Source organism: Knoellia sp. Soil729, assembly GCF_001427985.1.
Classification (GTDB): Bacteria; Actinomycetota; Actinomycetes; order Actinomycetales; family Dermatophilaceae; genus Knoellia.
Map to the genome: position 1 here is coordinate 566,296 of NZ_LMSA01000002.1, position 56,102 is coordinate 622,397.

Consider the following 56,102-nt stretch of genomic DNA (forward strand, 5'->3'; position numbering starts at 1 on the left):
CTTGCCCCCGACGCGCCGAAGCAGACGAAGCGCGAGTTCACCTCCGACCAGGAGGTGCGCTGGTGCCCCGGGTGCGGCGACTACGCCATCCTCGCGGCCGTGCAGGGCTTCCTGCCCGAGCTGGGGCTCAAGCGCGAGAACATCACGTTCGTCTCCGGCATCGGCTGCTCGTCGCGCTTCCCCTACTACCTCGACACCTACGGCATGCACTCGATCCACGGGCGCGCACCCTCGATCGCGACCGGCCTCGCGACGTCGCGGCCGGACCAGAACGTGTGGGTCGTCACGGGTGACGGTGACGCGCTGTCGATCGGCGGCAACCACCTCATCCACGCGCTGCGCCGCAACGTCAACATCACGATCCTGCTGTTCAACAACGAGATCTACGGGCTCACCAAGGGCCAGTACTCACCGACCTCGCGGGTTGGCCAGGTGACGAAGTCGACGCCGTTCGGCTCGGTCGACCGGCCCTTCAACCCGGTGTCGCTGGCCCTGGGCGCGGAGGCGACGTTCGTCGCCCGCACGACCGACACCGACCGCAAACACCTCACCGGGATCCTGCGAGCGGCCGCCGAGCACCGCGGCACCTCGCTCGTCGAGATCTACCAGAACTGCCCGATCTTCAACGACGGTGCGTTCGAGCTCATCAAGGACCGGACCGAGCAGGAGGCGCGCATCGTCCACCTCATCGACGGCGAGCCGGTGCAGGTCGGGCCCGAGGACGACCGCAAGACGTTGGTGCGTATGCCGGGTGGTCGCCTCAAGTTCGTCCCCGCGGCTTCCGCGCAGGGCATGGACGTCGTCGTCCACGACACGGGCGCCGAGGATGCCAGCCAGGCGTTCGCCCTCTCTCGGCTCGACTCCCCCGAGATGACGCACGTGCCGATGGGCATCTTCCGCTCGGTGTCCCGGCCCACCTACGACGACGGCGTGCGCGCCCAGGTCGAGGCGGCCGTGAGCACCGCGGGCGGGCCCGCCACCGACGACGACCTCGCCGAGCTGCTCCGCGGGCGTGACACGTGGACCGTCGCGTGATCGCACGATGAGCCCACCCGTCACGGGTGACGACGCGGAGCTGCGGCGGGGCACGATCCAGGCCTTTCTCGCCTATGGCATCTGGGGGCTGTTCCCGCTCTACTTCCATGCGCTCCAGCCCTCCGGCGCGTTCGAGATCCTCGCCCACCGCATCCTGTGGACGGTGGCGTTCTGCGTCCTCGTGCTGCTCGTGCGGCGTGACTTCGGTTGGCTGCGCACCGTCGCGGCGCGCCCCCGCCTGCTGGGTGGGCTCACCGTCGCCGCACTGCTCATCGCCGTGAACTGGGTCGTCTACGTCCTGGCCGTCATCACCGGGCGCACCTATGCCGCCGCCCTGGGCTACTTCCTCAACCCCATCGTCACGGTCGGCCTCGGGGTGCTCGTGTTGCGGGAGCGGTTGCGGCCGTTGCAGTGGGCTGCGGTGGCGGTGGGTGCGGCCGCCGCCATCTACCTGACGGTGGCCGGCGGAGAGTTCCCGTGGATCGCCGTGTCGGTGGCCCTCTCGTTCGGCTTCTATGGGCTGGTCAAGAAGAAGGTCGGGGCGACGCTCGACGCGATGCACTCGCTCACCGTCGAGACGCTGGTGCTCGCGCCGGTCGCTGTCGGGGTCCTGTTCTGGCTCGGCGCGCGCGGCTCGACGACGTTCGGTGACCACGGCGCCTGGCACACCGGCCTGCTCGTCGCCGCCGGTGTCGTGACGGCGATCCCGCTGCTCTTCTTCGCTGCTGCCGCCCGCCGGATCCCGCTCGTGACGATCGGCCTCATCCAGTTCCTCACCCCGATGCTGCAGCTCCTCATCGGCGTCGTGCTGCTCCACGAGCACGTGAGCGGGGCGCTCTGGGTCGGGTTCGGGATCGTGTGGGTGGCCCTGGTGCTGCTGACCATCGACTCCGTGCGCCAGGCCCGGGCCACCCGAATCGTCCGGCGAGCCGACCGCGCCCGCCTCCCTGACCCCACCTTCCCCGCCTGAAGTGGGTTTCTCTCACTCCGCGTGACCGCCGCCATCACGCGACGTGAGAGTTTCTCGTCGTTCGGGGGCTCCATCCGCGTTCAGGCTGCGGCGGCGGCGCGCACCGCCGCACGCACCTTCGCCGCCACCACTCCGGGCGTCTCGAGATCGGCCCAGATGATCCGGACAACGGTGTAGCCCAGCCGGCGGAGGCGGTCCTCCCGCTTCTTCTCCGCCCACAGCACCTCGGGATCCCCGTCCTGGAACTTCACCTTGCCGTCGAACTCGACGACGACCTTGGCCCCCTCGACGAGGAAGTCCACGCGGGCGACGAAGTTGCCGAAGGCGTTCTGGATCTCGACCTGGGGAGTGACCGGTATGCCGGCCAGCTCCAGAGCGATCCCACAGCGCGACTCCCCGACGGACTCTCGCAAAGCACACGCGAGCGCTTCCATCGAGCGGGCCTTGTGGGCGTCGGGCCAGTTCTCGACGAGCGCCACCGCTGCCCCGAGCTCGTCCAGCGTGACCTTTCCAGCGCGAAGGGCACTGTCGGCACTGACGACGCCCTGCTCCACGCCGTGGTCCATGGCGAGCTGCACCAGGGCGTCAGCCGGCGCGGCGGCCGGACCCCAGGCCGACTCCACGGACTCGCCCCGCATCGGACCGACCCGGACACCCCTCACGCCCGTGCAGCGACTGATGGGGCGGAAGAGCTGTGGCTTGCTGAGGTCGCAGCCCCAGACCGAGACGCCGTGGGCGAGCACTGCGGTGAGGCTGGCAAACACCAGGTCCGGATAGAGGAGCCGCGTCCCGTGGGCGAGGTGCTCGTGCCACGCCAGGGGCGACGACTCGTCGACGAGGTGCGTCACGGCATACAGGGATCGCATGGGATGCCGCAGCTCCTTCTCGAGGACGGCCCGCGCCAAGGACGACTTGTCCATGCCGACGCGGTGCGCCTGGACCGTCGTGAACATGCCGTGCTGGCCGGCGGCAAGGTTGGTCAGGAGGGGTTCGAGTGAGGTCATGCGCCGACGTTCGCCGACTCGAGGGGGCGCGCGCTGCCCGCGAGCCAGATCTGTGGACAACGGTCAGCCCTGCCGGAGGCTGTGGACAGTCAGCGCGCGAGGGAGAACCTCTCACTTTGCGTGGTCGCGGCGGTCAGGCGGAGTGAGAGAAACCCACTTCAGGCGGCGGGTCCCGCGGTCTGCGTGGGCAAGTCGGGGCCGGTCAGGGGCCGAGGAGGTGCGTCAGGTGCGCGTTGGCGAAGCGGCGGTCAGGGTCGACGCGGTCGCGTACGCGCTGCACATCACCGAACCGTGGATACAGCCGCGAGAGGTCCTCGGCGCCCAGTGTGTGCAGCTTGCCCCAGTGCGGGCGGCCGGCGTGCTCGCGCACGATGCTCTCGAACGCCGCGAACACTCCCCCGTCGTCCATCCGGCGGTACTGGTGCACCGCGACATAGGCGTTCTCCCGCTCGTATGCCGTCGACAGCCAGACGTCGTCGGCTCCTGTCGAGCGGACCTCGACAGGGAAGGGCAGCGCCACGTCGTGGGTGTCGATCCAGCCGCGCAGGGCGGAGATCACGGCGGGCAGCGAAGCGCGCGGGACGGCATACTCGCTCTCGCGGAAACGGACGTCGCGTGAGGTGCAGAACACCTTCCATGAGGTGTCGGTGTACTCCTTGGCCCCGAGCACGCGCGAGCTGACCCGGTTGAGCCGGGGGACGATGCGCGGGCGGGCCGACGCGACGCGGTTGAGCCCCTCGTAGATGGTGTTGCTGAGGAGCCGCTCGTCGAGCCACTCCCGCCAGGCGGGCTGCGGCCGCCCCGGGTCGTCGGGCGTGACGCGTGAGTTCCGTTTGAGGAGAACCCGATCGGTGTGCGGGAACCAGTGGAAGTCGACGTGGTCGAACTCGTGCACCAGCTGCTCGTAGCCCTCGACCACCTCGTCGAGGCGGCCCGGCGACTCGACCGCACGCAGGCGGAAGGCCGGCACGCACTGGAGCTCGACCTCCGTGACGACGCCGAACGCACCGAGCCCGACCCGTGCCGCCTGGAAGAGCTCGGCGTCGTGCGAGTCGTCGACCGACACCGTGGACCCGTCGGCGAGGACGAGCACCAGTCCCACGACGGCCGAGGCGATGCCCTGGTGGCGGATGCCGGTGCCGTGGGTGCCGGTGGCGATGGCGCCGGCGATGCCCTGCCGGTCGATGTCACCGAGGTTGGGCAGGGCGAGACCCAGGGCCTCGAGGGCCGGGTTGAGCACGTGCAGCGGAGTGCCCGCGGTGACGCGCACCCGGCGGCGTGGGCGGTCGACGTCGAGGATGCCGGAGAGGTGCGTGAGTCGCAGCAGCGTGCCGTCCGTCGCGCACAGTGGCGTGAACGAGTGCCCGGCCCCGACGACGCGGACCCGCTCACCACGGTTCGCCGCCTGTTGCACGGCCCCGGCGACCTGGTCGGCAGAGTGGGGCTCGACGAAGCGTGCCGGCGCCGCGGTGACGTTGCCGGCCCAGTTGCTCCACGTCATCCGAAGTTCTGCCCTTCTCCGCGATAGCTCGGCACGGTCTCGACGAAGCGCCCCGCCTCGACGAGGTGGACGTGGTCGAAGCGCTCGAGCAGCTCCCCCGCCTTGGCCCCACGCATCCAGACGCGGTCACCGATCGCCAGCCCGTCCGCGGCACGACCGCGCAGCGGGGTCTGCACCTCCCCCGCTGCCTCGGTGCGGATGAGCGACAGCCCGCGACCCACCGGGCTGGGGACGCGCGACCAGCCGGGCTCGCCACTGGCGACATAGCCCCCGCTGTATGCCGTGACGACCCCCGTGGTCGGCCGTCGCACCACTGGCAGGGCGTAGGTCATCGCGGGCCGGGGGGTGAAGTCGTCGTAGGCATCGAACAGGGTGGGCCCGTAGAGGCCCGAGCCGGCCGCGAGCTCGGTGAGGGTGTCGGCGGCCGCGAGTCGGCCGAGGCTCCCCGTGCCGCCACCGTTGACGAAGTCGAGGTCGGTGAGCGCACGCACGGCCTCGACCAGGGGTGCGCGACGCTCGGCGAGGTCGACGAGCGAGCGCTTCTTGAGCGTCTTGAGGTGGGGCCCGCGATCGGGCATCCCGGCCACCTGGGCGTCATAGAACATCACCCCGCTGACGTCGAGGCCATCGTCGAGCGCTGCCCTCGTCACGGCGAGGGCCTCCACCGGGGTGCGGAGGGGCGAGCGCCGGACCCCGAGGTGGAGCTTCCTGATCCGCAATGAGCAGTCGACGTCAAGGGCGACGCGCAGCCCACTGCCCTCGCCGACCTGGGCGGTGAGGAACTGCACGTGCTCGATGCTGTCGATGGCGAGAGTGATCTCCTGGCGCAGCTGCTCGTCCTCGGCGACCGTGCGGATCCAGTCCACGTCGACGCTCGGGTAGGCCACGAAGACGTCGGTGAACCCTTGGCGCACGAGCCACACGGCCTCGGACACGGCATACGCCATCACTCCGGCGAAGCCGGGACGGTCGAGCACGCGCCGGAGCAGGCTGCGGCAGCGCACGGACTTGCTCGCGACGCGGATCGGTCGGCCCGCGGCGCGGCGCACGAGGTCCTCGGCGTTGGCGTCGAAGGCGGCGAGGTCGACGGCCACGAGCGGCGCTGGGAGCCCGGTCGTCGCCGACTCGAGCGCGTCGACGTCGACGAACGGCTCGGTGCGGCTCATGCGATCCTGCTCTCGGTCGCGCCGCTGCGGTGCGGCGATGGGTGCGGGGACGGAACCTTCAGGTCGATGATCCCCGATCGGCGCCCGCCCTCTCGCGCAGGGTGGCCACGCAGACGCCGGGGCGGGCGAAGGGGTGGAGGTCCGTCACCTCCACCGGAGTGTCCAGCTGCTCGGCCGCTCCCCGAAGCAGGCCGAGGTGGAGGGTGCAGACCACGTCGGGCCGCTGCCGAGCCAGCTCGATGAAGGGGCAGTGGTGGATGTGCATCTCCGCGCCCCGCGGCCCCTCCTGCCGTGTCTGCGCGAAGCCGACGCCGTCGAGCACCGTGTCCAGCCGGGCAAGCGGCTCCTGGGCGCCCTGGGGCCCAACCTCGCAAGCCAGCCGTGACCCCCACGCCCGACCGGTGGCCCCAGCAGCGGACCCCTGTGGGTCGAGTGCCGTGACGACGTCCAAGAGCATGTCGGCCATCAGGCGGTAGCTGCGCGGCCCGGCGTCCTCGACGTGCGCGGAGTAGAGGACCCGCGGTCGGCCGCGCACCTCTGCCTTCTCGACCCGACGCTCGGCGAGCCGGTCCGCGACGAGGGCGTCGAGGTGGAAGCGGGCGGTGTTGACGTGCAGCCCGGTCGCCTGCGCGACCTCCACCACCGGCACGGGCGTCCCGGCCGCCTGCAGCTGCGCCAGAACTGCCGCGCGGCGCGCACGCAGCGGGGTGCGGGCCGCGGGATCGGTGCGCGGCGGGGACTGGCCCGAACGGACTATTGCCATGCCTCCATCATTGAAACGAATATTCGTCGTGTCAACTGAACTTTTCCGAGTGGGGACGCAACATGAGGGGTCATCAATGGGTCGGGGCGGCGCTGGTCGGCATGGGGGCGGGCGGGGCCGATCGCGCGGAGCACGCCGCACGAACGGGTCGCCACGTCGTGCCGGCCGCCACCCGGATCACGGTCCTGGAGGTCTACTGCGAGGGCTGCCGCGTGAGCTACGACGCGCACCTGTCGATGCAGTCGTGCGATGCGGCGCTGTCCCGCACGGCCTGAGGAGTCCTGACCGGGCGGCCGTGTCAGGCGCTGGCTGGATCTCTGCGTGATGTGGCACCCCTGCCACTAGGGATCGCGCCGCGCACTGTCAGGATCGTCGCATGACCGACGACGTCGCCCTGGGCGCGAACGCGAGCGCCGAGCCCTTCGTGGGCGACCGGCCGCGCCGGCCCATCCACTACGGATGGGTCATCGCCGCCGTCACGCTCGCCGGGCTGGTGGCCGCAGCGGCCTTCCGGTCCTCCACCGGGGTGCTCCTCGACCCGGTGGAGCAGGAGTTCGGCTGGTCACGCACGACGACCTCGGGTGCGGTGAGCCTCAACCTTGTGGTCTACGGACTCACGGCGCCGTTCGCCGCAGCCCTCATGGAGCGCTTCGGCATCCGCCGCATCGTGACGATCTCGCTCGCCGCCGTCGGGCTGGCGAGCGCCGCCACGACCTTCATGACCTCGCCGTGGCAGCTGTGGGTGCTCTGGGGCCTCGTCATCGGAATCGGCACGGGCTCGATGGCCCTCGTCTTCGGCGCGATCGTCGCCAACCGCTGGTTCGTGTCCCACCGCGGGCTCGTCATGGGCATCTTCTCGGCCGCCAATGCCACCGGCCAGCTGGTCTTCCTCCCGGCGATCGCATGGGCCGCGACGCAGCACGGGTGGCGGTCGGCGGCACTCGTGGTCGCCGGACTGGCGCTGGTCGTCGCCGTGCTCGTGGGGACGCTCTTCGCCGACCGCCCGTCCAACCGCGGGGTGCTGCCGTTCGGGGCCACGGAGGAGTCGGAGAGGGCCGCCGAGGAGGCAGTGCTCCTGGCCGCCTCCCGGCCCACCGTCTCCCCCGCCCGCACCGCCATCGCGGTCCTCACCAGGGTGAGCCGCACGTGGACCTTCTGGGCGCTGCTGCTGACGTTCTGGGTGTGCGGCTGGTCCACCAACGGGCTCATCCAGACCCACTTCATCCCGGCCGCCCACGACCATGGCATGGGTACGCAGACCGCTGCAGGCCTCCTCGCGCTCGTCGGGATCTTCGACATCGCCGGAACGGTCGCCTCGGGCTGGCTCACCGACAAGGTCGACTCCCGGGTGCTGCTGGCGATCTACTACGGCGGGCGCGGCCTCTCGCTGCTCGCCATCGACGCAGTGCTCGCACCTGACGTGCAACCGGCTCTGTGGGTGTTCGTCGTCTTCTACGGCCTCGACTGGGTCGCGACGGTGCCGCCGACCGTCGCGCTGTGCCGCCAGCACTTCGGCCTCGCCGACTCGGGGATCGTGTTCGGCTGGGTGTTCGCCTCGCACATGGTCGGCGCGGGTGTGGGCGCCTCGATCGCCGGCTGGATCCGGACCTCGTCGGGCAGCTACAGCTCGGCGTGGCTGCTCGCGTCCGGGTTGTGCTTCGCCAGCGTCGTGGTCGCCCTGTCCATCCCTCGCCGCCACGACCTCGTGGCAGCTCCACAGGCTCACTGACCATCCACTGACTGCGCCTTCAGCCAGTCGGTCAGGGGAAAAGAGCCGGCTGGAACTGTCCCCACGCGCAATCAGTCGAACGAGGGTGCGGTGCCGGAACTGGCCCAACGCGCAATCAGTCGAACGGAGGGCGTGGCTGTCTCGACTGGTGGGGGCTGATGACGGGGCTACCGCTGGCGCGGTTTGCTTGGTCCATGTCCGCACCGCTCCCCTCCGCCTCCACCGGGTCCGAGCACCTGCGGGCCGTCCTGCGTGCTCCCGTCTACGAGGCAGCGGTGCTCACCCCGCTCGAGCCCATGGAGTCCCTCTCGGCCCGCCTCGGCAACTCCGTCCAGGTCAAGCGCGAGGACCGCCAACCCATCCACTCGTTCAAGATCCGCGGTGCCTACACGCGCATGCGCGCGCTCACCGCGCAGGAACGCGCCCGAGGCGTCATCACCGCCTCCGCCGGCAACCACGCGCAGGGGGTTGCCCTGTCCGCCTCCCTCCTCGGCGTGCACGCCGTCGTCGTCATGCCCGCCACGACCGCTCCGATCAAGGTCGGGGCGGTGCGGGGGCACGGCGCCGAGGTCGTCCTCGTGGGCGACACCTTCGACACCGCACAGGCCGAGGCCCTGCGCCTGGCCGAGGAGCGCGGTCTCATCTACATCGCCCCGTTCGACGACCCACTGGTCATCGCCGGCCAGGGCACCATCGGCCTCGAGCTCATCCAGCAGGACGCCCATCTCGACCGGGTCTTCGTACCCGTCGGCGGAGGTGGTCTGGCCGCCGGGGTCGCCGGCCTCATCAAGAACCTCATGCCGGGCATCAAGGTCATCGGCGTCGAGCCCGAGGACGCCGCCTGCCTGAGCGCGGCCCTCGAGGCCGGAAGGCCGGTCGAGCTGGCCGAGGTGAGCCGCTTCGCCGAGGGAGTTGCGGTCAAGCGCATCGGTGACCTCACCTTCGACCTGTGCCGTCGCTACCTCGACGACGTCATCACGGTCGGCTCCGACGAGATCTGCGCCGCCGTCAAGGACATCTTCGAGGACGTGCGGGCGGTGGCCGAGCCCGCCGGCGCCGTGGCACTGGCGGGACTGAAGAAGTATGCGGAGGCACACGGCATACAGGGTGAACGCCTCGCCCACGTCCTCTCCGGTGCCAACGTCCCGTTCGACACCCTGCGCTACATCTCCGAGCGGGCCGAGATCGGTGAGCACCGCGAGGCGCTCTACGGCGTGACGATCCCCGACCGTGCCGGCGCCTTCCTCGGCTTCTGCGGCGTGCTGGCCGGTCGTGCCGTCACCGAGTTCAACTACCGCACCGACGGCACGTCGCAGGCACGCATCTTCGTGGGTGTGCAGCTCTCGGGCGGTGCCGCCGAGGGGCGCGAGATCCACGAGAAGCTCTCGGCGGCGGGCTACGAGGCGGTCGACCTCTCCGACGACGACACCGCGAAGACCCACGTCCGCTACATGGTCGGCGGTCGCGCGCCGGGCCGCGACGAGGAGGTCTACAGCTTCGAGTTCCCCGAGCACCCGGGTGCCCTCACGCGGTTCCTCACCGAGCTCGGCACGCGCTGGAACATCACGATGTTCCACTACCGCAGCCACGGCACCGACTACGGCCGGGTGCTCTGCGCCTTCGAGGGGGTGGGCGACGACGCCGACTTCGCCGCCCATGTGGCCAACCTCGGCTACCCGTGCCGGGACGTGTCGGCCTCCCCGGCGCTGGCCTACTTCCTCCTGCGCTGAGGGTGCGTCTCAGCTGCCGGTGCTGGTCTCGCCCTCATAAAGCCCCACGGAGTTGCCGTCGGGGTCCTGCAGGACGGCCCACCAGCTGGTGTCACTGATGGGGCTCTTGTCCATGAGGACCGTCGCACCCTGCTCCGTGGCCTTGGCGAGGGTCTCGTCGATCGAGTCGACCTCGACATAGGAACGGGGCTGGGTGAAGCCCTCACCACGAGGCGCCAGCCCACCGCCGCTGATCTTGTTGGGGGCCTGCCACATGGGGTAGCCCTCGAACCCCGGCGGCTCGGCGATCTGCCAGCCGAACAGCGAGCTGTAGAAGGTCTTGGCCCGCTCCATGTCGGTGACGGGGATGTCGATGTGCGTGATGTCGCCGTGAGGCATGAGCGCCCTCCTCGGGTGGGGCGGTCGCGGGTCGACCGCTGCACTCCACTGTGGCACTGCCGGCCTCCCGCGGACAGGCCAGTCGCCTCAGGAGACGCGGTGCGTGACCGAGGTGGCCAGGGCGAGCAGGGCCGTCTTGGCCTCGCTGTCGGGCAGCCCGACGAGCGCCTCCTGCGCCTGCACCCCGACCGCACGCGTCTCCTCGCGGGCCCGTGCCAGCGCCGGGTGCGCCCGCAGCAGTCCAAGGGCCTCGGCCAGGTCCGCGTCACCGGAGAGGTCCGAGCGCAGCAGCTCCTGGAGCCGGGCGTCGTGGGGGTCGGTCGAGGCCAGCGCGTGCGAGACGGCGAGGGTGCGCTTGCCCTCGCGCAGGTCCATGCCCGGCAGCTTGCCGAGCTCCTCCTCGGAGGACTCGATGTCGATGAGGTCGTCGGCGAGCTGGAAGGCCATGCCCAGCCGCTCGCCATAGACGCGCATGGTCTCGATGACGTCGTCGTCACATCCGGAGAACATCGCACCGTAGCGCGCGGAGGTGGCGATGAGCACGCCGGTCTTGTCCTCGAGGACCCGCAGGTAGTAGGCCCCCGCGTCCTCGCCCTCGGGCGCCTGGCGGTCGTCACGGATCTGGCCGGTGCACAGCCGGATGAACGTCTCGGCCTGGATGCGCACGGCTTCCGCTCCGAGCTCGGCGACCAGCGCCGATGCGTGTCCGAAGAGCAGGTCACCGACGAGGATGGCCGTGGAGTTGCCGTATGCCGTGTTGGCCGTCGGCGTCCCGCGCCGCAGCTCCGCCTCGTCCATGACGTCGTCGTGGTAGAGCGAGGCGAGGTGGGTGAGCTCGACGGCCGCCGCCGCGATGACGACCTCGTCGTTGACCCCGTTGCCCAGCTCGGCGGCCAGGATGGTGAGCATCGGGCGGAAGCGCTTGCCCCCGGCGCGCAGCAGGTGCACGTTGGCCTCGGCGATGAAGGGGTCGTCGTGGTCGATGCGCTCCTCGATGAGCGCCTCGACCCGCGCGAGCCCGTCGGTGAGCCGGTCCTGCAGGCCGGCCGACACCTCCGGCAGGGCGAGGGTCACAGGATGAACTGCGACACCCGACCGGCGAGGTCGAGGATCGGGCCCGGGACGATGCCGAGGACGACCGTGCCGAGGGCTCCGACCGTGATGGCGATCGTCGACGCGATCGACGGGGTCAGCGCGACGACGACGTCGTCAGCCGTGGACTCGGTGAAGTACATGAGCACGATGAGCCGGAAGTAGACGAACGCCGTGACTCCCGAGGCCAGGACACCGACGACGACCATCACGATGCCGGCAAGGCCACCGTGCGCGACGGCCGGCGCGAACACCGCGAACTTCGCCGTGAAGCCCGAGGTGAGCGGGATGCCCGCGAACGCGAGGAGCATCAAGGAGAAGACGCCGGCGACCACGGGGTGGTTGCGTCCCAGTCCTGCCCACTGCGAGATGTGGGTCGCCTCGGAGCCGCCGGAGCGGACGAGGAAGACGATGGCGAAGGCGGCGATCGTCGACAGGCCGTAGGCGAGGACGTAGAACATCACGCCGGACACCGCCGTCACATCGAAGGCGAGCACCCCGACGAGCACGAAGCCTGCGTGCGCGATCGAGGAGTAGGCCAGCAGGCGCTTCATGTCGGTCTGGGTCACGGACACCACCGCCCCGACGACCATCGTCAGCACGGCGATGGCGGCCACACCAAGGCGCCACTCGATGCGCGAGGCCTCGAGACCGACGTAGGCCAGGCGCAGGATGGCGCCGAACGCCGCGAGCTTGGTCGCCGCTGCCATGAAGCCGGTGACCGGGGTGGGTGCGCCTTGATACGCGTCCGGGGTCCACGAGTGGAAGGGCACCGCACCGACCTTGAACAGCAGGCCGATGAGGGTGAGGACGACACCGGGGAGCAGCAGTCCCTCGAGGTCACCGTTGGCCGTGGTGATCGCGCGGGAGATGACCGCGAGATCGGTGGAACCGGCATACCCGTAGAGCAGTGCCGCACCGAAGAGGAAGAACGCCGACGAGAAGGCGCCCAGCAGGAAGTACTTCAGCGAGCCCTCCTGCGAGAGCAGGCGACGACGCCGGGCCAGTCCGGTGAGGACGTAGAGCGGCAGCGAGAGCACCTCGAGCGCCACGAACATCGTGATGAGGTCGTTCGCGGCGACGAACATGAGCATGCCGAACATCGCGAACAGCGTCAGCGGAAAGGCCTCCGACGTCGCGAAGCCCGCACGCTCGGCGTTGGCCTCGGCGGGCGAGCCGGGCGTCGCGGCCCCCATCGGGGTGAAGGCGTCGGCGGAGCGGCCGCCGAAGCGCTCGGACATCGTCAGCACACCGAGGATGCCGAAGATCAGCAGGGTTCCCTGCATGAACAGCGCCGGGCCGTCGACCACGATCGAGCCACCGGCGGTGACGGTCTGGTGGTCGACCGACACGAGGGCGAGGACCACGAACGAGGCGACGAGCGCGACGAGCGTCAGGGCCACCTGGATCATGTGCCGGGACCCGCGCGGCGCGAACGCCTCGACGAGCACCCCGAGAAGCGCGGCGCCCACGATGACGAGCATCGGCGCCAGTGCCGCGTAGTCGATCTGGACGGCCTGGAAGGCCGTCGGCATCGCGGTGGACAGGGCGGTCACTTGGCACTCCCGGAGGCGTTGGTCGGCGCCGGATCAGTGACACCGACGAGCTGCAGCGTCTGCTTCACAGCGGGGTTGACGAGGTCGAGGACCGGCTTCGGGAAGAACCCGAGCACCAGGAACGACGCGATGATCGGCGCGATGACGACCCGCTCGCGCAGGCCGAGGTCGCGCGGCTCACCCGCCTCGACGAAGGTCGGGCGCGGCCCCGTGAAGAGGCGCTGGTAGGTGAGCAGGATGTAGAGCGCGGCGAGCACGATCCCGAGGGTCGCGAACGCGGCGGCCCACTGGTAGCGCTGGAACGTCCCGGCGAGCACGAGGAACTCGGACACGTAGGACGACAGCCCCGGGAGCGCCAGCGAGGAGAGCCCGGAGATGAGGAACGTGCCGGCGAGCACCGGGGTGACGCGCTGCCAGCCGCCGTAGTCGGCGATGCGCTGCGTGCCGTGGCGCGAGATGAGGAACCCGGCGAGCAGGAACAGGCCGGCGGTGGCGAACCCGTGGTTGATCATGTAGAGCGTCGAGCCGGCTCCACCGGTGGTCGTCATCGCGAAGATGCCCAGGACGATGAGGCCGAAGTGGCTGACCGAGGTGAACGCAATGAGGCGCATGAGGTCGCGGGAGCCGATGGCAAGCAGTCCGCCGTAGAGCACCGAGATCACCGCCAGCGTGATGACCACGGGGGTGGCCCACTTCGCAGCCTCCGGGAAGAAGCCGAGGCAGAAGCGCAGCATCCCGAAGGTGCCGACCTTGTCGAGGACACCCACGAGCAGCACAGCGGTGGCGGGGCGCGCCTCCGCAGCGGCGTCGGGCAGCCACGTGTGGACGGGCCACATCGGGGCCTTGATCGCGAACGCGATGAAGAAGCCGACGAACAGCCAGCGCTGCGTCGCGGTGGACCCGCCGACAGCACCCTCGAGCGACTCGTAGAGGAAGCCGTGGTCCCCGCCCGGGCCTTGGAAGTAGAGGCCGATGACGGCGACGAGCATGATCAGCCCGCCGACGAGCGAGAAGAGGATGAACTTCACGGCGGCGTACTGGCGACGCGGGCCGCCGAACATCCCGATGAGGAAGTAGACGGGGACGAGCATCGCCTCGAAGAACACGTAGAACAAGAAGACGTCGCGGGCCGCGAACACCCCCACCATGAAGGTGAGCAGGATGAGCATCAGCGCGAAGTAGGTCTTCTCGCGCGCCGGCTCCGCGTCCTCGCCCAGGTCGTTCCAGGCCGCGAGCAGGCAGATGGGCGTGAGGATCGCCGCCAGGAGAATCAGCGACAGCGCGATGCCGTCGACGCCGAGTGCGTAGGAGACCCCGAACTGCGGGATCCACGAGTGCGTCTCGGTCAGCTGGTAGCGCTCGCTCGAGCCGTTGTCGAACTGTCCCCAGGCGACCAGCCCGAGAGCGAGGGTCAGCAACGAGACGCCGAGCGCGATCGGCTTGGCCAACCGCGACGAGGCGGACGGCAGCAGCCAGATGACCGCCGAGCCGACCAGCGGCACGACCATCAGAAGCGTGAGCAGGGGCAGGCCGGACATCAGTTCATCACCCACAGTGCTCCGAGGACGGCGACGACACCGGTGAGCATCGTCAAGGCATAGGACCGGGCGTAGCCCGTCTGGAGGCGGCGCAGTCGCGAGGACAGTCCGCCGATCGAGGCGGCCAGCGAGCCGACCACCCCGTCGACCCCCGACCCGTCGGTGAAGACGAGGGCGCGGGTGAGGTGGGTGCCGGGGCGCATGAACAGGCCCTCGTTGATGGCGTCCTGGTAGAGGTCGGCACGGGCCGCCTGCGTGACCAGCGAGCCTCGCGGCGCCGTCAGCGGCACGGAGTCACGCCAGTAGAGCATCCAGGCGTAGCCCGCTCCCCCGGCGACGAGCAGCAGCGTCAGGACCATGATCACGGGGACCGCGAGCACGGGGTGCTCCTCGCCGTGGCCGCCGACGACCGGCTCGAGCCAGTGGCTGAACATGCCGCCCCAAGACAGGATGAGGCCGAGCAGGCCGGAGCCCACGGCGAGCACGATCATCGGGACGGTCATGGTCAGGGGCGACTCGTGCGGGTGCACGGCGCGCTCCGGGTCCTCGCGCTCGTCGATCCAGCGCTTCTTGCCGTGGAAGGTCAGGAAGAACAGGCGCGACATGTAGAAGGCGGTGATCCCGGCGCCGATGAGGGCGATGAACCCGAAGACCCACGGCTTCCACCCGTCACCGATGAACGCGGCCTCGATGATCTTGTCCTTGGACCAGAAGCCCGAGAACGGCGGCACACCGAGGATGGCGAGCCAGCCCAGGCCGAAGGTGATCCAGGTGATCTTCATGGCGCCGGACAGGCCACCGAAGCGGCGCATGTCGACCTGGTCGTTCATGCCGTGCATGACCGACCCGGCCCCGAGGAACATCCCCGCCTTGAAGAAGCCGTGGGTGATGAGGTGGAAGATCGCGAAGGCGTAGCCGACCGGGCCCAGGCCCGCGGCCAGCATCATGTAGCCGATCTGCGACATCGTGGACGCGGCCAGCGCCTTCTTGATGTCGTCCTTGGCGCAACCGACGATCGCTCCGTAGAGCAGCGTGATGGCACCGACGATGGCGACGGCGAGCTGCGCGTTGGGCGCGGCGTTGAAGATCTCGTGCGAGCGGACGACGAGGTAGACACCGGCGGTGACCATCGTCGCGGCGTGGATGAGCGCCGACACCGGCGTGGGGCCGGCCATGGCGTCACCGAGCCAGGACTGCAGCGGGAACTGCGCCGACTTCGCGCAGGCTCCGACGAGCAGCAGCAGCCCCAGGATGGTCATCGCGGTCGAGCCGGCCTGGGCCGCACCGGCGTTGACACTGACGAAGTCCACCGCGCCGAACTTCCAGAACATGAACATGATCGCGATCGACATGCCCACGTCACCGACACGGTTGACGAAGAAGGCCTTGTTGGCCGCGGTCGCGTAGGCCGGGTGGTGGTTCCAGAACCCGATGAGCAGGTAGGAGGCCAGACCGACGCCCTCCCAGCCGACGAACAGCAGGAGGTAGGAGTCCGCGAGCACCAGCAGGAGCATCGACGCGACGAAGAGGTTGAGGTAGGCGAAGAACTTGCGCCGGTTGGGGTCGTGCTCCATGTAGCCGATGGAGTAGACGTGGATGAGCGAGCCGACGAAGGTGATGAGCAGGACGAAGGCGAGCGAGAGCTGGTCGATGAGCAAGCCGGCCTCGAGCTGGAACTGGCCTGCGGGGATGAAGTTCCAGCCGCCGACGTGCGCAGCACGCTCCTCCTGACCGCGACCGACCATCGCGAGCAGCATGATGAAGCCGAGGACGAAGCTGGCCCACGAGAGCGCGGTGGCGAGCAGGTGCCCCCACGCGTTGGTGGCCCTGCCTCCGAGGAGCAGGACCGCCGCGCCGAGGACCGGGAAGCCGACGAGCAACCACGCGTATGCCGTGACGCCGGTGGCCGAGGCCACCTCACCTTGCGAGGCGAGCAGTGCGAGTGAGTTCACGTTGGGGCGCCCCTTAGAGCTTCAGCAGGTTGGCATCGTCGACCGAAGCCGAACGGCGGGCACGGAAGATCGCCATGATGATGGCCAGGCCGACGACGACCTCGGCCGCGGCGACCACCATGACGAACAGGGCGATGACCTGCCCGTCGAGGTTGCCGTGCATCCGGGCAAAGGTGACGAACACGAGGTTGGCCGCGTTGAGCATGAGCTCCACGCCCATGAACACGATGATGGCGTTGCGCCTCGTGAGCACCGTGGCTCCACCGATGACGAACAGCAGCGTGGCGAGGTAGATGTAGTTGATGAGGCTCATCGCCGGTCCTCCTCGAAGGGGTCACCGTCGGTGCGGGCCGCAGCACCGTCACCGTCGTTGCGGGCGTTGGCTGACCAGTCGGCGTCGGCCAGCTCGCGCTCCACGTCGTGCTCGGCCTCGACCCACGGTGCGGCCGAGCCGACCTGGTCGCGGGCGGTGAGGACGCGCGAGACCGAGAGCTCGCTCGGCGTGCCGTCCGGCAGCAGGGCCGGGGTGTCGACCGCGTTGTGACGGGCGTAGACGCCGGGCACGGGCAGGCCGGCGAGGTTCTCGCCGCTGCGGATGCGTCGCTCGCTCCACGCGCGCTGGTCGGGGCGGTTGCCGAGGCGCTCGCGGTGGGCCAGGACCATCGCCGCGAGGGCGGCGGTGATGAGCAGGGCCGACGTGGCCTCGAAGACCCAGACGTAACGGCCGAAGATCAGCTCCGCGACGCCGGACACGTTGCCGGTCTCGGCGTTGCGCGCGGCGAGCTTGTCGGCCCTGGCGTCACCGATCGTGATCCGACCGATGGCTCCCATGAGCAGGGCGGCGAGACCGAGCGTGAGGACGATCGTCGCGGCGCGCTGGCCCTTGAGGGTCTCGACGATGCTGTCGGAGGAGTCGACGCCGACGAGCATGACGACGAAGAGGAAGAGCATCATCACGGCGCCGGTGTAGACGAAGATCTGGATGACGCCGAGGAAGTCCGCGCTCTGGGCGAGGTAGAAGATGCCGAGGATGACCATGGTCATGGCCATGGCGATGGCGGCGTGGACGGCCTTGCGGGCAAAGATCAGGCCCAGCGCGCCGATGACGGCGAGCGGTCCGAGGATCCAGAACAGGACCGCTTCTCCGGTGCCGGTCACTTCGCCGCCCCCTGCGTCGCGTCCTGGGTGTCCTTGACGTGGTGCTCCGAGACCCACTCCTTCTGCGCGTCGGTGGCCTCGGAGACCTTGCCCTGGTAGTAGTCGCGCTCCTCCATGCCCTGCACCATCGGGTGCGGGGCGGGCACCATGCCGCCCTGGAGCGGAGCGAGCAGCTGCTCCTTGGTGAAGATGAGGTCGGTGCGGTTGTTGTCGGCCAGCTCGTACTCGTTGGTCATCGTGAGGGCACGCGTCGGGCACGCCTCGATGCACAGGCCGCAGAAGATGCAGCGCAGGTAGTTGATCTGGTAGACGCGGCCGTAGCGCTCACCGGGCGAGAACCGCTGCCCGGTGGCGTCGGAGTTGTCCGCGCCCTCGACGAGGATCGCGTCCGCGGGACAGGCCCACGCGCACAGCTCGCAGCCGACGCACTTCTCCAGGCCGTCGGGGTGACGGTTGAGCTGGTGCCGGCCGTGGAAGCGCTGTGCGGTGGGGCGCTTCTCCTCGGGGTACTCGGTCGTCGCGACCTTGCGGAACATCGTCGCGAAGGTCACCCCGAACCCACCCACGGGGGCGAAGATGTCGGAGAAGAATCCACCCTTCTTCTTCTGATCATCAGCCACGGGGGGCCTCCTTGTCGGTGAAGTCGTACTGGGTGGCGCCGCCGCGAGGCTCTGACGTCACGGGGTCGGCGCCGGGCAGCGCCGGGGCGCCCACCTTGGCGGTCTCGCGCAGCCGCTGTCCGGGCAGCGGCGGGACGGGGTAGCCCCCGGCGTAGGGGTCGATCTCGTCGGGCGGGCCCTGGGCGGCCGCGGCCTCCTTGGCGATGGCACGGCTGTCCCACCACCAGCCGAAGGCCAGCGCGGCGATGGCCACGAGTCCGACGATGGCCAGCGACGCCACCGGGAAGCGGCGACCGGCGAGCTCGAGGGCGGCGTCCCCGAACCAGCCGTTCTGGGCGCCACGGAAGAACGCGACCAGCACGACCCACGCGAGGGTGGCCGGGATGAGGAACTTCCAGCCGAAGCGCATGAACTGGTCGTAGCGGGTGCGGGGCAGCGAGCCGCGCAGCCACACGAAGAAGAACATGAACATCCAGAGCTTGATGGTGAACCACAGCAGGCCCCACCAGCCCTCGTTGAACATGCCGTCGTTGATCGCCGCGATCCCGGGAGGCGCCTGCCACCCGCCGAGGAACATCGTGGTGGCCAGGGCGGAGACGGTGAACATGTTGATGTACTCGCCGAGGAAGAACATGGCGAAGCGCATCGAGCCGTACTCGGTGTGGAACCCACCGGTGAGCTCACCCTCACCCTCGGCGAGGTCGAACGGCAGGCGGTTGGTCTCGCCCACCATGGTGATGACGTAGACGAAGAAGCTGAAGAACGCCGGGATGATGTACCAGATGCTGTGCTGGGCGCCCACGATCTGCGAGGTGGACATCGAGCCGCTGTAGAGGAAGACGGCGACGAGCGAGAGGCCCATGGCGATCTCGTAGGAGATCATCTGGGCCGAGCTGCGCAGGCCACCCATGAGCGGGTAGGGCGAACCCGAGGACCAGCCGGCGAGCACGACCCCGTAGATGCCGATGCCGGCGATCGCGAGCACGAAGAGCACCGAGATCGAGGAGTCGGCGAGCTGCAGCGGCGTGCGGTGGCCGAAGAGGCTGATCTCACCGGCGAGCGGGATGATCGCGAAGCCGATGAAGCACATCGTCGCGGTGATGAGCGGCGCCAGCGTGAAGACGAACCGGTCCGCCTTGGCGGGGGTCACGTCCTCCTTGAGCATGGCCTTCATGCCGTCCGCGAGCGTCTGGAGCAGACCGAACGGGCCGTTGCGGTTGGGGCCGGGGCGCTGCTGCATCCGACCGATGACGCGACGCTCGAACCAGATGACCATCAGCGTCGACACGAGCAGGTAGACGAAGATGATCAGCGCCTTGATGAGCGAGATCCACCACGGCGTGTCCGAGAAGTCGGCCGTCGGGTTGTCCTTGCCTTCGGCAGCAAGCGCCTGTATGCCGGTCAGCGCGTTCTCGGCGAACGCGCCGCTTGCGTCGTGGAGGGCCAGAAGAGTGCTCATTGTGAGTCCACCTTGTCCAGCTTGGTGACGGAGACGCGGATGGCCGGTGCGTCGGCGAGGGTGCCCCGGAGGTCACAGCCGGCGGAGTTGGTCGGAAGCCAGACGACGTGGTCGGCCATCTCGGTGATGGCGACGGGGACGGTGACCGTCGAGTCTCCGGCGACCACGGTCACCGTGTCGCCGTCGACGACACCCAGCGAGTCGGCGGTGGCGGCTGACACCTTGGCGGCCGGCTTGGGGGCCGTGCCGGCGAGGAACGGCTCGCCGTCCTGGAGCCGGCCCTTGTCGAGGAGGTGGCGCCAGGTCGCGAGCACGAGGTGACCGTCCTCGGCGCTGGGGACCTCTCCGGCCTCGACCGAGGGGGCTGCGGCGCGAGCGCCCTGCCAGACGCCGAGGCGCTGCATCTCGGTGCGGATCTCGGCGACCGTGCGGCAGCCCAGGAACTCGCCGAGCTCGTCGGCGAGCATGTCGAGGGCACGGTGGTCGCTGACGTAGCCGGTGTCGATGGCGCGGTCGAAGTGACGCACGCGCCCCTCCCAGTCCACGAACATGCCGGCCTTCTCTGCGTGGGCAGCGACGGGCAGGACGACGTCGGCCACGGCGGTCACCGCGGACTCACGGATCTCGAGGGAGACCACGAAGGTCGACTCGAGCGCCTGCATCGCGTTGGCCGAGCCGAAGTCGAGCGGGTCGACTCCTCCGACCACGAGCGCTCCCAGCTGTCCGGTGCTGGCTGCCTCGAGCATCGCAGCGGCGTCACGCCCGGGGGTGCCGGGCAGTCCGACGACCCCCCAGGCAGCGGCCACCTCGGCGCGTGCCGAGGCGTCGGTGACGTCGCGGCCGCCGGGGAGCAGCGTGGGGAAGGCACCGGCCTCGAGGGCACCGCGCTCCCCCGCGCGACGCGGGACCCAGGCGAGGCGCGCGCCGGTCGTCTCGGCGAGACGGGCGGCGGCACTCAGGGCGCCGGGCACGGTCGCGAGACGCTCGCCGACGAGGATGATGGCGCCCTCGCCGCGCAGTGCCTCGGCCGCGTCACGCACGGTGTCGGGACCATTGCCCGGTGCGCCACTGGCCGAGCCCTTGCCGAGGGCGTCCAGCACCTCGGGCTCGGTGCCGGGGGCGGTGGGGATGAGGTGACCGGCGACCTTGGTGAGGCCACGGGTCGCCACGGGCGACACGGCATACACGGCCGTCTTGTTCTTGCGCGACGCCTTGCGCAGGCGCAGGAAGACGATCGGGCTCTCGTCCTCGGGCTCGAAGCCCGCGAGGACGACGGTCTTGGCCTGCTCGAGGTCGGCGTAGGTGACCGCACCGGACTGGGGCGAGGTGAGGACGACGTGCGAGGCGAGGAAGTCGGCCTCCTCGGCCGAGTGTGGCCGGGCGCGGAAGTCGACGTCGTTGGTGCCGAGGATGGTGCGCGCGAACTTGCCGTAGGCGTAGGCGTCCTCGGCGCTGACGCGCCCACCGACCAGGACGCCGGCGCCGGAGGCTGCCTTGAGTCCCTGCGCCGCGGCCTCGAGGGCCTCGCGCCACGACGCGACCTGGAGCTCACCGTCCTTGCGGACCATGGGCAGCTCGAGGCGGTCCGGGAGGGTGGAGTACTGGAAGGCCCAGCGGCCCTTGTCGCAGTTCCACTCCTCGTTGACCAGCGGCTCGTTGGAGGCCATCCGGCGCAGGACGGAGCCGCGGCGGTGGTCGGTGCGGATGGAGCAGCCGCTGGCGCAGTGCTCGCACGCGCTCTTGGTGGAGACGAGGTCGAACGGACGGGCCCGGAAGCGGTAGGCCGCCCCGGTGAGGGCGCCGACCGGGCAGATCTGGACGGTGTTGCCCGAGAAGTAGGACTCGAAGGGCTTCTCCTCGTAGATGCCGACCTGCTGGAGGGCACCACGCTCGACCAGGGCGATGAACGGGTCACCGGCGATCTGCTCGGAGAAGCGGGTGCACCGCGCGCAGAGGACGCAGCGCTCGCGGTCGAGGAGGACCTGGCTGGAGATGTTGATCGGCTTGGGGTAGGTGCGCTTGATGTCCTCGAAGCGGCTCACCGCGCGACCGTTGCTCATCGCCTGGTTCTGCAGGGGGCACTCGCCGCCCTTGTCGCAGACCGGGCAGTCCAGGGGGTGGTTGATGAGGAGGAACTCCATCTGCCCGTGCTGCGCCTTGTCGGCGACCGGGGAGGTGTGCTGGGTCTTGACGTCCATGCCGGGCGAGACGGTCATCGTGCAGGAGGCCTGCGGCTTCGGCATGGGACGCAGCGTCCCGTCGGGACCGGGCGTCGCGACCTCGACGAGGCACTGGCGACACGCGCCGACCGGCTCGAGGAGCGGGTGGTCGCAGAAGCGCGGGATCTCGATGCCTGCCTGCTCGGCCGCACGGATCACGAGGGTGTTCTTGGCGACCGAGACGTCGATGCCGTCGATGGTGAGGTCCACCATCTCGACCGCCGGCTTCTCGGTGCGCTTGTCGTCGTCGGTCACAGTCATGCCGTCACGCGGTCCTTGTGGAAGAGCGTCGACTCGCTGGAGTCGAACGGGCAGCGGCCCTCGGTGAGGTGGGCGATGAACTCGTCCCGGAAGTACTGGATGGAGCTCGTGATCGGGCTCGTCGCACCGTCACCGAGCGCGCAGAACGCCCGGCCGAGGATGTTGTCGCAGATGTCGAGCAGCTTCTCGAGGTCCTCCTCGTCGCCCAGCCCGTGCTCGAGCCGGCCGAGGATCTGCTTGAGCCACCACGTGCCCTCACGGCAGGGGGTGCACTTGCCGCAGGACTCGTGCTTGTAGAAGTCGGTCCAGCGGTCCACGGCGCGCACGACACACGTCGTCTCGTCGAAGATCTGCAGGGCTCGCGTGCCGAGCATCGAGCCGGCCGCCGCGACCGACTCGAAGTCGAGCGGGATGTCGAGGTGCTCTGCCGTGAAGAGCGGAGTCGAGGAGCCACCGGGGGTCCAGAACTTCAGCGCCTTCTCGGGGTCGCGCATGCCTCCGGCCATGTCGAGCAGCTCGCGCAGCGTGATGCCGAGCGGTGCTTCGTACTGGCCGGGGTTCTTGACGTGGCCCGAGAGGCTGAAGATGCCGAAGCCTTGGGACTTCTCGGTGCCCATGTCGCTGAACCAGTCGGCGCCGTGGAGCAGAATCGGCGGGATCGAGGCGATCGACTCGACGTTGTTGACCACCGTCGGGCGCGCATAGAGCCCGGCCACGGCGGGGAACGGCGGCTTGAGCCGCGGCTGGCCGCGACGTCCCTCGAGGCTGTCGAGGAGCGCGGTCTCCTCACCACAGATGTAGGCGCCGGCACCGGCGTGCACGGTGATGTCGAGGTCGAAGCCCGAGCCGTGGATGTTCTTGCCGAGGTGGCCTGCGGCGTAGGCCTCCTCGACGGCGCGCAGGAGGCGACGGTAGACGTGGACGACCTCGCCACGCACATAGATGAAGGCGTGGTTGCAGCCGATGGCGTAGGACGTGATGACGCAGCCCTCGATGAGGAACTGCGGTGCCGCCATCATGAGCGGGATGTCCTTGCAGGTGCCCGGCTCGGACTCGTCGGCGTTGACGACGAGGTAGCGGGGTCCGCCGTCCGGCGGGGGCAGGAAGCCCCACTTCATGCCGGTCGGGAAGCCTGCTCCACCGCGTCCGCGCAGCCCGGAGTCCTTGGTGGCCTGGACCAGGTCGGCCGGCGCCATGGCCAGGGCCTTCTTGAGCGCCTTGTAGCCCTCGTTGCGCTCGTAGGTCTCGAGCGTCCAGCTCTGGGGGTCGTCCCAGAACTTCGTGAGGATCGGCGTCAGCGTGGTGCTCATCGGGGTCCTCGCAAAGTATCGGAGGGACGAAGGAGCGAAGAACGTCGTGGGGTGATGGTCATGCTTCGTCGCCCTTCTGCGTGCGTTCTTGCGCGTTGGTGAAGCCCGCCGCCCGGGCAGCGGCCTCGTCACGGAACCACACCTCGGCCAAGGTCTGTGCGTAGGTCGGTGACGTCGGCGTGTGGAAGAGCATGGAGGCGGGGCTGCCCTTGATGACCCAACCCTGGGGGCCGGTGCCGTCCAGCGCCGGGTCGACGGAGCCGTCGCCGTAGGACGAGGTGGAGAAGCCCGGAGGGGCCTCGCCGTCGGTCTGGACGGTGGCGCCCTGCGAGGCGGGAGAGGCTGGCGTGCCCACCAGCGGCGCCTCGCCCTTGGGCTCGGCCTCCTTGGTGGAGGTGCCGTCGTCGAACAGCGTGGCCGGCTCGGCCTCCGCCTGGGGCGTGGACGGCTTCGCGGGCTTGTCCGACTTCTTGGACTTCTTGGACTTCTCCGGCTTGTCCGAGGCGTCGGACGTGTCGGCCGACGTCTCAGCCGGCTCCTTGGCCTTCTCGCCGCCGGGCTTCTCGTCGGGCTCGTTGGCGTGCGCGTTGACCGAGCTGTGGCGACCGGCGGCCTTGCCCTCGACCGTGTCACCCTCGGCGCTGGGCTGGGTGGCGGTGTCGCTGTTGGAGCCGTCGGTGCCGTCGGTGCCCGAGTCGTCCGAGGCGTGGTCCTCGGATCCCTGGGGTGCCTCCCAGCCGTTCTCGTGCGCGACCTCGAGGCCGATGACCGAGGCCGGTCCCGCGCCGACGCCCTCGTCGGCGCGGCCGTCGTGGAAGCCGGCGAGCACACGCGACATCTGCTTGAAGGTGCACACCGAGTTGGGGCCGCGGGTCGGCTTCACCGGGGCGCCCGAACGCAGGTCGTCCACCAGCTGGTTGGTCGACTCCGGGGTCTGGTTGTCGAAGAACTCCCAGTTGGCCATGACGACGGGGGCGTAGTCACAGGCCGCGTTGCACTCGATGCGCTCGAGGGTGACCTTGCCGTCAGCGGTTGTCTCGTCGTGGCCGATGCCCAGGTGCTCGGAGACGGAGTCCCAGATCTCGTCGCCGCCCATGATCGCGCAGAGCGTGTTCGTGCAGACGCCGACGGTGTACTCACCGTTGGGGTGACGCTTGTACTGGGTGTAGAAGGTCGCGACCCCCGACACCTCCGCGCGGGTCAGCTCGAGGATCTCGGCGCAGAAGTCGATGCCACGACCGGTGACGTAGCTGTCGACCGACTGCACGAGGTGCAGCAACGGGAGCAGCGCCGAGCGCTTCTGCGGGTAGCGGGCGATGATCTGCTCGGCGTCCGCGTGCAGCTGCGCGAGCTGCTCCGCGGCATACGGCTCCTTGGACTCCGGTGACACGGTGAGGTGACCGGAGGCCGTCTGCAATCCGTAGTAGTCCATCAGCGGTCCACGCCTCCCATGACGGGGTCGATCGAGGCCACCGCGACGATGACGTCGGCGACCTGGCCGCCTTCGGACAGCGCGGCGACGGCCTGCAGGTTGTTGAAGCTCGGGTCCCGGAAGTGCGCCCGGTAGGGACGCGTGCCACCGTCGGAGACGAGGTGGCAGCCCAGCTCGCCCTTGGGCGACTCGATCGGGACGTAGGCCTGGCCGGCCGGCACCCGGAAGCCCTCGGTGACGAGCTTGAAGTGGTGGATCAGGGACTCCATCGAGGTGCCCATGATCTCGCGGATGTGGTCGAGGCTGTTGCCCTGGCCGTCGCTGCCGACCGATAGCTGGGCCGGCCACGCGATCTTCTTGTCCTCGACCATGACGGGCCCTTGGACCTTCTTGAGGCGCTCGACGCACTGCTCGACGATCTTGAGCGACTCGTACATCTCGTCGAGGCGGATGCGCAGCCGGTCGTAGGCGTCGGCGTTGGTGCGCGTGATGACGTCGAAGTCGTAGGTCTCGTAGCCGCAGTAGGGCTGGCTCTTGCGCAGGTCGTGCGGCAGGCCGGTGGAGCGCAGGATCGGGCCGGTGACGCCCAGGGCCATGCAGCCCGCGAGGTCGAGGTAGCCGACGTCGACGAGACGACCCTTGAGGATCGGGTTCTCGTTGAGGAGCAGCTCGATCTCGTGGATGCCCTTGCGCAGCTGCGGGACCGTGTCGTTGATCTGGTCGAGGCAGCCGTGCGGGAGGTCCTGCGAGACCCCACCAGGGCGGATGTAGGCGTTGTTCATGCGTAGGCCGGTCACGGCCTCGAAGATGCGCAGGATGCGCTCGCGCTCGCGGAAGCCGACGGTCATGACGGTCGTCGCACCGAGCTCCATGCCTCCGGTGCCGATGCACACGAGGTGGGAGTTGATGCGGGTGAGCTCCATCATGAGGACGCGGATGATGGTCGCGCGCTCCGGGATCTGGTCCTCGATGCCGAGGAGGCGCTCGATGGCCAGGCAGTAGGTCGCCTCCTGGAACATCGGGGTGAGGTAGTCCATCCGGGTGCAGAAGGTCACGCCCTGCACCCAGGTGCGGAACTCCATGTTCTTCTCGATGCCGGTGTGCAGGTAGCCGATGCCCGCGCGGGCCTCGGTCACCGTCTCGCCGTCGAGCTCGAGGATGAGTCGGAGCACGCCGTGGGTGGACGGGTGCTGCGGACCCATGTTGACGACGATGCGCTCCTCGTGGAGCGCGGTGGCCTCGTCGACCAGGTCACCCCAGTCGCCACCGCTCGCGTTGAACACGCGTGCACCGTCCTCGCGGTCGGCGTCGGTGGTCGCGTAGGGGTCGCGCAGGTCGTTCTCGTGGCCGTCGCCCAGGGCCGGGTCCAGGCCGGGGCTCTGCTCGTCGGCCGGGATGTCCTCGTAGACCGTCGAGGTGTCGGTGGTGCCGGCGTTGCGTGTGGTCTCTTCGTGAGTGGCCATCAGTTGTACGACCTCCGCTCGTCGGGCGGCGGGACCGTGCCGCCCTTGTATTCCACCGGGATGCCACCCAGCGGGTAGTCCTTGCGCTGGGGGTGCCCCGGCCAGTCGTCGGGCATGAGGATGCGGGTGAGGGCGGGGTGGCCCTCGAAGATGATGCCGAACATGTCCCAGGTCTCGCGCTCGTGCCAGTCGGCCGCGGGGTAGGTCTCGACGATCGAGGGGATCGTGGGGTCGCCCTCGGGCGCGGTGACCTCGAGCCGGACACGGCGGTTGTGGGTGATCGAGAGCAGGTGGTAGACCGCGTGCAGCTCGCGACCGGTCTCGTTGGGGAAGTGGACCCCCGAGACCCCGGTGCAGATCTCGAAGCGCAGGGCAGGGTCGTCGCGCATCGTGCGGGCCACCGTCGGCAGCGCCTCGCGGGCGATGTGCAGCGTGAGCTCGCCCCGGTCGACGACCACACGCTGGACGGCATGCACGTATGCCGTGTCACCGGCAGCGTCGAGGGCTGCACCGAGCGTGTCGGTCAGCTCGTCGAAGTAGCCGCCGTAGGGCTTCTGCGACGATCCGGGCAAGAGGATCGGGGTGCGCAGTCCGCCGTAGCCGGAGGTGTCGCCACCGCGCGTCGCGCCGAACATCCCGCGGCGCTCGCCGACCTGGACGGGCGTGGTGTCGTCCGTCGCCAGCGCCTTGGTGAGGTCGACGTCGGTGGCGTGGAAGTCGTGCGAGTCCAGGGTCGGGTCCGGCGGAGTCGCCGTGGGCTTCTCGGCGCTCGCCTTGGCGTCGTCACTCATGCGAGGAGGTTCCTCCCGGGCGTCGCGGTCAGCGCCTCGTGGTCGTGGGTCGGCTGCATGAGGTGGGTCGGGGTGGCGCGCAGGGCGGCCTCCTCGGCGGCACGTGCGGCGGCGATCCGGTTCACGCCCAGCTTGGAGTTCTGGATCTGGTCGTGCAGCTCGATGATGGCGTTGAGCAGCATCTCGGGGCGCGGAGGGCAGCCGGGCAGGTAGATGTCGACCGGGATGATGTGGTCGACACCCTGCACGATCGCGTAGTTGTTGAACATGCCGCCCGAGCTGGCGCAGACGCCCATCGAGATGACCCACTTGGGGTTGGGCATCTGGTCGTAGACCTGGCGGACGACCGGCGCCATCTTGTTGGAAACGCGTCCGGCGACGATCATGAGGTCGGCCTGTCGCGGCGTCGCCGAGAAGCGCTCCATGCCGAAGCGGGCGATGTCGTAGTCCGGGGTGCCGACGGCCATCATCTCGATGGCGCAGCAGGCGAGCCCGAACGTGGCGGGCCAGATCGAGGCCTTGCGCATGTATCCGGCGACGTTCTCGAGCGTCGTCAGGACGAAGCCTGCGGGGAGCTTCTCCTCGAGTCCCATCTAGAGACCCCTTCCGATCGGGTGAACAGTGGTGGCGAGCGTGGTCATCAGTCCCATTCCAGACCGCCGCGCTTCCACACGTAGGCGTAGGCGACGAACACGGTGAGGATGAACAGGACCATCTCGACGAGCGCGAACAGGCCGAGCTGGTCGAAGGCGACGGCGAACGGGTAGAGGAACACCGACTCGATGTCGAAGATGATGAAGAGCATGGCCGTGATGAAGTACTTGATCGGCACGCGACCACCGCCGTCGGCCCGCGGCGAGGGCTGGATGCCGCACTCGTAGGGCTCGGACTTGGCGCGGTTGTAGCGCTTGGGCCCGACGACGAGGCTGGTGCCCACCGACAGCGCGGCGAACCCGAAGCCGAGCGCCAGCAGGAAGAGGATTGGGACGTAGGGGTTGCTCATCGCTGGTCAACTCCCCTTTCGGTGCCTGGGTGTGCGGCGGCGCGGATCACGCGCCCCATCGTAGAGGTCGTGACGCAGGTCTCAACTGCAGCGCCGTCCGGCACGACGGCAGGGGCGCGGCGTGCTCCAGCAACGGAACCGGCCGAACCGGCTCCGATGAGGACGACGTCCGCGCGAGCGGAGGAGCGGACGGTACTGGCGAGGCCAGCAGCATCTAGGACCAGGGTCAACGTCACACCTTGCTTGTGAAAGTCTTCACGAACCAGCGACCCACTCTATGCAGCCGCGATCCGGCCGTTCACTAAGGCGAACCTAAGTGGGGTGGAGGGGCCTCAGGCGAGCTTGACCGCGCGGTGCAGGGCGACGATCCCGCCCGTGAGGTTGCGCCAGGCCACGTCGCTCCAGCCCGCCTGCGCCACCCGCGTCGCGAGCGCCTTCTGGTCGGGCCACGCCTGGATGGACTCGGCCAGGTAGACGTAGGACTCGGGGTTGGAGCTCACCTTGCGGGCGACCCGGGGCAGGGCCTCCATGAGGTACTCGCTGTAGACCTTGCGGAACGGCCCGTTGACCGGCTGGCTGAACTCGCAGACGACGAGGCGTCCGCCGGGCCTGGTCACCCGGGCGAACTCGCGCAGCGCCGCGTCGGCGTCGGCCACGTTGCGCAGCCCGAACGACATCGTCACGGCGTCGAACGAATCGTCGGCGAACGGCAGCCGCATCGCGTCGGCCGCGGTGAAGCCGAGGTCGTCACGACGCTTCTTGCCCACACGCAGCATGCCGAGCGAGAAGTCGGCGGGCACGACGTGGACGCCCCTGTCGGCGAAGGGCTCGCTCGAGGTCCCGGTGCCAGCGGCGATGTCGAGGATCCGCTCCCCTGCCCGGGCCTCCAGGGCCTGCAGGACGGCGCGTCGCCACAACCGGTCCTGGCCGAGGGAGAGCACGTCGTTGGTCACGTCGTACCGCTCGGCGACGTCGTCGAACATCGCGGCGACGTCGCGGGGGTCCTTGTCGAGGGAGGCGCGGCTCATGTCGTCATCCTCTCACCGCGAGACGACGGCTCCGCGCGAGGCATCTCGGCGAGGAGGTTACGCTCAGCGGTGATGACGTCCCTGCCCACGTCCGACCAGGACCTCGCCCCCCACGCGCCCCTCGTCACCCGCACCGTCGCGCTGTCCCCCGCGGGCGGCACGGCCCTGCTGGAGCTCCTGCCTGCGACGAGCCCGCGCGACACCACGTCATGGGTCCGTCGCGGTGACGGCCTCGTCGGCTGGGGCCGCGCCGCCTCGGTGACGGTCCACGGCTCGGACCGTTTCGCCGTGCTCGAGGCCTGGTGGCGCTCGGTCGCCGGCGCGGCCGTCGTGCGCGACGAGGTCGACCTGCCGGGCACCGGACCCGTCGCCTTCGGCTCGATCGCGTATGCCGCCGACTCACCCTCCGGTGCCACGCTCGTCGTGCCCGCGGTCGTCGTCGGGCGCCGCGGTGACCAGTGGTGGGTGACGACGATGTCCACCGACGGCGTCCCGCCGGGCGTGGACCCGCAGGCATGCTCCGACGTGGGGGCACCGGGTGACGTGACCTTTGCGGATGGCTCCCTGTCCCCGACCGAGTGGGCCGGAGCCGTCGCGGAGGCGGTCTCCCGCATCCAGGCGGGCGACCTCGACAAGGTCGTCCTGGCCCGCGACCTCGACGTGCGCACGGCCGCGCCGATCGACGTACGGTGGCTGCTGGCGCGACTGGCCGAGACCTATGGGTCCACGTGGGTCTTCGCCGTCGACGGTCTCGTCGGGGCGACCCCGGAGATGCTCGTGCGCCGCGAGAAGGGTCTGGTGACCTCTCGGGTGCTGGCGGGGACGATCCGCCGCACCGGGGACGACGACCACGACCTCGCGCTCGCCGCGTCGCTGGCCCGCTCGTCGAAGGACCTCGAGGAGCACGAGTACGCCGTGCGCTCGGTCGCCGACGCCCTTGCCCCGCACTGCTCCTCCATGAACGTGCCCGAGGCCCCTTTCGTCCTGCACCTGTCCAACGTCATGCACCTGGCGACCGACGTCGCCGGAGTCCTGACCGACGAGACCACCTCCCTGTCGCTCGCCGCGGCCCTGCACCCGAGCGCTGCCGTCTGCGGGACACCGAGGGCTGACGCCGACGCGTTGATCACCGAGCTCGAGCACATGGACCGCGGCCGCTACGCCGGGCCGGTCGGCTGGATGGACGCTCGCGGTGACGGTGAATGGGGAATCGCGTTGCGCTCGGGCGCGATTGACCCTGACGACCCGCAACGCATGTCCCTGTATGCCGGGTGCGGCATCGTCGCGGGTTCGGTCCCGGAGTCCGAGGTGGCCGAGTCCGACGCCAAGCTCATCCCCATGCGCGACGCCCTCACCGCCCAGCCACGATGAGCGCTGGCGGGGAGCCGGCGGACCGGGAGAAGCCGCTGCCGGTCGACGCCGTCGTCTTCGACCTCGGCAACGTCCTCATCCGGTGGGACCCGGTGACGGCGGTCGCCGCCGCCGTGGGCGCCGAGCGAGCCGCGGCGTTCCTCTCCGACGAGCACTTCGACTTCGCCGCCTGGAACGCCACGCACGACGCCGGTCGCCCTTGGGACGAGTCCGAGCTCGCAGCCATCGAGGCCCACCCCCACCTCGAGGACGAGATCCGCGGCTACCGGACCCATTTCGCGCTCTCCCTGGTGGAGGAGATCGCCGGGACCGTCGAGATCCTGCGCGAGCTGCACGCTGCGCAGATCCCGCTGCTCGCCCTGACGAACTGGTCGGCGGAGACCTTCCCCGTCGCCCTCGAGCGCTTCGACTTCCTCGACCTGTTCGAGGACATCATCGTCTCGGGCGAGGAGGGCGTGGCCAAGCCCGACCCCGAGATCTTCGAGATCCTGCAGGAACGCATCGGCCACCTCGGCAGCCTCGACGACTGTGTGTTCATCGACGACTCGCTCGCCAACGTGGCCGCGGCCCAGGAGTCGGGCCTCGACGCGATCCACTTCACCGACCCCGAGCGCCTGCGCCACGACCTGGTCCTGCGCGGCCTGCCGCTGCGGGAGTCCGGCACGCTGGACCACCGCTGACACCGGCGAACAGCCGGCGGCTGACGATCAGGTGAAGGGCGGCCGGTGCTCCAGGCGCACCGACTGGCGGCCGGCCCAGCGCCACACCTTGGCGGCACTGTCGCGGTCCTCCTCCGTCACGAGGTTGCCCATCCACCGCAGGGCGAGGGTCATCAGCCAGTCCGACCGCATGCCGGCAGGACCGAGCGTCGGCAGGACCCGCGGCACCGTGACGACACCGGCGAGCCGGCGGGCGATCGAGAACGCCTCGCCGTAGTGCTCCTTGAGCAGTGCCGGCCACGTCACCGAGAGGTCGGTGTCGAGCAGGTCCACGACGAACCGCCCGGTCTCGAGGCCGTAGTCGATCCCTTCACCGTTGAGCGGGTTGATGCAGGCAGCTGCGTCACCGATGAGGGCCCAGTTCGGCCCGGCGACCCCGCTGACAGCGCCACCCATCGGAAGGAGCGCACTCGTGGCCAGGCGGGCCTCGCCCTCCAACCCGAAGTGGGTCCGGCACTCCTCGACGTAGCGCGCCATGAGCGGCTTGATCGCCACCTCGGCCGGCCGCTTCGTCGTGGCCAGCGTGCCGGCGCCGACGTTCACCTGTCCACCGCCGAGCGGGAAGATCCAGCCGTAGCCCGACAGGATCTCGCCCTGCTCACCACGCAGCTCGAGGTGGCTGGTGATCCACGGGTCGTCCGCTTGGGTCGAGTCGACGTAGCAGCGCCCGGCCACGGCATACACGGTGTCCTTGTGCCACACCCGGCCGAGCACCTTGCCCAGGCCCGAACGCACGCCGTCGGCGACGACCAGCCGCTCGCACTCGATCTCGAAGGTTTCACCGTCGCGCTGGAACGTCACAGCCCTCACCCGGCCACCCTCGAGCCGGGCGTCGACCGCCTTGGCCCCCTCGACTCCGACGGCTCCGGACTTCAGGGCGGTCGTGCGGAGGTGGTCGTCGAGCTCGGTGCGGGCCACTGCCGAGCCCCAGTCGGGCAGCGACCCACCGGGCCAGCGCAGCTCGAGCACCTGCCCGAAACCGTGTGCCCGCAACCCCTGGTTGACCGTGTGGGCACGCAGCCAGTCGTCGAGGCCGAGCCTGGTGAGCTCGGCGATGGCACGAGGGGTGAGGCCGTCACCGCAGGTCTTGTCCCGTGGGAAGACGGCGGCGTCGGCAATCACCACGTCGCGCCCTGCACGTGCGGCCCAGGCCGCGGCGGCCGAGCCCGCGGGTCCGGCTCCGACGACGAGGACATCGGTGCGCTGCGGGACTGCCGGGCTCGTGGTCACGCGCTCATTCTCGCAAGCCGGGCGCTTCCCCCGAAATCGACAGTGCCTCGCTCGCGACCCGGCGCAGCCGTTCGTGCGCGCCACGGTGCGACTCGGGGTCGATCGGCACCTCCACGACAGTGATGCCGGCGGGAGCGGCCGAGAGCGCATCGGCTGCGGCTTCCCGGGTGCGAGCCAGGACATGGCGTATGCCGTGTGCCCGGCACAGTGCCCCGAAGTCGGTTCCGGTCGGGGTGCCGAAGATGCGGCCGAAGTCGTCGCTGCGCTCGGGCGTCCCGTGCTCGAGGGTACGGAAGATCCCACCACCACCGTCGTTGGTGACGAGGATCGTGAGGTCGGGTCGGGGCTCGTCCGGACCGATGGCCACGGCGTTCGAGTCGTGGAGGAAGGTGAGGTCACCCACCCAGGCGTAGCTCGGGACCTCAGTGGTCAGGGCCAGACCGATCGCCGTCGAGAGGCAGCCGTCGATGCCGGCCAGGCCACGGTTGGCGACGACGGTGAGCGGGGCGCCGCGGGGTGCGAGGCCGAGGTCGAGGTCACGCACCGGGTTGGAGGAGCCGACGAAGAGCCGGGCACCGTCGGGCAGGACCTCCCCGACGAGAGCGCCGACGGCGAGCCCCGTGCCCCACTCGGACGGCTGGGCCCGGATCGCCTGCGCCACAGCCGATCCGGCGTCGGACCATGAGGCCGCCCATGCGGTGTCACCGCCGTCGGGCTCCGTGTCGCCAAGCTCGGCCAGAGGACGGACCTCGTGGACGACGTGGCCGGGGTCGGACCACTGGGGCTGGGCACTGAACGCCTCGACGCGCACGTCCGCGTGGCGCAGGAGCCCCGCCACCGCGCGGGACAGCGTGACGCGGCCGACGACGAGCACGCGGTCCGGCAGGTGGCGGGAGAGCCAGCCGGCGTCGGTGAGGAGCAGAGGGCCGTGCGGCACCACGCCCGACCGGGAGTGGTCGCCGAACGGCTCGGCGATGACCGGATAGGACCGCGAAGCGGCCCAGGCGAGGACCTGCGCCGACGACACTGGTGCGGGCGCGAGGTCGCCCAGCACGACGAGGGTGCGCGGGATGTCGTGCATGGTCTGGGAACCGCCGATCCACACGTCGCTGGGCACCTCCACCCATGGCCCACCGTCAGACCTCCCTGCGTGAACCCCCCGACTGATTGCCCGTTCGGCCAGTTCGTCACTGTCTGGGGTGAGCGGGTCGCGGAAGGACACGTTGAGGTGGACCGGGCCGCGGTGTGAGGCCGGGGCACCATTGCCAGGGGCGCCGAGTGCGGCGGCGAGGGCACGGCATACGGATGTCCGGTGGAACGCCCCCACGGACTCGACCGACTCCGGGGCAGGCAGATCCGCGGACCACCGGACGGCTGACCCGAACATCCCCGGCTGGACGGTGGTCTGGTTGGCGCCGGTCCCCCGCAGCTCGGCAGGGCGGTCGGCCGAGAGCACGACGAGCGGCACACCCGTGTGGTGGGCCTCCAGCACCGCCGGGTGCAGGTTGGCGACCGCCGTGCCGGACGTGGTGATGACCGGGACCGGTGTGCGCGAACCCTTCGCGAGCCCCAGCGCCAGGAACCCAGCGGTGCGCTCGTCGACCCGCACGTGGAGGCGGAGGCGGCCTTCGCGCTCGGCCTGCTGCACGGCATACGCCAGGGGCGCGGAGCGCGACCCGGGAGCCAGGACGACCTCACGAACGCCACCACGGACCAGCTCGTCGACGAGGACCTGAGCCAGCGCGGTGGAGGGGTTCATCAGCTGCCCGAGGCCGGCGGGCCGACGAAGAGCGCCACGCCGGTGAGACCTGCCACGGCCACGACACCGACCACGGCCGCGAGCGCCGGGTTGCGCGTCAGCCAGGCGAGCACGCGCTCGGGCAGGGACCTCGGGCTCTCACCTCCGGCCGAGAAGCGCCAAGGGCCCTCGAGCTGGCCGGCCTCCTCCGTACGGCGGTCGAAGAGAACGGTCGCGAACGGCGGGACGGCGCTGACGAGGCCGAGCAGTCCGACCTGCGCGGGCCACTTCTGGTTGATCCAGGTGGCGACGGCGATGAGGCAGTAGGTGATGAAGACGACCCCGTGCACCATCCCGAAGATGCGCACGCCGAGCTCGGTGGTGTGCGTGACGTACTTGAGGAACATGCCGACCAGGAGCAGCGCCCAGGTGATGGCCTCGGCGGTCGCGGCACGACGGAAGAGCAGTTTGGGGGTCACGAGTCGCGATTCTGCCACCGCCGTCTGGTGCGGAACTCATGGACCACGGCCGTGGAGGCCGGCGCTGGCGCGAGTGCCGGGGCGAGCCCGGCTCGCCACTGGCGCAGGGAGCTGTCCCCCGACCGCTGCGCCCGACCCGCGGTCGTGACGTAGCCCCGCAGGTCGTGGGCCAAGACCCCTGCGGGCGCCAGTGCCGCCACGGTGGTCCAGCTGCCGCGATCCGGCGGGGGCACGACGTCGAGCATCGGCACGGCGTCGTTGGTGTGCTGCACGGACAGCACGGAGGTCGAGTCGGGGATGGGGAAGGCGTCGATGGGCGAGCCGGCCGTGACGACATGACTCACGCGGTGCTCGGCGGTGAAGCTCGGATCGGAGGCGAGGGCGGCCGCGACGATGCCGCCCTGGCTGTGGCCGACGATGACGACCCGGTCACCCGGTCGTCCCCGTCCTGCTTGCGCCAGGTCGAGCGCCTTGGCCGCAGCGACCTTGGAGGCGCTCGTGGCACGGAGCATGAGCGAGACGTTGGCAGGCCAGTCCATGGGGACCTCACCACCCTCGAACCACCCCTGCAGCCCGGGAGCGTGGGTGCCGGGCACCTGCAGCACCCAGGTGGTCGTGCCGTCGGCGGCCGGAAGCTCCACCACCCTGACGCGACCATCACGCCCCAGGGACTCCACCCCGACGAGCAGGGACGCTGTCGAGGTCGGGGTGGGCACCTTGGCCAGCGGAGCCGCTGGGGTCACCTCGACGTCCCAGCCGGTGCCCTCGTCGAGCAGGCCGACGCTCTGGCCCGTCACCTCGGTGAGGAGCCACGCGGTCGCCACGGCCTGGGCGTGCAGACCGGCGACCAGCCCTCGCACGGCCGACTCACCCCATTCGTACGTCGCAGCCGAGCTCGACGCCGACTCGGCGAGCTGCCTCAGTCGCACCACGGCGCCAGCCACGTCCGAGATCACGCCGGCGAGGTCGTGTCGACACCTCGCCACGAGCGGCAGGAGCTCGATGGGCGCTCCGAGCGCTCGAGCGCCGAGGCCCCAGTCGGCCCCTCCCATGCCAACCGTCGGCGCGGGGAGCTCGAGGCTGGCGTCGCGGGGAGTGACACGAACGACGGCCTCGGCGATGTTCCTGATGGTCGTGGCCGCCCTCCGCAGGTCATCGATGGCGACCTCCACCCCTCCCGCTCCCCCCGTGATGCGCAGGTCGTCGCTCACGCTGCCCGCTCGGCGGTCTCGGCGATCCGCTCGAGGAGGTCCGCCACGGCCTCCTCCCTCTCGGCAAGGCTGCGCAGCTCGCGCACCCTGCGGGAGATGAGGCGCCTGAAGGCGTCGGCTGACGGTGCCCGCCAGCTCAGCCCGGAGACCCCCACGAGCATCGCGCACTCGGCGCGCGTCTCCTGCGCTGCGAGCCTCCAGCGACGAGCGCGGTCCCTGAGATCCCCTGTGCTGTCCATGTGAACAGCCAACGCCCACAACCGATCCCGCGTCGATTCCAGATCCGCCATCTGTGGACGGTGGCCTGCGAGGGCTTCACCTGTGGACAACCGTGCTCAGGCGACCTGGAGCTCGTCGCGGGTGAGCCAGTCCTCTGGTGGGTCGGGTATCCAGCCGTGCCACGGGTCGTTCGCTAGCGGCAGGTCCTGGAGGTGGACGTCGGGAACGGGTTCGAGCCAGCCCTCACCGAGGATGGGTGGTGCGGTGGAGTCGTGGATGCGTCCGGTCGGGGTCTGGATGCGTATGCCGTGTGCCCCGGTGCTGTCGAGGCCGGTGGACTGCACCCGCACGTGCCACCCGTTGAGCTCCTTGACGAGGTTGTGCCGTTGGCACAGCCCTTGCCCGTTGCTGGCGTCCGTGGGGCCGCCGTTGGCGTGGGAGCGGGCGTGGTCGGACTGTGTCGCGGGGGCGTCACACCAGGGCACCCGGCAGGTCGGGTCCCGCAGCTCGAGGAAGCGCCGCAACCCACCCTCGAACCGGCGACGCACCGAGTCCAGGGCCACGAGGTTGCGCCCAGTGGGGTCGGTGAACAGGCGCCGCAACCACACGAACGCCGCTGCGTCGCTGGCGCCGTCAGCGTCGCGGCCGCTGCCAATGTCAGCGGCGGCATCACTGGCGCGGTCCCCGGCGCGATCCAAGAGCGCGGCAATGTGGGCACGGGCATCCGCCCCCGGGATGACGCCCCAGCCGGGGATGACCGCCACGTCATCGGCCGGCGCCTTGCCACCGAACGCGGCCGGCAGCAGCACCCGGTCGGTCATCACCAGGTTCACTTCCACCGGTTGCGGCTGGTCCTTCGCGCGCCCACTGAGCAGCTCCAACGCCCGGTCCGCCAGCCACGCACCCCTGCTCCGGGTGTCAGCCCGCGCCGCCGCGGCCGCCGCCTCCCACTCCTGGGCGGGGAGGTCGGGGTCGAGGACGTGGCGGCGCTTCTCCTCCGCTGTGAGGGCGACGTGGGCTCCGATGACGTCCTTGACCGGGCCCAGGATCGACAACCACGCCATCCCATCCGCNGAGGACGTGGCGGCGCTTCTCCTCCGCTGTGAGGGCGACGTGGGCTCCGATGACGTCCTTGACCGGGCCCAGGATCGACAACCACGCCATCCCATCCGCCGCCGGACGCACCGACAGCCGCCGGGACGCCACTGCCCGGCGGTTGCGCTCCGCCAGAGACTCCGCATCCAGTGCAGCACCCGCACGCTGTGCCGCCCCGGCTAGCGCCTTGTCGCCCATCATCGCCAGCTTCGACGCCAGGCGCCTGTCAACCTCACCGCGGTGCTCCCGGCTCAGGCACGCGGTCTCGCGCACCAGGATCATCGCCCGACGCTCACTGATCTCCCCACGCGTGAGCGCGCCCATCGTCTCCGGCATCTCCGACACCAGNCTCAGGCACGCGGTCTCGCGCACCAGGATCATCGCCCGACGCTCACTGATCTCCCCACGCGTGAGCGCGCCCATCGTCTCCGGCATCTCCGACACCAGCGCCTTCGCCACCCCCACGTGCTGGTCCGCCAGGGTCGGTGAGCACCGACGCGCCAGCGCGACCTCCGCGCGCACACTGCGCGAGTCCTCCCCCAACCCCTCACGGTCCACCACCGCAGCCGCCGTCAACCGCGCCTGCGCCGCCGCAGCCGCACCCTTGAGCGCCTCCAACGCCGAGACCGCCTCCAAGCGCTCCCGCTCGCTCACGCCCTCGGGGTCCACCGACGACAACCACGACACCAAAGAGACCACCTGCGCTGCAGGTACCCCACCCAGGATCGCGATCTCGTCCATACCCATCAACCTATCGACGACCACTGACAACGAGCCGTCGCAGCAAGCCGAACCGGTTGCGGCACAGGGCATCTGCGGCCCCGGGGTCGTGGCCTGTCGTAAGGGAGGCACTACAGGAAGGCGACGTGCGCCTCCCTCCCCAGCCGGACTCACAGGCTCACCCATGCGCACAGAGCTCCCGGCGAGCACTGACACTACCGGTGACGTCACGAGCCGACAGTGATGGCGTCCTTCAGAGGCCAAGCGGTTGGAGGGCCACGGCGCAGGCCACAGTGAGCACCCGGCATACCCTGAGCGCATGGCGACTCATCACGACCTCATCATCATCGGGACGGGGTCCGGGAACTCGCTCCTCACGCCCGAGCTGGACGGTCTCGACATCGCGATCGTCGAGGAGGGCACGTTCGGCGGCACCTGCCTCAACGTCGGGTGCATCCCGACCAAGATGCTGGTGCTTCCCGCCGACCGTGTCCTCGAGTCGCGCGAGGCCCAGCGACTCGGCGTGACCATCGGCGGCGACGTCAAGGTCGACTGGCCCGCGATCCGGGACCGCATCTTCACCGACCGGATCGACCAGATCGCCTCCGGTGGGGAGCGGTTCCGCCGCAGCCAGGCCTTCGTCACCGTGTATGCCGCGACTGCTCGTTTCGTGGGCGACCGTCGCCTGGCCCTGTCGACGGGTGAGGAGATCACCGCCGACCGGGTCGTCGTCGCGGCAGGCTCGCGCGCGAACCTCCTCGAGATCGACGGGCTCGACCGGGTCGACCCCTCGCGCGGGGTGCACACCAGCGACACCGTGATGCGCGTTGACGAGCTCCCCCGGCGGATGGCCATTGTCGGCGGCGGGTTCGTGGCCTGCGAGTTCGCCCACGTCTTCAGCGGCCTCGGCGTCGAGGTCACCCAGATCCAGCGGTCGGGTGCGCTGCTACGGGCCGAGGACGACGAGATCTCGCGCCGCTACACCGAGCTCGCCCGAGGTCGCCACGACCTGCGGCTCGAGACCGTGATCTCGTCGGCGACCCGGTCCGACGACGGCACGTGGACGCTGGAGCTCGAGGGCCTCGACGGCCGCACCGACGTCGAGGTGGACGCCGTCCTCATCGCGGTCGGTCGCACACCCAACGGTCCCCGGCTCGAGGTCGCGGCCGGCGGCATCGACGTCGACGAGGACAACATCGTGGTGGTCGACGCGCAGCAACGCACGACGGCCGAGGGCGTCTGGGCGCTCGGCGACGTCGCCAACTCGTGGCAGCTCAAGCACGTGTCCAACCATGAGGCCCGCGTGGTCGCGCACAATCTCGCCGTCGACACCGGGCGCCTTGACGGAGAGCCCATCGAGGCGGACCACAGGTTCGTCCCGCACGCGGTCTTCGGTCATCCCCAGATCGCGGCGTTCGGACCGACCCGGGCGCAGCTCGACGACGCCGGGACGCCCTACGTCCACTACACCCAGTCCTTCGGCGACACGGCCTACGGCTGGGCGCTCGAGGACTCCACGGGCATCCTCACCGTCTGCGCCGACCCGGACACCGGCCTGCTCCTCAGCGCCCACTGCATGGGGCCGCAGGCCTCGACCCTCATCCAGCCGCTCATCCAGGCGGCATCGTTCGGGCAGAAGGCGCACGACGTCGCGCGCGGCCAGTACTGGATCCACCCGGCTCTCGCCGAGGTCGTCGAGAACGCGCTGCTCGGCCTGGACTTCTCCGGCACGAGCTGATCAGGGCGAGGGCTCGCGCGCGTCGTAGCGCAGGAACCCCGACTGCAGCCGCGCGAGCACGACGATCGCTGTGATGCAGGCGAGTCCGCCGATCACCGCGGTCATGCCCTCGCCGACGTTGACGGCGACGAACCCCCCGACCAGCTCCCCGAGACGCGGTCCGCCTGCCACAACGACGATGAAGACGCCCTGCAGCCGCCCTCGCAGGTGGTCGGGTGTCGCGGACTGCAGGATGGTCGTGCGGAACACAGCGCTCACCGAGTCGGCGCCACCGGCGACGGCCATCGCCACCAGACCCGCCCACAGGGCCTGCCCCCGAGTCAGCACGTCCCCCGCGGCAAGCATGGCGGCGCCCAGGCCGGTGATCGCGGCGCCCCAACCGACGATCGAGATGAGGATGGCGCGTCCTTGGTGGATCACGGTGCCCAGGCGTCCTGAGAAGAACATCGCGCCGATCCCACCGAACGCCGCAGCGGCCGAGAGGGCACCGACGGTCGACGCCCCACCGCCGAAGATCACCGCCCCGGCCGCGGGGAACAGCACCCTCGGCTGCGCCAGGACCATGGCACAGATGTCGGAGATGAAGGTCATGCGCACGTTGGGTCGCGTCGCGAGGAACGTGAACCCATCGAGAACCGACCGTATGCCGGGTGCTCGCCGCTGCGCCTCAACCTCGCCAGTGTCGGCGGGTTCCGGTGGCAGGGAGGGCAGCCGGGCCAACCCCCAGAGAGCAGCTGTCGTGATCACGGCGTCGACGGTGTAGGCCGACTTGAAGCCACCCAGTCGACGAGCACGCCGGCGAGCAAGGGGCCGACGGTCATCGACGCGTTCATTGCGAAGACAGACAGCGCGTTGGCAGCGGGCAGCTGGTCGCGCCGCAGGATGCGCGGATAGATCGAGCTCCGCGCCGGGGACGACACGGCGTACGCGGCGTTCCAGGCGGCGACGAGCGCATAGAGCACCCACACCTGCGTGTTGCCCGTCCACGCCTGGAGGGCGCACAGGATGCTCACGACGAACGCGACGCTCTGCGCGATGAGCCCGACCACCCGCCGGTCGAAGTGATCGACCAGCGTGCCGCCGTACAGGCCCATGATGACGAGCGGGACGAGCGCGCACAGCCCCACGATGCCGACGGACGCCGTGGACCGGGTCAGCTCGTAGACCTGCAGCCCGATCGCGACCACCGCGAGCTGGGAGCCGACGTTCGACAGGGTGTAGCCGGCATACAACCGGCGGTAGTCCGGGTTGCTCCTCAGCGGTTCGGTGTCGAGGATCAGGGCCACGCGGACGACCCTAGGGCCGCCGAGAGGTGAGGCAGTAGACGGGACCGACAGGGTCTCGCATGACGGTCCAGAACTCGTGCTCGGAGACCAGCCTCGCCCCGGCGGCAAGGTGCACGTCGCGTGTGGCGTGCCGGTCGAGAGCTTTCGTGCGGGCGCGCGGCCCGTCGATGGCGGAGCGCGTCACCCTGCTCCAGAACCCGCGCGAACGGCTGGCGTCGCCTCGATCATGCGTGCTCCCACGCGGCGGTGAGTCGGTCCCGCCACCACCGCACGCGGTCCGGGGCGGCGGCATGACGGTCGAGCAGGTCGGGGTCCGCGACAACGCGGTGCACCGGCAGCTCGCCGTCGACGGGGATGAGCGAGTCGGTGGTGACGTCGCCGGCGAGCAGGGCCACGGTGCCGAGCCCGCAGGCGTGGTCCAGCCGGGGAAGGGCGGCCGCGAGCGCGACACCGGCAGCCATCCCGACGCTCGTGTCGAGGGCCGACGACACGACGGCCGGCAGTCCGCACTCCTCCACGATCTCGAGCGCACGACGCACTCCTCCGAGCGGTGCTGCCTTGATGACGATGAGGTCGGCGGCATCGAGGTCGCGCACCCGCATCGGGTCCTCGGCCTTGCGGATCGACTCGTCGGCTGCGACCGGGATGTCGATCCCCTTGCGCGCCAGCGCAAGTCGCAGGTCACGCAGCTCCTCGACGCTGGCACAGGGCTGCTCCGCGTACTCGATGTCATGGGTCGCCAGGCGCCCCAGCACGTCTGTGGCCGTGGCCACGTCCCATGCGCCGTTGGCGTCGACCCGGACCCGAGCGTGAGGTCCCATGGCATCGCGAACCGCAGCGACACGGCATACATCGTCCTCAGTGGACTGACCACGCTCGGCGACCTTGACCTTGGCGGTCGTGGTGCCCGGGAATCGTTGCAACACACCGGGGACGGCCTCGGGTGCAACAGCCGGGACGGTGGCGTTGACCGGCACAGAGAGGCGCAGCGGGTCCGGCCAGCCCGACCACGCCGCCTCGACCGCGGCCGCGAGCCAGCGACCAGCCTCGGGGGGGGCGTACTCGAGGAAGGGACCGAACTCGCCCCACCCCGCCGGACCCTCGAGGAGGGCGACCTCGCGCTCGGTGACGCCGCGGAACGTCACGCGCATCGGGATCGAGACGACCCGAAGTGTCGCGAGCAGGTCCTCGAGCGACGGCCCGGTCATCGGTTCCCTGAGGAGAGGAGCAAAAGCATGCTGCCGAACCTACTCTGGAGGCATGCAGACCACGATCAGCCTCGACTCGGCTCTCCTCAAGCAGGCCCGTGCGTACGCCAAGCGCGAAGGCCTGGCGTGGGACGAGTTCGCCGAGGGCGCTCTGCGTGCCCACCTCGAAGTCGTCGACCCGGACGGCACGGTCGACCCCGCGTCGCTCACCGAGGCCGAGCGGACCCACTTCGTCGTCGTGCCGGACGCGGTCGTCGAGGCCGAGGCCGGCGCCGACTACACTTGGCAGCGCTGACTCCGGAGGTCGGGCCGCTGGCTTCCCGTTAGGCTCCGACCCGTGACTGCGATCGATGGCGTGAGTGAGACGTTCGACCCGGCGGCGTGGGACGAGGTCGAGGGCTTCGACTTCACCGACATCACCTACCACCGGGCCAAGGGGCTCGGCGCGGTGCGCATCGCGTTCGACCGGCCGGAGGTCCTCAACGCCTTCCGGCCGCACACCGTCGACGAGCTCTACCGCGCGCTCGACCACGCGCGGCGTACGTCCGACGTCGGCGTCGTCCTGCTGACCGGCAACGGCCCGGGTCCCTCGGGCACCGGCAGCGCGGGCAAGTGGGCCTTCTGCTCCGGCGGCGACCAGCGCATCCGCGGGCGCTCGGGCTACCAGTACGCCCAGGAGGGCACCGACGACGTGACGGCCGCAGGCGTCGATGAGCGACGCGTCAAGACCGAAGGCGGGCGCCTGCACATCCTCGAGGTGCAGCGCCTCATCCGCACGATGCCCAAGGTCGTCATCGCCCTCGTGGGCGGCTGGGCGGCCGGCGGCGGGCACTCGCTGCACGTCGTCTGCGACCTCACGATGGCCTCGCGCGAGCACGCCCGCTTCAAGCAGACCGACGCCGACGTGGGCAGCTTCGACGGTGGTTTCGGCTCGGCCTACCTCGCCAAGATGGTCGGCCAGAAGTTCGCCCGCGAGATCTTCTTCCTCGGCCGGACCTACTCCGCCGACGACATGCACCGCATGGGGGCAGTCAACATCGTCTCGGCGCACGCCGAGCTCGAGTCCGACGCCCTGCAGGTGGCGCGCGAGATCCTGTCGAAGTCCCCCCAGGCCCAGCGGATGCTCAAGTTCGCGTTCAACCTCGTCGACGACGGGCTCATGGGGCAGCAGGTCTTTGCCGGTGAGGCGACCCGCCTGGCGTACATGACCGACGAGGCCGTCGAGGGGCGCGACCAGTTCCTCGAGAAGCGGAAGCCCGACTGGTCTCCCTTCCCCTGGTACTTCTGAGCCTCATCCCTGACCGCCGATGTCCACCTCGTAGGCCTCGTAGATCAGGTCCGCCCCACGCTGCCGGTGCCGGATGATCCGCCCGACGAGCTCGGTCGCCGCTTCCCGGTGCGCCGCGACGGCGTCCGCGCTCTCGAGCCCGGCCTCTCGCTCACCCAGCAGCCGCTGCACCACCTCGACGAACTCGACGTGCTCGTCCATCTGCACCTTGGACATCGAGGCGAGCCGTGGCGCCCGGGCCACGGCGTCGGCATACAGGCCACCCGGCTCCTCGGTGATGGCACGGTGGTCGCGCAGGTCGTGCTCGAGCTCGGTCAGCGCCGCACGCACCCGTCGCCGCCACAGGGGCCCCAGGCCGACCGGCAGGGCCAGGGCCGCGTCGAGCGCCGTCAGCGACTCCCCCAGCTCGGCCCGGTGCGCCCGGACCCGCTCGAGGTAGGCCGTGAACTCGGCGTCCATCCCGCCCATCATCCTCACGATGCGGCGCGCTGCCTAGAGTGGTCCGCATGAGGATCGAGCCGCTCGCGGTGCCGGGCGGCGCGGCGGTGGCGACGGTCCTGCCGCGTCTCGCGCGAGCCCTCGAGGGTGGTCACCCCATTGCCCCGTATGCCGCGGGCTCGCCTCCCCCACAGCTGCCACCCCACGATGTGGCCGGGCTCCCTCGAGACCTGGGCGTCGTCGTGGGGACCTCCGGGTCCACGGGCCAACCCAAGCGGGCGATGTTGGGCGCAGGCTCCCTGCACGCGAGCATCAATGCCACCCATACCCGGCTCAGCGGCCCCGGTCAGTGGCTTCTCACCATGCCGGCCCACCACATCGCCGGGCTCCAGGTGCTCCTGCGCTCCCTGGTCGCCGGGACCACTCCCCACGTCATGGACCTCGGTGGGGGCTTCACTCCGTCGGCGTGGACCACCGCCGTCGACGCCATGCCGGCAACGGACCGGCCGACCTATGTCTCGCTCGTCCCCACCCAGCTGACCAGGCTGCTGGCCGACGCAGGTGCCACCCAGCGCCTGACGACCTTCGCCGCCGTCCTCGTCGGGGGTGCGGCCACCCATCCCGACCTCCTGGCCAGGGCTGCGGAGGCCGGAGTGACCGCCGTGACGACCTACGGAATGAGCGAGACCGCGGGCGGCTGCGTCTATGACGGCGAGCCGCTGGACGACACCACGGTGCTCGTCGACCATGACGGCCGCATCCACCTCGGCGGGGCAACGTTGGCGCACGGCTACCTCGGTGATCCCGCGCTGACCGCCACCGCCTTCCCCTCTTTCGGGACGCGGCTGGGCCGCGTGTTCCGTACCGACGACGTCGGCCATGTCGACGACAACGGGCGGCTCCACGTCGACGGGCGCATGGACGACCTGGTCAACACGGGAGGCCTCAAGGTCGCACCCCGGATCGTCGAGGAGGCCGTGGCCCGGCTCCCCGGCATCGCCGAGGCGGTTGCCGTGGGCATCCCCGACCCGGAGTGGGGCCAGGCCATCGCTGTCGCCGTCCGGCGCGGCGCCGGCAGTGCACCCAGCCACCCCCTCACGGTGGGCGAGCTGCGCGAGCAGCTGCGCGGCATACTGCCCGACCATGCCCTGCCCAGAGCGCTCCTGGAGATCGAGGACCTCCCGACCCGCGGGCCCGGCAAGCCCGACCGTGCGGCCGTGATCGCGCTGTTTGCCGGCGTGGGAGAATGAACACGTGCTCCGCTTCCTGCCCGTGCTCATCGGCCTCGCGCTCTCGATCTACTGCGTCGTCGACTGTGTCCAGAGCGACGACAGCCAGGTCCGGGGCATCCCCAAGCTCGTGTGGGTCTTCGTGATCCTGCTCTTCCCGTTCGTCGGGGCGATCGCGTGGCTCGTGGCCGGCCGCCCCAAGGCGACGCCGACCGTGCGTCGGCAGATGCCACGTGGACCGGACGACGACCCCGACTTCCTCAAAGGACTGTAGGCACCCACTTCCATGGCCACGTTCCAACAGTGGGTCGCCGGTGCGCGCCCTCGTACGCTCTTTGCCGCCGTGGCTCCCGTCATCATCGGCACGGCAGCCGCCGCCCAGCACTCCGAGCCCAGCTACGCGATCGCCATCCTCGCCGGCGTCGTGGCCCTCGCCCTGCAGATCGGCGTGAACTACGCCAACGACTACTCAGACGGCATCCGCGGCACCGACGACTCGCGCGTGGGGCCGGTGCGCCTCGTCGGGCAGAGGCTGGCCCGGCCCGAGAGCGTCAAGGCAGCGGCGTTCCTCACGTTCGGTTTCGCGGCGATCGTCGGGCTGGCGCTCGTCGCCATCGCCGAGGCGTGGTGGCTGCTTCCCCTCGGCATCGCCTCGATCGTGGCGGCATGGAAGTACACCGGCGGCGACAACCCTTACGGCTACATGGGGCTCGGCGAGATCTTCGTCTTCGTGTTCTTCGGCCTCGTCGCCACGCTCGGAACGATGTATGCCGAGACCGGAACCCTCACATGGTTCGCCGTGGCTGCGGCCGTCGGGGTCGGCGCCATCGCCTCGGCGATCCTCGTCGCCAACAACCTGCGTGACATCCCGACCGACAGCGAGACCGGCAAGCACACGCTGGCCGTGCGTCTGGGCGACCGGGGCACCCGCTACCTCTGGCTGGGGCTCATCGTCACCAGCGTTCTCGCCGTCGGCGTCATGGCGATCTGGCAGCTGTGGGCCCTGCTCGGGCTGGTCGCGGTGCTCACGATCTACCGGGGAACCCAGGTGGTCATGGGCGGCGCCCAGGGGCGCCAGCTCGTGCCGGTGCTGGGCTCGACCGGCAAGTACGAGCTGGCCTACGCGGTCGCCGTCTTCGCGGGAGTCCTCATCGCGCGCACCATTGCCTGAGCCCGCGCGCAACCCCACGTCCCGTCAGACGCGGGCACTGGGCCGCCCCTGACAGGACACACCTCAGCACGCCTCGGCCTGTCCACAGGACGCAGCTGAGCCGTCGACTGTCCACAGGCACCCTCGCGCCGCTGGAGTCGAGGCGGCCGAGCAGCCACCCTCATCCGTATGTCCCGCACGAGATCGACCGAACGACAGCGCCTCGCCGCTGAGCTCGCCGCCGACCACGATGGCGTCGTCCATCGGGCCGATCTCCGTGGTCTGGGCGTCTCGCGGCACGAGGTGCGCGTCGAGGTGGAAGCAGAGCGCTGGGTGTGCGTCGGCCGGAACACCGTGCGCATCCTCGCCGTCGGGACAGGCCTGCGTGCCCCACTGTGGACAGCAGTGTGGGAGAGCGGCTGCGGCGCGGTTCTCGATGGGGCAGCCGCCCTCGTCGCGCAGGGGATGAAGGGGTTCGACCTCGCCACCATCGATGTGGCACTGCCCAAAAGCGCGAGGGTCCACCCCCTCAGCGGCGTCACGCCACATCTACGCCGGGACCTGGGACCGGTCATGGGCTCGGGTCTGCCCCGGACTCGCCCGGAGAACGCCCTCATCCGCGCTGCACAGTGGGCGCGGTCGGATCGGCAGGCGGCCCTGCTCGTCTGCCTCCCAGTGCAGCAGCGACTGGTGCGGCCGGCCGATGTACTCGCAGCGTGGGCTGCGGTGCAGCGATCCCCCCGCAGGGTGCTGATCGGCTCGGTGCTCCGAGACGTCTGCGACGGCGCCCACTCGCTGGGAGAGCTCGACTTCGCTGGGTGGTGTCGTGCCTACGGCTTGCCGCCACCTCGACGGCAGTCCGTGCGCGTATCACCCACGGGGAGGGTGTACCTCGACGTGGAGTGGGATGGCCTCGTCGTCGAGATCGACGGGGGCCACCACTTGGCGGGGCTCAACCCCATGGACGACGCGCTGCGTGCCAACGAGGTCGTGCTCGACGGCACACCCGTACTGCGGTTGCCCGTGCTGGGGCTGCGGCTGCAACCGGAGGCCTTCATGGCGCAGGTCCGGCGGGCAGTCGAGCGCTATGTCCTGCCAAGTGCGGCCTAGGACCCGCGCTTGGCAGGACACAACGCCGCGCGCGGGTCAGCGGAAGTCGGTGTCCGGGTCGGTCCTGCTCGCCGGCTGGGCGGGGTGGGGCGCCGTCGAGTGCTCGACCTCCGCGTCCTCGGCGGCCTCGTCGGCGCCTTCGGCCCGCTTGTGCTCCAGACGGCGGTCGACGCGCGACGCGATGTCGGCCGAGGCCCGCTGACGGAACGGCTTGAGCACAACTGCCGAGATCAGGAGTGACGCGAACGCGGCGATGATGACGGCGAGGACCTGGTCCTCGCGGTCGCGCAGGCCGAGCAACCAGACCAGCGACAGACAGCCGATGAAGACCATCGTCCGCAGGATCAGGTAGCGCACCATGGCCATGTCAGAGGCCCGAGTAGGAGTGCTGGCCGACGAAGTACACGTTGACCACGGCGTAGTTGATGATGATGCACGCGAAGCCCGCGACGGCCACCCAGGTCGCTGCCTGCCGGCGCCAGCCGCGCGTCACCCGAGCGTGCAGGTAGGCCGCGTAGACGACCCAGATGATGAAGGTCCAGACCTCCTTGGGGTCCCAGTTCCAGTAGGAGCCCCACGCCTGACGCGCCCAGATGGCGCCGGCGATGACGGTGAACGTCCACAGCGGGAACGCGATGATGTGCAGCCCGTAGGCAAGCCGCTCGAGCACGCGTGGCTCGGGCAGCGCACGCAGCACCCGTGGCCCCCCGCCCCCGGTGCCGAAGTGGTCCTTGGCGAGGTAGAGCGCGGCGATGACGAAGCCGACGGCGAAGAGCCCGACCGAGATGGTCGCCACGGTGACGTGGATGATCAGCCAGACGCTCTTGAGCGAGGGCATGAGCTCAGCGGCCTCGGTGTACCAGACCGTGTTGGCGAGCCCGAGCAGGATGAGGACCGGCGCGACGACGAAGACGCCGAGCCAGCGCAGGTCACGACGCAGACCGGAAACTACGAAGACGACCATCGTGAACAGCGCCGCGGCAACCCCGAACTCGAACATGTTGCCCAGCGGCCAGCGCTCCACCGAGGCCCCGCGCAGGGCGGCGGAGGCGAAGAGCAGCACCGTGCCGAGCAGGGCCAGGGTCTGGGCGATGCCACCGGCCTTGCGCGCCCGCAGCGGCACCTCGGCGTCAGGGGCCGCCGAGGGTGTGGAGCGCTCGGCCACCGAGGAGCCCGGAGCCGACCCACCACCGGCGGCGGCCACCAGCTCGCGGTCGCCCGCGGTGACGGTCGCGTTCTCGTCGGAGGACTCACCCGCCGCGTCGCGCGAGGGCAGCAGCCCGGCGAGGTAGCCGGCATACCCGAGCATGGACAGCGTCAGGACGGCCATCGCCGAATAGAGGCTGAGGTTGGCATAGGTCGCCAGGTTCTCGTGCGTCACGTGCGTCGTTCCTTCAGTCGCGTGAGGACATCGTCCAGGAGCTCGTCCATGCCCTCGTCGTCGTCCTTGGCCAGGCCGCCGACACTCACTACGGTACGGCCCTGTTGCTCGGCGGGCGCAACCCGCACGAAGACCCGGCGCCGACGGATGGTCAGCGACAGGATGAGCCCCAGCAGCGCAGCCAGCGCCGAGACCAGCGTGAGCTCCTTGCCGGGGTCGTTGCGGATGGAGATCCCGGCGAAGCGCTCGACCCCGTCGAAGGTGATCGTGCCCTGCCCACCGGGCAGCGTGTACGTCTGGCCCGGGGTCAGCCAGATGCGCAGGAGGTCTGTGCCCTCCTTGTTCTTGAGCTGGGTCATGCCCGAGGTGTCGAGCGAGTAGACCGACTGCGGCCGCCCGCCCGGGAAGAGCGTGCCCTCGAACGCCGAGAGCGCGAGCGCCGGCTCGAGCGCGTCCGGGAAGATCGAGTGCGGGCCCTGCTTGTCGAGCACCGCCGTCGGCAGGAACAGCCCGGCGAACCCGAGCTGCTTGCCCGCCGGCCCGGCCCCGGCGACCTTGACCGCACCCACCGACGTGTAGTTGTTGTCCTGCGCGAGGAACGGCGTCGCGTCGGAGTAGGTCACGTTGCCCTGGGCGTCCTTGACGGTGATGTGCGGCGCGTAGCCGTTGCCGAGCAGGAACGCCGTGCCACCACCGGTCTCCAGCGGGCCGTTGACCCGGATGACCTTCTTCTCGACCTTGGCTCCTGGCGCCTTCTGGAAGTCGACGTATGCCGTGAAGTCCCGTGGCGAGCCGAACTGGCCCTTGCCCTTGACGTCCCTCTCGAACTGCGCGTCGAAGCGGGTGAGCTTCATCGTGAACGGGGTGAAGTCGGCGGGGTCGACGAGGGGGCCCGGGCTCAGCGTGTCGAAGCGGGCCGCCGTGTTGGCGAAGGTCTGCCCCACCGGGAGGATGACGTCGCCCTTCCACCCGAAGAGGTGCCCGAAGGCCACGCCCAGGATGACCCCGATGAGCGAGAGGTGGAACAGGAGGTTGCCGGTCTCCTTGAGGTAGCCCTTCTCGGCGGAGACCGTGGTGTCGTCGTGCGAGTGGGTGCGGAACCGGCCGGACCTCAGCGCACCCCGGACGTCCTCGAGCACCTCCTCCGGCGAACCGTCGAGCGTCACCGACTCGTGAGCGGCCAAGCGCTCCAACCGCTTCGGCGCGCGCGGCGGCTGGGAACGCATCGCCTTCCAGTGGACCTTGGACCGCGGCAGCACGCAGCCGACGAGCGAGACGAAGAGCAGCAGGTAGATGGCGGCGAACCACGGCGAGGCATAGACCTCGAAGAAGCCGAGCCGGTCCAGGATCGGGCCGGCGGTCTCGTGCTGGGCGATCCACTCCGTCGTGCGCACGACGTTGATCGAGCGCTGGGGGAAGATCGAGCCCGGCAGCGCGGCGACGGCGAGCAGGAGCAGCAGGAAGAGCGCGGTGCGCATCGAGGTGAGCTGCCGCCACGCAAAGCGGAGCATCCCGAGAGCGCCCAGCGTGGGCTGGGTGATGTCGTCGTCGCGGCGGGGGTCGTTGGGCTGGGTGGACAGGCTCATCAGAGCGCCACCTCGAACCCGTTGATCAGCTCGGTCTGGACCCAGCGCATGAGGTCCTCCCAGACACCCGTGACGAGGAGGATGCCGATGGCGATGAGGAACCCGCCGCCGACGACCTGCACCGCGCGGTGGTGACGACGCACCCACGTTGACGCCCGGTCGAACCGCTCCAGGCCAGCCGCCGCAAGGATGAACGGCAGCCCCAGGCCCAGTGCATAGGCGGTCGCCAGGGTGACGGCACGCCCTTGGCTCGGGTCCGTCACCGATGCCGACATCGCGAGCACGGCTCCGAGCGTGGGGCTGGTGCAGGGCGCCCAGCCGAGGGCGAACACCGCACCGAGCACGGGAGCGCCGAGCAGGCCGGCGCGCGGCCGCCACTTCGGGCCGAACTGGCGCTGCGAACCGGCGCCGGCCCCCACCCCGAGGAAGACGAGGCCCATGAGGATGACCAGCACTCCTCCCACCCGCATGAGCACCTGCCGGTGCTCGGTGAGGGCGCGCCCGAGCGAGGCGACGAAGAGGAACATGAGGATGAAGACGACGGTGAACCCGAGGACGAACAGCAGGGCACCCAACACCATGCGGCCGCGCGAGCGCTGCTCGAGCGCCGTGTCGCTCAGCCCGGTGACGTAGCCGAGGAAGCCGGGCACGAGGGGCAGCACGCACGGTGACGCGAACGAGACGAGCCCGGCGAGCGCCGCCACGAGGACGGCGAGCGGCAGGGCTCCAGAAGCGATCGTGTCGGTCATCGGCGTCGCGTCAGGAGGCGAGCACGTCGTCGATGAGGCCGCGCAGCGTCGTCTCGGTCACGGCTCCGTTGGCGCGGGCGGCGACCCGGCCCTCGCGGTCGAGGATGAGGGTCGACGGAGGGCTCGTCGGGGCCTGGCGCCCGAAGGCGAGGATGAGCACGCCCGACTCGTCGCTCAGGCTGGGGTAGGTCATCTTCTGGGTGCGCACGAACGCCGCACCGCGCTGGGCGTCCTCCCGGAAGTCGATGCCCATGAACTGCACCGGCTTCTTCTGCGCCTGGACGTCGGTCCAGACCTTCTCGAGTGCGGGGACCTCCTCGATGCAGGGCGGGCACCACGAACCCCAGAGGTTGACCACGACGACCTGCTTGCCGCGCTCCGACGCGCTCGACCACTGGCGGCCGTCGAGGGTCGTGCCCTCGAGCGTGACCGGCTCGAGCCGCTTGTCGACCGGGATCTGCTCGATCGCACCGTTGCCGGCGATGTAGCCCTTCTGGTCACCCTTCTTGGCCTGCTCCGCGATGGAGTTGGGGTCCGAGGAGCAGGCCCCAAGCGTGGCCAGGGCGGCGGCAGAGGCGAGGGCCAGAGCGGCACGCCGCGACACGGCATACCGAGGGATTGCAGGGGTCATGCACCGGCTCCCGAGTGGGCGAGCGGAAGCAGGGCGGCGGCCGGCTCGCTGTAGGCAAGCGACTCGAGCTCGTTCCCGCGGTAGGTCAAGGAGGTGAGCGAGGCCAGGGTGCACTCGCGCCGGCGCGGGTCGTGGACGAAGCGACGCCCCTCGATGGCCAGGCGAAGCATCCAGATCGGCGCCTGGTGCGACACGATCACCGCCTCGTGCCCACGGGCCAGGTCACGCGCGGCGTCGACGGCCTGCTGCATGCGGGCGGCGAGGTCGACGTAGGGCTCACCCCAGGACGGACGCATCGGGTTGACCATGAGCTTCCAGAGCTTGGGGTCACGGAAGATGCCCTTGCCGCCGGCGACGGCCCGCCCCTCGAAGGCGTTCTCGGCCTCGAGGAGGCGCGGGTCGAGCTCGATCTCGAGGCCATGGCTCGCCGCGATCGGGGCCGCGGTCTCCTGCGCGCGCTCCAACGGGCTCGAGATCACGTGGGTGATGTCGTGGTCGGCCAGGTGCGTCGCGACGAGGTCGGCCATCTCGCGACCCAGGGCGGAGAGGTGGAACTCGGGAAGGCGCCCATAGAGGATGCGGTCGGGGTTGTGGACCTCGCCGTGCCGCACGAGGTGCACGACCGTGCGGTCGGCTGCGATCGGGTTCCCGGCGGTCATGGGAGAAGTGTCGCAAACCAACCTGAGCGTCCGATCAACCGGAGTGGGCGGCCGCGCGGGCCGCTGCGGGGAGGGCGTCGAGGATCACACCCACCGCCTCCTCGTCGTGCGAACCGCTGACGAACCACGCCTCGAACGCGCTCGGCGGCAGGTGGACTCCCGACTCGAGCATGGAGTGGAAGAAGCGTCCGTATGCCGCGGTGTCCTGGTCGCGTGCCTCGTCATAGTTCGTGACCGGCGAGTCGCGGAAGAAGACCGAGAACATGGAGCCCGCCCACTGGACGGTGTGGGCGACGCCCTCTGCGGCAAGGGCAGTACGCGCGGCGTCCGCGATGGTGTGCGCGGTGGTCTCGAGGCGGGGATAGAGCTCGTCCGTGCAGCCCCGGAGGGTGGCCAGCCCCGCGGCCGTGGCCACGGGGTTGCCGCTCAGCGTGCCGGCCTGGTAGACGGGGCCGACCGGGGCGAGGTGGGCCATGATCTCGGTGCTCGCACCGAAGGCGGCCGCCGGGAAGCCGCCACCCATGACCTTGCCGAAGGTGAAGATGTCGGGTGCGCCACCGGCATACGGGCCCTCGAGGCCGAACCAACCGGCCTTGCTGCACCGGAAGCCGGTCATCACCTCGTCGGAGATGAGCAGGGCGCCGTGCTCACGGCTGACCCGTCGCAGGGCTTCGGTGAAGCCGCGTGCGGGCGGGACGACACCCATGTTGCCCGCGGCAGCCTCGGTGATGACGGCCGCGATCTCACCCCCGCGAGCCGCGAAGACGGCCTCCAGCGCTGCAACGTCGTTGTAGGGCAGGACGATGGTGTCGGCCGTCATCTCGGCCGGGACACCCGCGGAGTCCGGCAGGGCGAGGGTGGCCAGGCCCGAGCCCGCGGCGGCGAGCAGGGCGTCGACGTGGCCGTGGTAGCAGCCGGCGAACTTCACGATGACGGCCCGGCCGGTGACGCCCCGGGCGAGGCGGACGGCACTCATGGTGGCCTCGGTGCCCGAGGACACGAGGCGGACCTGCTCCAACGGCTCGATGCGCGCGACGATCTCCTCGGCGAGGAGGACCTCGTTCTCGCTGGGCGTGCCGAAGGAGAAGCCCTTGGCTGCGGCCGTCCGCACGGCCTCGAGCACGTCCGGGTGGGCGTGCCCCAGGATCATCGGCCCCCAGGAGCAGAGCAGGTCGACATATCGCTTGCCGTCGACGTCGGTGAGCCAGGGCCCCTGCGCGGAGGCGATGAACCGGGGGGTGCCGCCGACGGCCCGGAAGGCGCGCACCGGCGAGTTCACGCCGCCGGGGATGACGCGGGTGGCTCGCTCCAGCAGCGCCGCGGAGGCGGGCGCGTCGGAGTCGGGGGCGGTGGAGGGGGCAGGGCTGGGCGTCATGCGTCCATTGTCGCGCTCAGGCGATCTGGTCGTCCGCCCGGGCACCCGGCACGAGGTGGGCGCGCACGACCGCGAACGCTTCGTGCAGGGCCGCCATCTGCTCGGGGGTGAGCAGGTCGATGAAGTTGCTGCGCACCGATGCGACGTGGGTGGGCGCCACGCGCTCGATCATGCGACGGCCGTCCTCGGTGAGGGCAAGGGCCACTCCCCGGCCGTCCTCGGGCGTGCGCTCTCGCCGCACCCAGCCACGCCGCTCGAGGCGCTTGGCGGTGTGCGTGACCCGGCTGCGGCTCTGGACGATGAGGTCGGCCAGCACCGACATGCGTGCCCGGTCGCCCTCCTGCTCGGAGAGCATCGAGAGCAGCTCGTACTCCGGCAGGCTGATGCCGAACTCGGTGAGGTCGAGGTCGAGCGCCACCTGCAGCTCACGGTGGGCACGCAGATAGGCCCGCCAGGCCTGTTGCTCCTCCTGCGTCAGCCAGCGGGTCGCGGGAGTCTCCTGGGCGGCCACGACCGCATGCTAGCGAACCGTGACGACTCCCCTGCCCCGTTGCGGAAACACATCTTGTGGAGATTATTGAAATATCTATGAGATTGGGAGTGTTGAAACCCCTCGACAGGAACCACCCTTCTCTCAAGGAGTCGCACATGAGCACCACCATCACCGAGCAGCAGATCCCCGCCGGCACCTGGGTCGTCGACGCCTCCCACACCGAGGTGGGCTTCGTCGCCCGCCACCTCATGGTGAGCAAGGTCCGCGGCACCTTCCGCGAGGTCTCCGGCACGGTCGAGGTCGCGGAGGACGTCACCCAGTCGGTCGTCGACGTCACCGCCCAGATCGCCTCCGTCGAGACCGGCAGCCCGGACCGCGACACCCACCTCAAGAGCGCCGACTTCTTCGACGCCGAGCAGTTCCCCACCATGCACTTCGTCTCCACGTCCTTCGACGGTGACACGCTCACCGGCGACCTCACCATCAAGGACGTCACCAAGCCCGTCACGTTCGACGTCGACTTCGGTGGCGTCGGTCAGGACCCGTGGGGCAACACCAAGGCCGGCTTCGAGGCCACCACGACCGTCAACCGCAAGGACTGGGGCCTCACCTGGAACGCAGCGGTCGAGGGCGGCGGCGTCCTCGTCTCCGAGAAGATCACCATCAACATCGACGTGCAGCTCGCCAAGCAGGCCTGAGCTTCACCCGCACCACGGACTTGTTGCCCGTTTGGCCAGTTGCGAAGCACTGGCCAAACGGGCAATACGTCGTTCAGGGGGGTCAGCGCAGGCGGCTTGCGACGTCGAGGGCGCTGTAGGTGAGGATGATCTGCGCGCCCGCCCGCTTGATGTGGAGCAGTGACTCCAGGACCGCGCGGTCCTCATCGATCCAGCCGCGTTCCGCTGCCGCCTTGATCTGGGCGTACTCGCCCGAGATCTGGTAGGCCGCGACCGGCACCGGCGACAGCTGGGCCGCCAGCGCGATGATGTCGAGGTGGGGCTGCGCGGGCTTGACCATGATGATGTCGGCGCCCTCCGCGAGGTCGAGCTCGATCTCGCGTGCCGCCTCGTGCGCGTTGGCGGGGTCCTGCTGGTATGCCGCCCGGTCCCCTTGCAGGGACGACTGCACCGCCTCGCGGAACGGGCCGTAGAGGGCGGAGGTGTACTTCGCGGCATACGCCAGCAGGATCATGTCCGTGAAGCCGGCCTCGTCGAGCGCCTCGCGGACGTGGGCCACCTGACCGTCCATCATGCCGCTGAGGCCGAGGACGTGTGCGCCCGTGCGGGCCTGGGCCAGCGCCATGGAGGCATAGCGCTCGAGCGTGGCGTCGTTGTCGACGCGCCCGTCGGCGGCGAGCACTCCGCAGTGACCGTGGTCGGTGAACTCGTCCAGGCACAGGTCGGACATGATGACGAGGTCGTCCCCGACCGCGTCGACGAGGGCTCGCAGCCCGACGTTGAGGATGCCGTCGTCGGCGTCCGCTCCGGACCCGACGGCGTCCTTGGCCTCCGGGACACCGAAGAGCATGATGCCGCCGAGGCCGGCCTCCACGCACCGGTGCGCCTCGGCCACGAGCGTGTCCAGGGTGTGCTGGAGGACGCCCGGCATGGCCGCGATGGGCACCGGCTCGTCGATGCCCTCACGCACGAACACGGGCAGCACGAGGTCGGCCGGGTGCAGCCGGGTCTGGGCGACGAGCCGGCGCACTGCCGGCGACTGGCGCAGCCGGCGAGGACGGTGGATCACTTCGCGCGGCGGCGAGCCGTGGGCCGCTTCTGGCTCGGACGCATGGTGCTCTCGCCGGCCTCCGCAGCCGTCAGCGCGAGCGAACGACCGTGGTC

54 protein-coding genes and 1 pseudogene (2 of these 55 only partly in view) are annotated in these 56,102 nt (G+C 70.3%); 15 read left to right on the top strand and 40 right to left on the bottom strand.

From position 1 onward, the window contains the following. Positions 1–1,035 carry the 3' portion of a 2-oxoacid:ferredoxin oxidoreductase subunit beta gene (locus tag ASG74_RS07700; protein WP_056141057.1) on the top strand. 69 nt of this gene lie to the left of the window's left edge, so only the last 1,035 of its 1,104 coding nucleotides appear in the window; its start codon lies beyond the left edge, outside the window; its stop codon occupies positions 1,033–1,035. Between the two features lie 7 nt (positions 1,036–1,042). After that, complete coding sequence (gene rarD, locus ASG74_RS07705; RefSeq protein WP_056141060.1) at positions 1,043–2,005, top strand: EamA family transporter RarD; 963 nt, start codon at positions 1,043–1,045, stop codon at positions 2,003–2,005. 80 nt (positions 2,006–2,085) lie between these two features. On the opposite strand, the gene ASG74_RS07710 is transcribed toward rarD, so the two are convergent. The 4 genes from ASG74_RS07710 to ASG74_RS07725 form a co-directional block, all read right to left on the bottom strand. Beyond that, positions 2,086–3,009 carry a type IV toxin-antitoxin system AbiEi family antitoxin domain-containing protein gene (locus tag ASG74_RS07710; RefSeq protein ID WP_056141061.1) on the bottom strand — a complete coding sequence of 308 codons (924 nt, stop codon included), beginning with the start codon at positions 3,007–3,009 and terminating at the stop codon, positions 2,086–2,088. Positions 3,010–3,211: 202 nt separating this feature from the next. Then, positions 3,212–4,510 carry a D-arabinono-1,4-lactone oxidase gene (locus tag ASG74_RS07715; protein ID WP_056141064.1) on the bottom strand — a complete coding sequence of 433 codons (1,299 nt, stop codon included), beginning with the start codon at positions 4,508–4,510 and terminating at the stop codon, positions 3,212–3,214. Then, complete coding sequence (locus tag ASG74_RS07720; RefSeq protein ID WP_056141065.1) at positions 4,507–5,676, bottom strand: amino acid deaminase/aldolase; 1,170 nt, start codon at positions 5,674–5,676, stop codon at positions 4,507–4,509. Before ASG74_RS07720 ends, ASG74_RS07715 begins: the two co-directional genes overlap by 4 nt. A gap of 58 nt (positions 5,677–5,734) precedes the next feature. After that, a complete protein-coding gene (locus ASG74_RS07725; RefSeq protein WP_056141068.1) occupies positions 5,735–6,439 on the bottom strand; it encodes a helix-turn-helix transcriptional regulator in 705 nt (234 codons plus the stop codon). A gap of 62 nt (positions 6,440–6,501) precedes the next feature. On the opposite strand from ASG74_RS07725, the gene ASG74_RS17150 reads away from it, so the two are divergent. The 3 genes from ASG74_RS17150 (at position 6,502) to ilvA (ending at position 9,898) form a co-directional block, all read left to right on the top strand. Further along, positions 6,502–6,714, top strand: a complete 213-nt coding sequence (locus ASG74_RS17150) for a hypothetical protein (RefSeq protein WP_156465323.1) — start codon at positions 6,502–6,504, stop codon at positions 6,712–6,714. A 101-nt stretch (positions 6,715–6,815) separates the two neighbouring features. Further along, the gene (locus ASG74_RS07730; protein ID WP_056141071.1) at positions 6,816–8,168 is read left to right on the top strand and encodes an MFS transporter; all 1,353 of its coding nucleotides are present in this window, start codon (positions 6,816–6,818) and stop codon (positions 8,166–8,168) included. A gap of 194 nt (positions 8,169–8,362) precedes the next feature. After that, on the top strand, positions 8,363–9,898 hold the full coding sequence (gene ilvA, locus ASG74_RS07735) for a threonine ammonia-lyase, biosynthetic (protein WP_082569590.1): 1,536 nt from the start codon (positions 8,363–8,365) through the stop codon (positions 9,896–9,898). Positions 9,899–9,907: 9 nt separating this feature from the next. On the opposite strand, the gene ASG74_RS07740 is transcribed toward ilvA, so the two are convergent. From ASG74_RS07740 to ASG74_RS07820, 17 genes are all read right to left on the bottom strand, one after another. After that, the gene (locus tag ASG74_RS07740; RefSeq protein ID WP_056141076.1) at positions 9,908–10,276 is read right to left on the bottom strand and encodes a VOC family protein; all 369 of its coding nucleotides are present in this window, start codon (positions 10,274–10,276) and stop codon (positions 9,908–9,910) included. Between the two features lie 87 nt (positions 10,277–10,363). Beyond that, positions 10,364–11,350: a polyprenyl synthetase family protein gene (locus ASG74_RS07745; RefSeq protein ID WP_056141078.1), complete on the bottom strand. Its 987-nt coding sequence runs from the start codon at positions 11,348–11,350 to the stop codon at positions 10,364–10,366. Continuing rightward, positions 11,347–12,903, bottom strand: coding sequence for an NADH-quinone oxidoreductase subunit NuoN (nuoN, locus tag ASG74_RS07750; RefSeq protein ID WP_056143317.1), 1,557 nt, complete (start codon positions 12,901–12,903; stop codon positions 11,347–11,349). The genes ASG74_RS07745 and nuoN overlap by 4 nt, the downstream gene beginning before the upstream one ends. A gap of 17 nt (positions 12,904–12,920) precedes the next feature. Beyond that, complete coding sequence (locus tag ASG74_RS07755; protein WP_056141080.1) at positions 12,921–14,462, bottom strand: NADH-quinone oxidoreductase subunit M; 1,542 nt, start codon at positions 14,460–14,462, stop codon at positions 12,921–12,923. Next, positions 14,462–16,414 (bottom strand): NADH-quinone oxidoreductase subunit L, encoded by a 1,953-nt coding sequence (gene nuoL / locus ASG74_RS07760; RefSeq protein WP_056141084.1) that lies wholly within the window; start codon positions 16,412–16,414, stop codon positions 14,462–14,464. The genes ASG74_RS07755 and nuoL overlap by 1 nt, the downstream gene beginning before the upstream one ends. Positions 16,415–16,427: 13 nt before the next feature. Further along, entirely contained in the window at positions 16,428–16,727 is a 300-nt protein-coding gene (nuoK, locus tag ASG74_RS07765; protein ID WP_056141087.1) for an NADH-quinone oxidoreductase subunit NuoK, read from the bottom strand. Next, complete coding sequence (locus tag ASG74_RS07770; RefSeq protein WP_056141090.1) at positions 16,724–17,572, bottom strand: NADH-quinone oxidoreductase subunit J; 849 nt, start codon at positions 17,570–17,572, stop codon at positions 16,724–16,726. The genes nuoK and ASG74_RS07770 overlap by 4 nt, the downstream gene beginning before the upstream one ends. Then, a complete protein-coding gene (nuoI, locus tag ASG74_RS07775; protein WP_056141094.1) occupies positions 17,569–18,192 on the bottom strand; it encodes an NADH-quinone oxidoreductase subunit NuoI in 624 nt (207 codons plus the stop codon). The genes ASG74_RS07770 and nuoI overlap by 4 nt, the downstream gene beginning before the upstream one ends. Beyond that, positions 18,185–19,651, bottom strand: a complete 1,467-nt coding sequence (gene nuoH, locus ASG74_RS07780) for an NADH-quinone oxidoreductase subunit NuoH (protein ID WP_056141097.1) — start codon at positions 19,649–19,651, stop codon at positions 18,185–18,187. The genes nuoI and nuoH overlap by 8 nt, the downstream gene beginning before the upstream one ends. Further along, positions 19,648–22,131, bottom strand: a complete 2,484-nt coding sequence (locus tag ASG74_RS07785) for an NADH-quinone oxidoreductase subunit G (protein WP_056141099.1) — start codon at positions 22,129–22,131, stop codon at positions 19,648–19,650. Before ASG74_RS07785 ends, nuoH begins: the two co-directional genes overlap by 4 nt. Then, positions 22,128–23,441 carry an NADH-quinone oxidoreductase subunit NuoF gene (gene nuoF / locus ASG74_RS07790; protein ID WP_056141101.1) on the bottom strand — a complete coding sequence of 438 codons (1,314 nt, stop codon included), beginning with the start codon at positions 23,439–23,441 and terminating at the stop codon, positions 22,128–22,130. The genes ASG74_RS07785 and nuoF overlap by 4 nt, the downstream gene beginning before the upstream one ends. 58 nt (positions 23,442–23,499) lie before the next feature. Next, a complete protein-coding gene (gene nuoE, locus ASG74_RS17940) occupies positions 23,500–24,873 on the bottom strand; it encodes an NADH-quinone oxidoreductase subunit NuoE (protein WP_082569592.1) in 1,374 nt (457 codons plus the stop codon). After that, positions 24,873–26,336 (bottom strand): NADH-quinone oxidoreductase subunit D, encoded by a 1,464-nt coding sequence (locus tag ASG74_RS07800; RefSeq protein WP_235498852.1) that lies wholly within the window; start codon positions 26,334–26,336, stop codon positions 24,873–24,875. The genes nuoE and ASG74_RS07800 overlap by 1 nt, the downstream gene beginning before the upstream one ends. Beyond that, positions 26,336–27,127 carry an NADH-quinone oxidoreductase subunit C gene (locus ASG74_RS07805; RefSeq protein ID WP_082569593.1) on the bottom strand — a complete coding sequence of 264 codons (792 nt, stop codon included), beginning with the start codon at positions 27,125–27,127 and terminating at the stop codon, positions 26,336–26,338. The genes ASG74_RS07800 and ASG74_RS07805 overlap by 1 nt, the downstream gene beginning before the upstream one ends. Next, a complete protein-coding gene (locus ASG74_RS07810; protein WP_056141103.1) occupies positions 27,124–27,720 on the bottom strand; it encodes a NuoB/complex I 20 kDa subunit family protein in 597 nt (198 codons plus the stop codon). Before ASG74_RS07810 ends, ASG74_RS07805 begins: the two co-directional genes overlap by 4 nt. A 47-nt stretch (positions 27,721–27,767) precedes the next feature. Then, positions 27,768–28,130, bottom strand: a complete 363-nt coding sequence (locus ASG74_RS07815) for an NADH-quinone oxidoreductase subunit A (RefSeq protein ID WP_056141104.1) — start codon at positions 28,128–28,130, stop codon at positions 27,768–27,770. A 332-nt stretch (positions 28,131–28,462) separates the two neighbouring features. Then, on the bottom strand, positions 28,463–29,158 hold the full coding sequence (locus ASG74_RS07820) for a demethylmenaquinone methyltransferase (RefSeq protein ID WP_056141107.1): 696 nt from the start codon (positions 29,156–29,158) through the stop codon (positions 28,463–28,465). 72 nt (positions 29,159–29,230) lie between these two features. On the opposite strand from ASG74_RS07820, the gene ASG74_RS07825 reads away from it, so the two are divergent. Together ASG74_RS07825 and ASG74_RS07830 are read left to right on the top strand one after the other, a co-directional pair. Continuing rightward, on the top strand, positions 29,231–30,529 hold the full coding sequence (locus ASG74_RS07825) for an isochorismate synthase (protein WP_056141111.1): 1,299 nt from the start codon (positions 29,231–29,233) through the stop codon (positions 30,527–30,529). Further along, complete coding sequence (locus ASG74_RS07830) at positions 30,526–31,209, top strand: HAD family hydrolase (protein ID WP_056141113.1); 684 nt, start codon at positions 30,526–30,528, stop codon at positions 31,207–31,209. The genes ASG74_RS07825 and ASG74_RS07830 overlap by 4 nt, the downstream gene beginning before the upstream one ends. A 27-nt stretch (positions 31,210–31,236) precedes the next feature. Here the strand turns inward: ASG74_RS07830 and ASG74_RS07835 are convergent, their stop codons facing one another. The 6 genes from ASG74_RS07835 to ASG74_RS17610 all read right to left on the bottom strand — a co-directional run. Continuing rightward, positions 31,237–32,478: a geranylgeranyl reductase family protein gene (locus ASG74_RS07835; protein ID WP_056141117.1), complete on the bottom strand. Its 1,242-nt coding sequence runs from the start codon at positions 32,476–32,478 to the stop codon at positions 31,237–31,239. Positions 32,479–32,482: 4 nt separating this feature from the next. After that, positions 32,483–34,237: a 2-succinyl-5-enolpyruvyl-6-hydroxy-3-cyclohexene-1-carboxylic-acid synthase gene (menD, locus tag ASG74_RS07840; protein WP_056141120.1), complete on the bottom strand. Its 1,755-nt coding sequence runs from the start codon at positions 34,235–34,237 to the stop codon at positions 32,483–32,485. After that, positions 34,237–34,695, bottom strand: coding sequence for a DUF3817 domain-containing protein (locus ASG74_RS07845; RefSeq protein ID WP_056141123.1), 459 nt, complete (start codon positions 34,693–34,695; stop codon positions 34,237–34,239). The genes menD and ASG74_RS07845 overlap by 1 nt, the downstream gene beginning before the upstream one ends. After that, the gene (locus ASG74_RS07850) at positions 34,692–35,906 is read right to left on the bottom strand and encodes an alpha/beta fold hydrolase (RefSeq protein WP_056141126.1); all 1,215 of its coding nucleotides are present in this window, start codon (positions 35,904–35,906) and stop codon (positions 34,692–34,694) included. The genes ASG74_RS07845 and ASG74_RS07850 overlap by 4 nt, the downstream gene beginning before the upstream one ends. Next, complete coding sequence (locus tag ASG74_RS07855) at positions 35,903–36,145, bottom strand: hypothetical protein (RefSeq protein ID WP_156465324.1); 243 nt, start codon at positions 36,143–36,145, stop codon at positions 35,903–35,905. The genes ASG74_RS07850 and ASG74_RS07855 overlap by 4 nt, the downstream gene beginning before the upstream one ends. Positions 36,146–36,241: 96 nt before the next feature. Further along, positions 36,242–37,198, bottom strand: a 957-nt coding sequence (locus ASG74_RS17610; protein ID WP_235498853.1) for an HNH endonuclease signature motif containing protein, incomplete at its 5' end; no start/stop codon positions are given. A gap of 1,061 nt (positions 37,199–38,259) precedes the next feature. On the opposite strand from ASG74_RS17610, the gene ASG74_RS07865 reads away from it, so the two are divergent. Continuing rightward, the gene (locus tag ASG74_RS07865) at positions 38,260–39,678 is read left to right on the top strand and encodes a mycothione reductase (protein ID WP_056141137.1); all 1,419 of its coding nucleotides are present in this window, start codon (positions 38,260–38,262) and stop codon (positions 39,676–39,678) included. On the opposite strand, the pseudogene ASG74_RS07870 reads toward ASG74_RS07865, so the two are convergent. Then, positions 39,679–40,964: pseudogene (locus ASG74_RS07870) on the bottom strand (MFS transporter). A 224-nt stretch (positions 40,965–41,188) separates the two neighbouring features. Continuing rightward, positions 41,189–42,172 carry an o-succinylbenzoate synthase gene (locus tag ASG74_RS07875; protein WP_056141140.1) on the bottom strand — a complete coding sequence of 328 codons (984 nt, stop codon included), beginning with the start codon at positions 42,170–42,172 and terminating at the stop codon, positions 41,189–41,191. 52 nt (positions 42,173–42,224) lie between these two features. On the opposite strand from ASG74_RS07875, the gene ASG74_RS07880 reads away from it, so the two are divergent. Beyond that, on the top strand, positions 42,225–42,467 hold the full coding sequence (locus ASG74_RS07880) for a hypothetical protein (RefSeq protein ID WP_056141143.1): 243 nt from the start codon (positions 42,225–42,227) through the stop codon (positions 42,465–42,467). 42 nt (positions 42,468–42,509) lie between these two features. Further along, positions 42,510–43,460 (top strand): 1,4-dihydroxy-2-naphthoyl-CoA synthase, encoded by a 951-nt coding sequence (locus ASG74_RS07885; RefSeq protein ID WP_056141146.1) that lies wholly within the window; start codon positions 42,510–42,512, stop codon positions 43,458–43,460. A 3-nt stretch (positions 43,461–43,463) separates the two neighbouring features. On the opposite strand, the gene ASG74_RS07890 is transcribed toward ASG74_RS07885, so the two are convergent. Further along, entirely contained in the window at positions 43,464–43,919 is a 456-nt protein-coding gene (locus tag ASG74_RS07890; protein WP_056141149.1) for a hypothetical protein, read from the bottom strand. 47 nt (positions 43,920–43,966) lie between these two features. Here ASG74_RS07890 and menE point away from each other — a divergent pair, with 47 nt between their 5' ends. The 4 genes from menE to ASG74_RS07910 all read left to right on the top strand — a co-directional run bounded on the left by menE (position 43,967) and on the right by ASG74_RS07910 (position 47,387). Then, positions 43,967–45,148 carry an o-succinylbenzoate--CoA ligase gene (gene menE, locus ASG74_RS07895; RefSeq protein WP_056141151.1) on the top strand — a complete coding sequence of 394 codons (1,182 nt, stop codon included), beginning with the start codon at positions 43,967–43,969 and terminating at the stop codon, positions 45,146–45,148. A 4-nt stretch (positions 45,149–45,152) separates the two neighbouring features. Further along, positions 45,153–45,401: a PLDc N-terminal domain-containing protein gene (locus ASG74_RS07900; RefSeq protein WP_056141153.1), complete on the top strand. Its 249-nt coding sequence runs from the start codon at positions 45,153–45,155 to the stop codon at positions 45,399–45,401. 12 nt (positions 45,402–45,413) lie between these two features. Then, positions 45,414–46,298, top strand: a complete 885-nt coding sequence (locus ASG74_RS07905; protein WP_056141156.1) for a 1,4-dihydroxy-2-naphthoate polyprenyltransferase — start codon at positions 45,414–45,416, stop codon at positions 46,296–46,298. Between the two features lie 168 nt (positions 46,299–46,466). Beyond that, positions 46,467–47,387, top strand: a complete 921-nt coding sequence (locus tag ASG74_RS07910; RefSeq protein ID WP_056141159.1) for a hypothetical protein — start codon at positions 46,467–46,469, stop codon at positions 47,385–47,387. Positions 47,388–47,423: 36 nt separating this feature from the next. On the opposite strand, the gene ASG74_RS07915 is transcribed toward ASG74_RS07910, so the two are convergent. From ASG74_RS07915 to ASG74_RS07950, 8 genes are read right to left on the bottom strand one after another with little or no spacing between them, the layout of a single operon-like run. After that, positions 47,424–47,747, bottom strand: a complete 324-nt coding sequence (locus ASG74_RS07915) for a DUF4229 domain-containing protein (protein ID WP_162252790.1) — start codon at positions 47,745–47,747, stop codon at positions 47,424–47,426. Between the two features lie 7 nt (positions 47,748–47,754). Beyond that, positions 47,755–48,768 carry a c-type cytochrome biogenesis protein CcsB gene (ccsB, locus tag ASG74_RS07920; RefSeq protein WP_056141165.1) on the bottom strand — a complete coding sequence of 338 codons (1,014 nt, stop codon included), beginning with the start codon at positions 48,766–48,768 and terminating at the stop codon, positions 47,755–47,757. Next, positions 48,765–50,354, bottom strand: a complete 1,590-nt coding sequence (gene resB, locus ASG74_RS07925; RefSeq protein WP_056141168.1) for a cytochrome c biogenesis protein ResB — start codon at positions 50,352–50,354, stop codon at positions 48,765–48,767. Before resB ends, ccsB begins: the two co-directional genes overlap by 4 nt. Continuing rightward, positions 50,354–51,103, bottom strand: coding sequence for a cytochrome c biogenesis CcdA family protein (locus ASG74_RS07930; RefSeq protein ID WP_056141171.1), 750 nt, complete (start codon positions 51,101–51,103; stop codon positions 50,354–50,356). The genes resB and ASG74_RS07930 overlap by 1 nt, the downstream gene beginning before the upstream one ends. A gap of 10 nt (positions 51,104–51,113) precedes the next feature. Continuing rightward, positions 51,114–51,734, bottom strand: a complete 621-nt coding sequence (locus ASG74_RS07935) for a TlpA family protein disulfide reductase (RefSeq protein WP_056141174.1) — start codon at positions 51,732–51,734, stop codon at positions 51,114–51,116. Beyond that, on the bottom strand, positions 51,731–52,393 hold the full coding sequence (locus ASG74_RS07940) for a histidine phosphatase family protein (RefSeq protein WP_056141177.1): 663 nt from the start codon (positions 52,391–52,393) through the stop codon (positions 51,731–51,733). Before ASG74_RS07940 ends, ASG74_RS07935 begins: the two co-directional genes overlap by 4 nt. Positions 52,394–52,427: 34 nt before the next feature. Beyond that, on the bottom strand, positions 52,428–53,768 hold the full coding sequence (gene hemL, locus ASG74_RS07945; protein ID WP_056141179.1) for a glutamate-1-semialdehyde 2,1-aminomutase: 1,341 nt from the start codon (positions 53,766–53,768) through the stop codon (positions 52,428–52,430). A gap of 16 nt (positions 53,769–53,784) precedes the next feature. Continuing rightward, a complete protein-coding gene (locus ASG74_RS07950; RefSeq protein ID WP_056141182.1) occupies positions 53,785–54,279 on the bottom strand; it encodes a MarR family winged helix-turn-helix transcriptional regulator in 495 nt (164 codons plus the stop codon). Between the two features lie 137 nt (positions 54,280–54,416). On the opposite strand from ASG74_RS07950, the gene ASG74_RS07955 reads away from it, so the two are divergent. Continuing rightward, complete coding sequence (locus ASG74_RS07955; RefSeq protein ID WP_056141184.1) at positions 54,417–54,959, top strand: YceI family protein; 543 nt, start codon at positions 54,417–54,419, stop codon at positions 54,957–54,959. Positions 54,960–55,041: 82 nt separating this feature from the next. Here the strand turns inward: ASG74_RS07955 and hemB are convergent, their stop codons facing one another. Further along, on the bottom strand, positions 55,042–56,007 hold the full coding sequence (hemB, locus tag ASG74_RS07960; RefSeq protein ID WP_056141187.1) for a porphobilinogen synthase: 966 nt from the start codon (positions 56,005–56,007) through the stop codon (positions 55,042–55,044). Then, positions 56,004–56,102, bottom strand: partial view of a uroporphyrinogen-III synthase gene (locus ASG74_RS07965; RefSeq protein ID WP_056141189.1) — the end only. It continues 1,527 nt past the right edge of the window; 99 of the gene's 1,626 nt are visible here — the last part of the coding sequence; the start codon falls outside the window, past its right edge; the stop codon is at positions 56,004–56,006. Before ASG74_RS07965 ends, hemB begins: the two co-directional genes overlap by 4 nt.

Excerpts from the sequence above, each read along its gene's own strand:
- nuoN (WP_056143317.1), bottom strand. The coding sequence starts at position 12,903 with ATGCCGACGGCCTTCCAGGCCGTCCAGATCGACTACGCGGCACTGGCG.
- ASG74_RS07955 (WP_056141184.1), top strand. The coding sequence starts at position 54,417 with ATGAGCACCACCATCACCGAGCAGCAGATCCCCGCCGGCACCTGGGTC.
- ASG74_RS07880 (WP_056141143.1), top strand. The coding sequence starts at position 42,225 with ATGCAGACCACGATCAGCCTCGACTCGGCTCTCCTCAAGCAGGCCCGT.
- ASG74_RS07725 (WP_056141068.1), bottom strand. The coding sequence starts at position 6,439 with ATGGCAATAGTCCGTTCGGGCCAGTCCCCGCCGCGCACCGATCCCGCG.
- ASG74_RS07800 (WP_235498852.1), bottom strand. The coding sequence starts at position 26,336 with ATGGCCACTCACGAAGAGACCACACGCAACGCCGGCACCACCGACACC.
- ASG74_RS07810 (WP_056141103.1), bottom strand. The coding sequence starts at position 27,720 with ATGGGACTCGAGGAGAAGCTCCCCGCAGGCTTCGTCCTGACGACGCTC.
- ASG74_RS07710 (WP_056141061.1), bottom strand. The coding sequence starts at position 3,009 with ATGACCTCACTCGAACCCCTCCTGACCAACCTTGCCGCCGGCCAGCAC.
- ASG74_RS07820 (WP_056141107.1), bottom strand. The coding sequence starts at position 29,158 with ATGAGCCGCGCCTCCCTCGACAAGGACCCCCGCGACGTCGCCGCGATG.
- ASG74_RS07805 (WP_082569593.1), bottom strand. The coding sequence starts at position 27,127 with ATGAGTGACGACGCCAAGGCGAGCGCCGAGAAGCCCACGGCGACTCCG.
- ASG74_RS07815 (WP_056141104.1), bottom strand. The coding sequence starts at position 28,130 with ATGAGCAACCCCTACGTCCCAATCCTCTTCCTGCTGGCGCTCGGCTTC.
- ASG74_RS07855 (WP_156465324.1), bottom strand. The coding sequence starts at position 36,145 with ATGGACAGCACAGGGGATCTCAGGGACCGCGCTCGTCGCTGGAGGCTC.
- ASG74_RS07740 (WP_056141076.1), bottom strand. The coding sequence starts at position 10,276 with ATGCCTCACGGCGACATCACGCACATCGACATCCCCGTCACCGACATG.
- ASG74_RS07785 (WP_056141099.1), bottom strand. The coding sequence starts at position 22,131 with ATGACTGTGACCGACGACGACAAGCGCACCGAGAAGCCGGCGGTCGAG.
- ASG74_RS07720 (WP_056141065.1), bottom strand. The coding sequence starts at position 5,676 with ATGAGCCGCACCGAGCCGTTCGTCGACGTCGACGCGCTCGAGTCGGCG.
- ASG74_RS07935 (WP_056141174.1), bottom strand. The coding sequence starts at position 51,734 with ATGACCCCTGCAATCCCTCGGTATGCCGTGTCGCGGCGTGCCGCTCTG.
- ASG74_RS17150 (WP_156465323.1), top strand. The coding sequence starts at position 6,502 with ATGAGGGGTCATCAATGGGTCGGGGCGGCGCTGGTCGGCATGGGGGCG.
- ASG74_RS07940 (WP_056141177.1), bottom strand. The coding sequence starts at position 52,393 with ATGACCGCCGGGAACCCGATCGCAGCCGACCGCACGGTCGTGCACCTC.
- rarD (WP_056141060.1), top strand. The coding sequence starts at position 1,043 with ATGAGCCCACCCGTCACGGGTGACGACGCGGAGCTGCGGCGGGGCACG.
- ASG74_RS07910 (WP_056141159.1), top strand. The coding sequence starts at position 46,467 with ATGTCCCGCACGAGATCGACCGAACGACAGCGCCTCGCCGCTGAGCTC.
- nuoH (WP_056141097.1), bottom strand. The coding sequence starts at position 19,651 with ATGAGCACTCTTCTGGCCCTCCACGACGCAAGCGGCGCGTTCGCCGAG.
- ASG74_RS07890 (WP_056141149.1), bottom strand. The coding sequence starts at position 43,919 with ATGGACGCCGAGTTCACGGCCTACCTCGAGCGGGTCCGGGCGCACCGG.
- resB (WP_056141168.1), bottom strand. The coding sequence starts at position 50,354 with ATGAGCCTGTCCACCCAGCCCAACGACCCCCGCCGCGACGACGACATC.
- hemL (WP_056141179.1), bottom strand. The coding sequence starts at position 53,768 with ATGACGCCCAGCCCTGCCCCCTCCACCGCCCCCGACTCCGACGCGCCC.
- ASG74_RS07730 (WP_056141071.1), top strand. The coding sequence starts at position 6,816 with ATGACCGACGACGTCGCCCTGGGCGCGAACGCGAGCGCCGAGCCCTTC.
- ASG74_RS07915 (WP_162252790.1), bottom strand. The coding sequence starts at position 47,747 with ATGGTGCGCTACCTGATCCTGCGGACGATGGTCTTCATCGGCTGTCTG.
- ilvA (WP_082569590.1), top strand. The coding sequence starts at position 8,363 with ATGTCCGCACCGCTCCCCTCCGCCTCCACCGGGTCCGAGCACCTGCGG.
- ASG74_RS07830 (WP_056141113.1), top strand. The coding sequence starts at position 30,526 with ATGAGCGCTGGCGGGGAGCCGGCGGACCGGGAGAAGCCGCTGCCGGTC.
- nuoF (WP_056141101.1), bottom strand. The coding sequence starts at position 23,441 with ATGAGCACCACGCTGACGCCGATCCTCACGAAGTTCTGGGACGACCCC.
- ASG74_RS07715 (WP_056141064.1), bottom strand. The coding sequence starts at position 4,510 with ATGACGTGGAGCAACTGGGCCGGCAACGTCACCGCGGCGCCGGCACGC.
- ASG74_RS07930 (WP_056141171.1), bottom strand. The coding sequence starts at position 51,103 with ATGACCGACACGATCGCTTCTGGAGCCCTGCCGCTCGCCGTCCTCGTG.
- ASG74_RS07755 (WP_056141080.1), bottom strand. The coding sequence starts at position 14,462 with ATGTCCGGCCTGCCCCTGCTCACGCTTCTGATGGTCGTGCCGCTGGTC.
- ASG74_RS07825 (WP_056141111.1), top strand. The coding sequence starts at position 29,231 with ATGACGTCCCTGCCCACGTCCGACCAGGACCTCGCCCCCCACGCGCCC.
- ASG74_RS07905 (WP_056141156.1), top strand. The coding sequence starts at position 45,414 with ATGGCCACGTTCCAACAGTGGGTCGCCGGTGCGCGCCCTCGTACGCTC.
- menE (WP_056141151.1), top strand. The coding sequence starts at position 43,967 with ATGAGGATCGAGCCGCTCGCGGTGCCGGGCGGCGCGGCGGTGGCGACG.
- menD (WP_056141120.1), bottom strand. The coding sequence starts at position 34,237 with ATGAACCCCTCCACCGCGCTGGCTCAGGTCCTCGTCGACGAGCTGGTC.
- nuoE (WP_082569592.1), bottom strand. The coding sequence starts at position 24,873 with ATGGACTACTACGGATTGCAGACGGCCTCCGGTCACCTCACCGTGTCA.
- ASG74_RS07865 (WP_056141137.1), top strand. The coding sequence starts at position 38,260 with ATGGCGACTCATCACGACCTCATCATCATCGGGACGGGGTCCGGGAAC.
- ASG74_RS07875 (WP_056141140.1), bottom strand. The coding sequence starts at position 42,172 with ATGACCGGGCCGTCGCTCGAGGACCTGCTCGCGACACTTCGGGTCGTC.
- nuoK (WP_056141087.1), bottom strand. The coding sequence starts at position 16,727 with ATGAGCCTCATCAACTACATCTACCTCGCCACGCTGCTGTTCGTCATC.